At 36.2% G+C, this 57671-nt stretch carries 55 protein-coding genes, 2 tRNA genes, 1 rRNA gene, 1 other RNA gene and 2 other annotated features (1 of these 61 running past the window's edge); of the genes, 27 read left to right on the plus strand and 32 right to left on the minus strand.

All coding sequences use genetic code 11. The annotated features are described in order from the left end of the window. From C1A05_RS00005 to tadA, 8 genes are all read right to left on the minus strand, one after another. A 16S ribosomal RNA gene (locus tag C1A05_RS00005) occupies positions 1 to 228 on the minus strand; the annotation flags it as partial. Positions 229 to 585: 357 nt separating this feature from the next. Beyond that, complete coding sequence (locus tag C1A05_RS00010) at positions 586 to 852, minus strand: pro-sigmaK processing inhibitor BofA family protein (RefSeq protein ID WP_102026129.1); 267 nt, start codon at positions 850 to 852, stop codon at positions 586 to 588. A gap of 64 nt (positions 853 to 916) precedes the next feature. Further along, on the minus strand, positions 917 to 1132 hold the full coding sequence (locus tag C1A05_RS00015; RefSeq protein ID WP_234998227.1) for a YaaL family protein: 216 nt from the start codon (positions 1130 to 1132) through the stop codon (positions 917 to 919). A gap of 10 nt (positions 1133 to 1142) precedes the next feature. Then, positions 1143 to 1739, minus strand: a complete 597-nt coding sequence (gene recR, locus C1A05_RS00020) for a recombination mediator RecR (protein WP_102026131.1) — start codon at positions 1737 to 1739, stop codon at positions 1143 to 1145. Between the two features lie 13 nt (positions 1740 to 1752). Continuing rightward, positions 1753 to 2073, minus strand: a complete 321-nt coding sequence (locus tag C1A05_RS00025) for a YbaB/EbfC family nucleoid-associated protein (protein ID WP_102026132.1) — start codon at positions 2071 to 2073, stop codon at positions 1753 to 1755. A 12-nt stretch (positions 2074 to 2085) separates the two neighbouring features. Further along, positions 2086 to 3777 (minus strand): DNA polymerase III subunit gamma/tau, encoded by a 1692-nt coding sequence (gene dnaX / locus C1A05_RS00030; RefSeq protein WP_102026133.1) that lies wholly within the window; start codon positions 3775 to 3777, stop codon positions 2086 to 2088. A 169-nt stretch (positions 3778 to 3946) separates the two neighbouring features. Next, an RNA gene (ffs, locus tag C1A05_RS00035) (signal recognition particle sRNA large type) lies at positions 3947 to 4212 on the minus strand. A 122-nt stretch (positions 4213 to 4334) separates the two neighbouring features. After that, a complete protein-coding gene (gene tadA, locus C1A05_RS00040; RefSeq protein WP_102026691.1) occupies positions 4335 to 4799 on the minus strand; it encodes a tRNA adenosine(34) deaminase TadA in 465 nt (154 codons plus the stop codon). 142 nt (positions 4800 to 4941) lie between these two features. Here tadA and C1A05_RS00045 point away from each other — a divergent pair, with 142 nt between their 5' ends. After that, positions 4942 to 6225, plus strand: a complete 1284-nt coding sequence (locus C1A05_RS00045) for a glycosyl hydrolase family 18 protein (RefSeq protein ID WP_102026134.1) — start codon at positions 4942 to 4944, stop codon at positions 6223 to 6225. 38 nt (positions 6226 to 6263) lie between these two features. Here C1A05_RS00045 and C1A05_RS00050 read toward each other — a convergent pair whose 3' ends face one another. From C1A05_RS00050 to C1A05_RS00085, 8 genes are all read right to left on the minus strand, one after another. Beyond that, positions 6264 to 7031 carry a DUF3891 family protein gene (locus C1A05_RS00050; protein WP_102026135.1) on the minus strand — a complete coding sequence of 256 codons (768 nt, stop codon included), beginning with the start codon at positions 7029 to 7031 and terminating at the stop codon, positions 6264 to 6266. A 12-nt stretch (positions 7032 to 7043) separates the two neighbouring features. Then, on the minus strand, positions 7044 to 8336 hold the full coding sequence (locus C1A05_RS00055) for a purine/pyrimidine permease (RefSeq protein WP_102026136.1): 1293 nt from the start codon (positions 8334 to 8336) through the stop codon (positions 7044 to 7046). A 110-nt stretch (positions 8337 to 8446) separates the two neighbouring features. Beyond that, positions 8447 to 10165: an acetate--CoA ligase gene (gene acsA, locus C1A05_RS00060; protein WP_102026137.1), complete on the minus strand. Its 1719-nt coding sequence runs from the start codon at positions 10163 to 10165 to the stop codon at positions 8447 to 8449. 312 nt (positions 10166 to 10477) lie between these two features. Continuing rightward, positions 10478 to 10966, minus strand: coding sequence for a hypothetical protein (locus tag C1A05_RS18135; protein WP_200816452.1), 489 nt, complete (start codon positions 10964 to 10966; stop codon positions 10478 to 10480). A 61-nt stretch (positions 10967 to 11027) separates the two neighbouring features. Further along, on the minus strand, positions 11028 to 12125 hold the full coding sequence (locus C1A05_RS00070; RefSeq protein WP_102026138.1) for a Ger(x)C family spore germination protein: 1098 nt from the start codon (positions 12123 to 12125) through the stop codon (positions 11028 to 11030). Next, the gene (locus C1A05_RS00075; RefSeq protein ID WP_306373244.1) at positions 12118 to 13209 is read right to left on the minus strand and encodes a GerAB/ArcD/ProY family transporter; all 1092 of its coding nucleotides are present in this window, start codon (positions 13207 to 13209) and stop codon (positions 12118 to 12120) included. The genes C1A05_RS00070 and C1A05_RS00075 overlap by 8 nt, the downstream gene beginning before the upstream one ends. A gap of 15 nt (positions 13210 to 13224) precedes the next feature. Continuing rightward, positions 13225 to 14580: a spore germination protein gene (locus C1A05_RS00080; RefSeq protein WP_102026140.1), complete on the minus strand. Its 1356-nt coding sequence runs from the start codon at positions 14578 to 14580 to the stop codon at positions 13225 to 13227. A 117-nt stretch (positions 14581 to 14697) separates the two neighbouring features. Beyond that, positions 14698 to 15519 carry an HAD family hydrolase gene (locus C1A05_RS00085; protein WP_102026141.1) on the minus strand — a complete coding sequence of 274 codons (822 nt, stop codon included), beginning with the start codon at positions 15517 to 15519 and terminating at the stop codon, positions 14698 to 14700. Positions 15520 to 15650: 131 nt separating this feature from the next. Here C1A05_RS00085 and ptsG point away from each other — a divergent pair, with 131 nt between their 5' ends. Together ptsG and C1A05_RS00095 are read left to right on the plus strand one after the other, a co-directional pair. Continuing rightward, positions 15651 to 17603: a glucose-specific PTS transporter subunit IIBC gene (gene ptsG, locus C1A05_RS00090; protein WP_102026142.1), complete on the plus strand. Its 1953-nt coding sequence runs from the start codon at positions 15651 to 15653 to the stop codon at positions 17601 to 17603. 18 nt (positions 17604 to 17621) lie between these two features. Further along, a complete protein-coding gene (locus tag C1A05_RS00095; RefSeq protein ID WP_102026143.1) occupies positions 17622 to 17888 on the plus strand; it encodes a phosphocarrier protein HPr in 267 nt (88 codons plus the stop codon). A 36-nt stretch (positions 17889 to 17924) separates the two neighbouring features. Here C1A05_RS00095 and C1A05_RS00100 read toward each other — a convergent pair. Continuing rightward, positions 17925 to 17997 (minus strand) — tRNA-Arg (locus tag C1A05_RS00100). A 57-nt stretch (positions 17998 to 18054) separates the two neighbouring features. Next, positions 18055 to 18873, minus strand: a complete 819-nt coding sequence (gene proI, locus C1A05_RS00105) for a pyrroline-5-carboxylate reductase ProI (protein ID WP_102026144.1) — start codon at positions 18871 to 18873, stop codon at positions 18055 to 18057. Between the two features lie 54 nt (positions 18874 to 18927). Beyond that, positions 18928 to 19145, minus strand: a binding site (T-box leader). Positions 19146 to 19381: 236 nt separating this feature from the next. Here proI and C1A05_RS00110 point away from each other — a divergent pair. After that, entirely contained in the window at positions 19382 to 20026 is a 645-nt protein-coding gene (locus C1A05_RS00110) for a deoxynucleoside kinase (protein WP_102026692.1), read from the plus strand. Continuing rightward, the gene (locus C1A05_RS00115; RefSeq protein WP_102026145.1) at positions 20023 to 20694 is read left to right on the plus strand and encodes a deoxynucleoside kinase; all 672 of its coding nucleotides are present in this window, start codon (positions 20023 to 20025) and stop codon (positions 20692 to 20694) included. The genes C1A05_RS00110 and C1A05_RS00115 overlap by 4 nt, the downstream gene beginning before the upstream one ends. A gap of 233 nt (positions 20695 to 20927) precedes the next feature. On the opposite strand, the gene C1A05_RS00120 is transcribed toward C1A05_RS00115, so the two are convergent. The 5 genes from C1A05_RS00120 to C1A05_RS00140 form a co-directional block, all read right to left on the minus strand. Further along, a tRNA-Ser gene (locus C1A05_RS00120) sits at positions 20928 to 21020 on the minus strand. A 155-nt stretch (positions 21021 to 21175) separates the two neighbouring features. After that, complete coding sequence (gene serS / locus C1A05_RS00125) at positions 21176 to 22459, minus strand: serine--tRNA ligase (RefSeq protein ID WP_102026146.1); 1284 nt, start codon at positions 22457 to 22459, stop codon at positions 21176 to 21178. Between the two features lie 78 nt (positions 22460 to 22537). Beyond that, positions 22538 to 22761: a binding site (T-box leader), on the minus strand. A gap of 31 nt (positions 22762 to 22792) precedes the next feature. Next, the gene (gene pdxT, locus C1A05_RS00130) at positions 22793 to 23383 is read right to left on the minus strand and encodes a pyridoxal 5'-phosphate synthase glutaminase subunit PdxT (RefSeq protein ID WP_102026147.1); all 591 of its coding nucleotides are present in this window, start codon (positions 23381 to 23383) and stop codon (positions 22793 to 22795) included. A 61-nt stretch (positions 23384 to 23444) separates the two neighbouring features. Further along, a complete protein-coding gene (pdxS, locus tag C1A05_RS00135; RefSeq protein ID WP_102026148.1) occupies positions 23445 to 24329 on the minus strand; it encodes a pyridoxal 5'-phosphate synthase lyase subunit PdxS in 885 nt (294 codons plus the stop codon). Between the two features lie 140 nt (positions 24330 to 24469). Then, entirely contained in the window at positions 24470 to 25810 is a 1341-nt protein-coding gene (locus C1A05_RS00140; RefSeq protein WP_102026149.1) for a D-alanyl-D-alanine carboxypeptidase family protein, read from the minus strand. Positions 25811 to 26021: 211 nt separating this feature from the next. Between C1A05_RS00140 and C1A05_RS00145 the strand changes: the two genes are divergently transcribed. After that, entirely contained in the window at positions 26022 to 26993 is a 972-nt protein-coding gene (locus C1A05_RS00145) for a YaaC family protein (RefSeq protein ID WP_102026150.1), read from the plus strand. 6 nt (positions 26994 to 26999) lie between these two features. Here C1A05_RS00145 and C1A05_RS00150 read toward each other — a convergent pair whose 3' ends face one another. From C1A05_RS00150 to dnaA, 8 genes are all read right to left on the minus strand, one after another. After that, a complete protein-coding gene (locus tag C1A05_RS00150) occupies positions 27000 to 28088 on the minus strand; it encodes an HD-GYP domain-containing protein (RefSeq protein WP_102026151.1) in 1089 nt (362 codons plus the stop codon). A 128-nt stretch (positions 28089 to 28216) separates the two neighbouring features. Further along, positions 28217 to 30787, minus strand: a complete 2571-nt coding sequence (gene gyrA, locus C1A05_RS00155) for a DNA gyrase subunit A (RefSeq protein WP_102026152.1) — start codon at positions 30785 to 30787, stop codon at positions 28217 to 28219. Between the two features lie 91 nt (positions 30788 to 30878). Next, on the minus strand, positions 30879 to 32804 hold the full coding sequence (gene gyrB, locus C1A05_RS00160) for a DNA topoisomerase (ATP-hydrolyzing) subunit B (protein WP_373419453.1): 1926 nt from the start codon (positions 32802 to 32804) through the stop codon (positions 30879 to 30881). Positions 32805 to 32929: 125 nt separating this feature from the next. Further along, the gene (gene remB / locus C1A05_RS00165; RefSeq protein ID WP_102026153.1) at positions 32930 to 33229 is read right to left on the minus strand and encodes an extracellular matrix regulator RemB; all 300 of its coding nucleotides are present in this window, start codon (positions 33227 to 33229) and stop codon (positions 32930 to 32932) included. Between the two features lie 9 nt (positions 33230 to 33238). Beyond that, on the minus strand, positions 33239 to 34357 hold the full coding sequence (gene recF, locus C1A05_RS00170) for a DNA replication/repair protein RecF (protein ID WP_102026154.1): 1119 nt from the start codon (positions 34355 to 34357) through the stop codon (positions 33239 to 33241). Positions 34358 to 34384: 27 nt separating this feature from the next. After that, positions 34385 to 34609 carry a S4 domain-containing protein YaaA gene (gene yaaA / locus C1A05_RS00175; protein ID WP_102026155.1) on the minus strand — a complete coding sequence of 75 codons (225 nt, stop codon included), beginning with the start codon at positions 34607 to 34609 and terminating at the stop codon, positions 34385 to 34387. Between the two features lie 214 nt (positions 34610 to 34823). After that, positions 34824 to 35969 carry a DNA polymerase III subunit beta gene (gene dnaN, locus C1A05_RS00180; RefSeq protein WP_102026156.1) on the minus strand — a complete coding sequence of 382 codons (1146 nt, stop codon included), beginning with the start codon at positions 35967 to 35969 and terminating at the stop codon, positions 34824 to 34826. 211 nt (positions 35970 to 36180) lie between these two features. Next, on the minus strand, positions 36181 to 37527 hold the full coding sequence (gene dnaA / locus C1A05_RS00185; RefSeq protein ID WP_102026157.1) for a chromosomal replication initiator protein DnaA: 1347 nt from the start codon (positions 37525 to 37527) through the stop codon (positions 36181 to 36183). A 720-nt stretch (positions 37528 to 38247) separates the two neighbouring features. Between dnaA and rpmH the strand changes: the two genes are divergently transcribed. From rpmH to C1A05_RS00240, 11 genes are all read left to right on the plus strand, one after another. Next, complete coding sequence (gene rpmH / locus C1A05_RS00190; RefSeq protein ID WP_102026158.1) at positions 38248 to 38382, plus strand: 50S ribosomal protein L34; 135 nt, start codon at positions 38248 to 38250, stop codon at positions 38380 to 38382. 198 nt (positions 38383 to 38580) lie between these two features. Then, positions 38581 to 38937, plus strand: a complete 357-nt coding sequence (rnpA, locus tag C1A05_RS00195) for a ribonuclease P protein component (RefSeq protein WP_102026159.1) — start codon at positions 38581 to 38583, stop codon at positions 38935 to 38937. A gap of 95 nt (positions 38938 to 39032) precedes the next feature. Further along, positions 39033 to 39809, plus strand: coding sequence for a YidC family membrane integrase SpoIIIJ (spoIIIJ, locus tag C1A05_RS00200; protein ID WP_102026160.1), 777 nt, complete (start codon positions 39033 to 39035; stop codon positions 39807 to 39809). After that, positions 39806 to 40423, plus strand: a complete 618-nt coding sequence (gene jag / locus C1A05_RS00205) for an RNA-binding cell elongation regulator Jag/EloR (protein ID WP_102026161.1) — start codon at positions 39806 to 39808, stop codon at positions 40421 to 40423. The genes spoIIIJ and jag overlap by 4 nt, the downstream gene beginning before the upstream one ends. A 227-nt stretch (positions 40424 to 40650) precedes the next feature. Continuing rightward, positions 40651 to 42027: a tRNA uridine-5-carboxymethylaminomethyl(34) synthesis GTPase MnmE gene (gene mnmE / locus C1A05_RS00210; protein WP_102026162.1), complete on the plus strand. Its 1377-nt coding sequence runs from the start codon at positions 40651 to 40653 to the stop codon at positions 42025 to 42027. A gap of 23 nt (positions 42028 to 42050) precedes the next feature. Beyond that, positions 42051 to 43934: a tRNA uridine-5-carboxymethylaminomethyl(34) synthesis enzyme MnmG gene (mnmG, locus tag C1A05_RS00215; RefSeq protein WP_102026163.1), complete on the plus strand. Its 1884-nt coding sequence runs from the start codon at positions 42051 to 42053 to the stop codon at positions 43932 to 43934. 17 nt (positions 43935 to 43951) lie between these two features. After that, positions 43952 to 44668, plus strand: coding sequence for a 16S rRNA (guanine(527)-N(7))-methyltransferase RsmG (rsmG, locus tag C1A05_RS00220; RefSeq protein WP_102026164.1), 717 nt, complete (start codon positions 43952 to 43954; stop codon positions 44666 to 44668). 315 nt (positions 44669 to 44983) lie between these two features. Continuing rightward, a complete protein-coding gene (gene noc, locus C1A05_RS00225; protein ID WP_102026165.1) occupies positions 44984 to 45841 on the plus strand; it encodes a nucleoid occlusion protein in 858 nt (285 codons plus the stop codon). 282 nt (positions 45842 to 46123) lie between these two features. Then, a complete protein-coding gene (locus C1A05_RS00230; protein ID WP_102026166.1) occupies positions 46124 to 46897 on the plus strand; it encodes a ParA family protein in 774 nt (257 codons plus the stop codon). Next, positions 46878 to 47714, plus strand: a complete 837-nt coding sequence (locus tag C1A05_RS00235; RefSeq protein WP_102026167.1) for a ParB/RepB/Spo0J family partition protein — start codon at positions 46878 to 46880, stop codon at positions 47712 to 47714. The genes C1A05_RS00230 and C1A05_RS00235 overlap by 20 nt, the downstream gene beginning before the upstream one ends. 192 nt (positions 47715 to 47906) lie before the next feature. Then, on the plus strand, positions 47907 to 48611 hold the full coding sequence (locus C1A05_RS00240; RefSeq protein WP_102026168.1) for a DUF554 domain-containing protein: 705 nt from the start codon (positions 47907 to 47909) through the stop codon (positions 48609 to 48611). 86 nt (positions 48612 to 48697) lie between these two features. On the opposite strand, the gene yyaC is transcribed toward C1A05_RS00240, so the two are convergent. Continuing rightward, positions 48698 to 49315 carry a spore protease YyaC gene (gene yyaC, locus C1A05_RS00245; protein ID WP_102026169.1) on the minus strand — a complete coding sequence of 206 codons (618 nt, stop codon included), beginning with the start codon at positions 49313 to 49315 and terminating at the stop codon, positions 48698 to 48700. Positions 49316 to 49418: 103 nt separating this feature from the next. Here yyaC and C1A05_RS00250 point away from each other — a divergent pair, with 103 nt between their 5' ends. The 10 genes from C1A05_RS00250 to dnaB form a co-directional block, all read left to right on the plus strand. Beyond that, positions 49419 to 50438: a hypothetical protein gene (locus tag C1A05_RS00250; RefSeq protein WP_102026170.1), complete on the plus strand. Its 1020-nt coding sequence runs from the start codon at positions 49419 to 49421 to the stop codon at positions 50436 to 50438. A gap of 43 nt (positions 50439 to 50481) precedes the next feature. After that, the gene (locus C1A05_RS00255) at positions 50482 to 50685 is read left to right on the plus strand and encodes a DUF951 domain-containing protein (RefSeq protein WP_102026171.1); all 204 of its coding nucleotides are present in this window, start codon (positions 50482 to 50484) and stop codon (positions 50683 to 50685) included. A 227-nt stretch (positions 50686 to 50912) separates the two neighbouring features. Beyond that, positions 50913 to 52013 (plus strand): redox-regulated ATPase YchF, encoded by a 1101-nt coding sequence (gene ychF / locus C1A05_RS00260; RefSeq protein WP_102026172.1) that lies wholly within the window; start codon positions 50913 to 50915, stop codon positions 52011 to 52013. 208 nt (positions 52014 to 52221) lie between these two features. Next, a complete protein-coding gene (rpsF, locus tag C1A05_RS00265; protein ID WP_102026173.1) occupies positions 52222 to 52512 on the plus strand; it encodes a 30S ribosomal protein S6 in 291 nt (96 codons plus the stop codon). A gap of 18 nt (positions 52513 to 52530) precedes the next feature. Next, positions 52531 to 52998, plus strand: coding sequence for a single-stranded DNA-binding protein (ssb, locus tag C1A05_RS00270; protein WP_102026174.1), 468 nt, complete (start codon positions 52531 to 52533; stop codon positions 52996 to 52998). 22 nt (positions 52999 to 53020) lie between these two features. Continuing rightward, positions 53021 to 53245 carry a 30S ribosomal protein S18 gene (gene rpsR, locus C1A05_RS00275; protein ID WP_102026175.1) on the plus strand — a complete coding sequence of 75 codons (225 nt, stop codon included), beginning with the start codon at positions 53021 to 53023 and terminating at the stop codon, positions 53243 to 53245. A 328-nt stretch (positions 53246 to 53573) separates the two neighbouring features. Beyond that, positions 53574 to 54515 carry a YybS family protein gene (locus tag C1A05_RS00280; RefSeq protein WP_102026176.1) on the plus strand — a complete coding sequence of 314 codons (942 nt, stop codon included), beginning with the start codon at positions 53574 to 53576 and terminating at the stop codon, positions 54513 to 54515. Between the two features lie 36 nt (positions 54516 to 54551). Further along, on the plus strand, positions 54552 to 56528 hold the full coding sequence (locus tag C1A05_RS00285) for a DHH family phosphoesterase (protein ID WP_102026177.1): 1977 nt from the start codon (positions 54552 to 54554) through the stop codon (positions 56526 to 56528). Next, a complete protein-coding gene (gene rplI / locus C1A05_RS00290; RefSeq protein WP_102026178.1) occupies positions 56525 to 56971 on the plus strand; it encodes a 50S ribosomal protein L9 in 447 nt (148 codons plus the stop codon). Before C1A05_RS00285 ends, rplI begins: the two co-directional genes overlap by 4 nt. Positions 56972 to 57001: 30 nt before the next feature. Next, positions 57002 to 57671, plus strand: partial view of a replicative DNA helicase gene (gene dnaB, locus C1A05_RS00295; protein ID WP_102026179.1) — the start only. It continues 695 nt past the right edge of the window; the window shows 670 of its 1365 coding nt (coding positions 1-670); it begins with the start codon at positions 57002 to 57004; the stop codon falls past the right edge of the window.

Here is a 57671-nt window from a genome sequence, read left to right on the forward strand (position 1 = left end):
GTCTTTCATCTTTCGGACATGCATCCAAAAGTATTATCCGGTATTAGCTCCGGTTTCCCGAAGTTATCCCAGTCTTACAGGCAGGTTGCCCACGTGTTACTCACCCGTCCGCCGCTCGTTCCACAAGTGTCACCCCCAAAGGGGATCCACTTGCTTCCCGCGCTCGACTTGCATGTATTAGGCACGCCGCCAGCGTTCGTCCTGAGCCAGGATCAAACTCTCCAATAGATTGTTTGATTAAAGCTCATAAATAGTAAATGGTAATGTAAATTACCGAATTGACGTACTGGTTGTTTTGTTCAGTTTTCAAGGTTCAAATGTTAGTTGCGTTTATCAGCAACTTTTATATTATATCAAACTATCATTTTCTAGTCAATAACTTTTTTAAAGTTATTTTTAACTATCTAGTTCGAAACAACATTAACTACTATAACACGATTGTTCAGTATGATTCAAGTGCTTTTTTGTTTCCCCTTACCACTTATTAGCGGCGGATTTATAATATATCACGATAACAATAATCTATCAATGACCAATTGTTTCCATTTAAAAAGATGATATTGGGCTGTTTCCGACAGCCCAATTTTATGGTAGCAAAAACATATGAATAGCAAACAATGATGTTACACCAGAAACACCTAAAAAACCAGAAATAACAGTTGTAAATAAATTAATTGGAATATGAAGACCAAAATTTGCACCAAACACATTCAGAAAAAAAAGAATTAACGCACCAATTAATATCTTCACAACACCTTGAGAAAGGATACGTAATGTTTGAACAGGGATGCCTTTTAAAAGTATAAGCACAATTGCAACAACTATCATTCCTATAATTATATAGGGACTCAATGGTTCAACTCCCCTTTCGCTTGTCCTACTATATATAGTATGTAGACGAAAGGAAAATAGAACTTTAAAGCTTACCTTTTAAATTTCTACTCCTGGCCTCTCTTAATAGAAAGAAATATTTACTTTTAGAAACCGCCTGGTCATACAAACTACTTTCACTAGGCTCTAAACTATTTTTCATTAGTTCATTTATATGATTCCAATTTGTTTGATATTGACGAATTTTATTTAATATTTCTTCGTCTACTTCTCTTTTTTTAATCTTCCTTTTCCCAAACAATTTAATCCCCTCACAATTCTCGTCTTCCTTCAAGTGCTTTTGAAAGTGTGACCTCATCAGCGTATTCTAGATCTCCGCCCACAGGAAGTCCGTGGGCTATTCTTGTTGTTTTAATACCAGCCGGTTTTACTAACCTAGAAATATACATTGCTGTTGCTTCACCCTCAATGTTTGGGTTTGTTGCAAGAATAAGCTCCTTCACATTATCGTCTTTTAGCCGATTCAATAAAGAAGGAACATTAATATCTTCTGGTCCAATACCATCCATCGGTGAAATAGCCCCATGTAATACATGATATTTTCCTCTATAGTCCTTCATTTTCTCCATTGCTATTACATCTTTCGGATCTTGAACCACACATATCGTCGTTTCATCTCTCGCTTCATCCTGACAAATAGAGCAAGGATCCATATCTGTTATATGACCACAAACGGAACAATGAGTTAGCTCTCTTTTAGCATTTACTAAAGCTTTTGCAAAATCCAATACATCTTCTTCCTTCATATTTAAAACAAAAAAAGCCAGGCGAACAGCCGTTTTTGGCCCAATTCCCGGCAATTTTGTAAAGCTGTCAACTAGCTTTGATATTGGTTCAGGATAATACATCAAACCTATCCCCCTAGAATCCTGGGATATTCAATCCTTTTGTGAATTGTCCCATTGTATTGTTCGTTTCATCATCAATTTGCTTCAATACTTCATTGGTTGCAGCTAAAATTAAATCTTGTAGCATTTCTACATCATCCGGATCAACTGCTTCTTCTTTAATTTCAACATCCACGATTTCCTTCTTACCATTCGCAACTACTTTTACCATACCGCCACCAGAAGTAGCTTCAAACGTTTTTTCATGAAGTGCATCTTGTGCCTCCATCATTTTCTTTTGCATTTTTTGCATTTGTTTCATCATATTATTCATATTACCCATTCCACCACGCATGTTAATTCCTCCTTAATTATCTTCAATTTCTAATAATTCATCGCCAACTAATTTTCTTGCCTCTGCAATTAACGGGTCTTCCTCAACCTCTTCAGGATTTTCCGTTTCTTCCTTAAGGCGTTGTTTTTGAACGTATTCTTCCCTTAACTCATTCCAACTTTCCTCTGGTATTGGAATAATGGAAATGGACTTCCCAAGAAAATTAGCTAGTTCGGTTTCAATTTCCACTTGATTTTCTAACATTAGCGAGCAATGAATCTCATATTTAAAGGATAACACAAGAGCTTCCTCTGATGCTGCCTTTGGCTCACTATTTATTAATTTGGCGTGAGCAGGTGGACTACTTTGTTTTAAGGAATCCATGAATCGTGCCCACTGTTTTTGAATGTTTTTCAGTTCCTGCTTAGAAGCATTATCTAACACATGACGAATTCTTTCAAACGGAACTTTATATCTTCTTCCACCACCAGAAGGTCTTCTTTGACGCTTCGCTTCTTCCTGTTTACGTTCTACTGGTTGATTTGACTGGTTTTCTTGTAGTTGGTGTAATTGCTTTTCTAGTTTTGAAATTTTCTCCATAAATTGTGGAGAAATATCGTTGCCTTTTGATTCTTCTATTTTTACTTCTGCAATATTTAACATTGCTATTTCAATAAACACTTTCGGACTATTTGTCCATCTCATTTGTTGCTGACATTCATTTAACTCTTGTATCGCTTGCTGAATCCAACTAGTCGTTAAAGCTTCGGCCAAATTACGAAATCTTTCGTCTGGAATGGCTCTTTCTAACAAGTCATCCATATCATTGGCACTTTGGTATAGCAAAAGGTCTCTTAAATAGTAAATTAAATCGTAAATGAGGCGACCTGTATCTTTTCCGGCTTCTAAAAATTCATCAATTAATCGAAATACATGCTTTACATCTTGCTCATACAAAGCCTCGATAACATCTCCTAGTTTTCTTTGTGAAACCGATCCAGTAACAGCTAGCACATCCTCTAATGCTACTGTATCTCCTTCACTATAGGAAACAGCTTGATCTAAAAGACTAAGCGCATCTCGCATTCCACCTTCAGCAGCTAGAGCTACTGTCTGCAATGCTTCTTCTTCAACGTGAACGTTCTCCTCAAGCATTATATGCTTAAGTCGCTCTGTAATTGCACTTTGAGATATTCGTTTAAAGTCAAAACGTTGACATCTTGAGATTATCGTTAGCGGAATCTTATGTGGTTCGGTAGTTGCTAAAATAAAAATAACATGTTGCGGAGGCTCCTCTAACGTTTTTAACAACGCATTAAATGCACCAGTTGAGAGCATGTGTACCTCATCAACAATGTAAACCTTATACTTGATTGCGCTAGGTGCATACTTCACTTTATCACGGATGTCCCGAATATCATCTACACCATTATTGGATGCAGCATCGATTTCAATCACATCTGATATAGAACCATCTTGTATTCCTAGGCAAGAAGGACATTCATTACATGGTTCTTTAACCGGAGAACGTTCACAGTTCACAGCTTTCGCAAAAATCTTAGCCGCACTTGTCTTACCAGTCCCTCTTGGACCAGAAAAAAGATAGGCGTGGGAAAATTTTTGGTTGTATATAGCGTTTTGCAGTGTTCTTGTAATATGTGACTGTCCTACTACATCTTGAAATGTTCTTGGACGCCAAACTCGATACAATGCCTGATAACTCATATCCACGTTCTCCTTTAGAATTTCTACTATATATTATAACCGATTACAGAACCCGATTACAAAAACAATCTATTAATAGAATGTAAAACATAATTTTTCCACGGAATATAAAAAAACTCACCTATTAATAAGGTGAGTTTTCATTTATATATGTTTATTTTATGTAACGCCGTGCACCCATCTTCGATAAGACAGTCCTAAGCGTTACTTAAGTTCATGGCTCGACCCAGGCAACCCCACGGCACATAGGAGTGACCGCTTACTGCTGCTTCCTTCCGGATCTGACAGGGTTCACGGGTTCCCATTGCGTGGGACCCAGGTGTCAACACCAATCCCTTAAGGCAGACCTTAAGACCGCCCTACCTCGGACGGGAATTCAACCTCGCTATAGCGGATTGCGAGTACAGGGCACCGCTACCTCCCCGTCTAGCACGGCTAATCTGATAACATTTTTAATAGCACAACTCGAAGTGTGCATAAATAAGTATATCTACTTTCACCTAAAAATGCAATGATTTATAGTGTGCAAGTTTTACCAGTTCTTATTCTTGTTACGTTTATTTCGACTTCTTACGTGCTCTTAATTTCTGAAAAAAAGAAGTCAGCATTGCACCACATTCCTCTGCTAAAACATTAGGTATTACATTGGCAACATGGTTAAATCGATTATCCTGGAGTAAATTTACAATAGATCCACAACAGCCTGCTTTCGGATCATATGCCCCAAAAACAACTGTAGGAATTCTAGATTGTAGTATGGCCCCGGCACACATTGGACATGGCTCAAGCGTAACATATAAGGTGCATTCGTCTAAACGCCAGCTACCTAGCACTTTATTTGCTTCCTCTATTGCTAAAAATTCAGCATGAGCTTTTGCTTGTTGGGTGGATTCCCGAAGGTTATGTCCTTTGGCTATTATCTCTCCATCCTTTACAACAACTGCTCCAATAGGAACTTCATGAAGTGCTTCTGCTATCCTTGCTTCCTTTATAGCTTTCCGCATGAAATACTCATGATTCATATACATCACTCATTCCAACTCTTATTATACAGCCTTTATCATAACGAAAAAAAGTAAAGTTGTCATGCTTGGCTATGTAGCATACTTCCATTTCAAACCCATAAATATGTAAGAGAGTCTAAATTAGAAAGGGTGTTTTCTATTGGTTATTTATGTAGTTAAAAGAGGTGAATCCTTATACGATATTTCTCAAAGGTTTCAAACAACAATGCAAGCTATCATTCGTGTAAATGAACTTGATCAACCAGAAAGGCTCGTTGTAGGTCAGGCTCTAGTTACCCCTACTACTCAATATCGTGTTCAACCAGGAGAGTCCTTATATGTAATTGGTCAGAAATTTGATATACCGTATCAGCAGCTAGCGGAAGCGAACCAACTCCCTCTAAATACTCCACTACAAATCGGTCAAGTACTTACCCTACCACAAGAACCAAAAGTAACGAAATCTTTTAATGCGTATGTAGAGCCTTATGGTGATACCGTTAGTCCAACGTTAGAACAAGCTGCACGATCAAAATCGCCATACTTAACGTACTTAGCACCATTTAGTTACCGAATTAATCGAGATGGTACTTTGGTTGCTCCTCCGCTAAACAATTTTGCTGAAATAGCAGCAAATAATCGGACCGCTTTAATGATGGTTTTAACCAATTTAGAGGAGGGGGCATTTAGTGCCGAGTTAGGAAGAATTATTGTAACTGATGAGGCATTTCAAGATCGGTTTTTAGCAAACATTATTGAAACCGCTAATAATGTGGGCTTCCAGGATATCCACTTTGATTTTGAATTTTTGCCTGAAGATGTTAGGGAGAACTACAATAATTTTTTACGTAAAGCAAAGGAAAGATTGTCAAATGCAGGGTTAATGCTATCTACCGCTTTAGCACCTAAAACCTCAGGAGAACAAACTGGGGCTTGGTACACGGCACATGATTACGCTGCACATGGAGAAATTGTAGATTTTGTTGTGCTAATGACTTACGAATGGGGGTATAGTGGTGGACCAGCTATGGCAGTTTCACCTATTGGACCAGTACGAGAGGTTGTTGAATATGCTCTCTCTGTAATGCCATCGGAAAAGATATTCCTTGGTCAGAACACATATGGCTATGATTGGACATTACCCTATGAACCTGGCGGCGAGTACGCAAAAGCATTAAGTCCAAAAGCTGCAGTTCAGCTAGCTCGAGACCAAAATGTAGAAATTCAATACGACGAAGAAGCACAAGCACCATTTTTCACTTACTATGATAATGAAGGAAAGCAACATGAAGTATGGTTTGAAGATGCAAGGTCGATACAAGCGAAATTTGATTTAGTAAAGGAACTAAATTTAAGGGGGATTAGCTATTGGAAACTCGGGTTAGCTTTTCCTCAAAATTGGGCGTTGTTAGACAACCAATTTAATGTATTAAAAATACGCTAACAAAACAAAGGAGACCTTTTCAGTGGAGAAAGGCCTCCTTATTTTTCATTACCAATAATCACAACTCGAGTTTGTACCCTTTCCTTTTGAAAGGCTGCTTGCAATCCATCCTTTTCTATATGCTCCTTATCTAATTGCTTATAAGGGAGTGCCACCTGAAATTCTGAATGGAATGGGAAAGGCTCCACACAAATTCGTTTGTCGTTTAACCACTTTGCATTCAATCCTTCATTCGCAAACTCAAACCTCTGTCGAAACCCATTTTTAAACCAAGGATGCTCTTCTTCCTTCAATACTCCCGGTTCATTTAAACAAAGATATAGAGATAAATCATCACAAAACTGAAGTAAGTCTAGATGATAGGAAATAGTCTGTTCATCTAAATATGTCTGCAGCTTGTCTTTGATTTTATTCCTTCTGTCTATTTCCTGGGAAATGAATCGAACAATGGATGAATTTGCCGAATCTTCTTTGAAAAAGGACGTATAATGTAAACTACACAGAAGTCCCGCATATTCAGATTGTTGTTGTACATACGTGATACCGTTCGTATACGCTTCTATCTTATCTACCAATGGATAGTCAATAAAAGAATATGGTTGATTTTTTTCGCAATTCCAAAGCGGGAGCTGATCGATTTGCAGCCATGCATAATCATGATTTGCAATAGCAAATTCTACATCAAAACGAATCTGTTCGTTATGTAAAATGGACCCTCTTAACTGCTTAGCCATTTCCCCGGAAATCAAGCCATGTTGATGTTGCTGAAAAAGGATAAAGGATGTATCCTGATTGATCACAATCATTACATCACCACCTTATATCATCGTTTTCTCCTTCCAAAATTGCTCGAACAAAATAACGAGAATCGTTCCAACAAGCAATCCATTGCTTACTACATTTTGAACAATACTTGGCAGACCTACAAATGCACCTTGTGGCATAAACATAAGTCCAATTCCAATTAAATAAGAAACTCCCAAAATAGTTAATCTCCGATGACTTAACTCGTCACTTGCAATGTTTTTCAATCCAATTCCCATTAATTGAACAAACGTTGCCAGTAACGCCGCATTTGCTACCGATGCTGGAATCATAGAAATAAATGCAACGATTGGTGGAAATAGTGCAATCCCAGCTAATAGGATGGATGCATATAAAAATGGACGTTTTGATTTTTGACCTGTTAACTCGATAAATCCGGAAGTTGAAGCTAAAGTGACAACAGAAATACTAGAAAAAATAGCAGATAATCCTTGATTTAGCCCTAAAACAGTACTTCCTCGATTCATTTGTTCATATTGAAATGCTGGATTGCCTTTTATTGCATAGCTGGTAGCACCTAATGATGCAACTAAATTAGAAAGTAAAATAACAGCTGTAAAAATGGCTATTGGTAGTGTCCCAATATCCCATTTTGGTATTCCCCAGGCGAATATCTCTGGCATTTTCACCATTGGAAGGGAAGATTGAATTGAACCACTTCCGTTTACTATCCAATCGATCATCCACCCGAAACCAATGCCTAAAATAACAGCATAGTTTTTCAAGGGACCTTTCCAAAAGATTGATAGTCCTAATACAAAGAAAAAGACGAAAAGAGATATCGATACATCACGAATATTCGCTGTTCCATTTTCATCTACACCGAACATACCTTGCAAAAACGTCCCACTTAACTGAATGGTCAATAAAAAAAGAAAAGAACCCGTAACAAGGGGAGTAAAGACTTTAATAATTTTTTGCGATAATCGGAAGACACCAATAAGTATTAATAACAGTCCAGTAAGAATCATTGCTGTCTCTAAAACCTGTAATGTCTCCGGCAAACTACCTCCATGCTGTACGGTTGTTAGTGCATATACAGTAAATATGCTAATCCAAATTCCCGCAGGTCCATCAACAATTGGCATTCGATGGCCAATTAGCGCTTGTAAAAAACAAGCAATACCTACAACAAAAAAGGTGCGTTGCATTAATCCTGATATATCACTTATGGACATTTGATAGATGGAGCCAATAACAATTGGCAATGCCACAGAACTTGCTAACAAAAAAACAAACCACTGCAGTGTTTCTAATGTTGTTTTTTGGAATTTGCTTAAGTTCACAATAATCCTTCCCTTTATCTACTTAGTCTTGGTTTATTATAAACAAGTACTAAATAGAAAACTAGGAAATCCATTAGACTTCCTAGTTTTAGGTATACGTTATTTTGTGTTTATTCCTCTAAAGTAGATGTATCTCCTGTTGGCAGACCTAATTCCCAAGACTTTAATAAACGTCGCATAATTTTACCGCTTCGTGTTTTTGGAATCGTATCACGAACTTCAATTTCCCTTGGAGCAGCATGAGCACTTAAGCCTGTTTTTACAAACTGTCGAATATCAGCCAAAAGTTCATCCGATTCTTCATAGCCCTCATTCAGTGTAATAAACGCTTTAATGATTTCGCCACGCTCTGGATCTGGCTTGCCAATTACACCCGCTTCACTTACAGCAGGATGCTCAATTAATTTACTTTCCACTTCAAATGGTCCAACTCTTTCGCCTGATGTATTAATCACATCATCAAGACGTCCTTGGAACCAGAAATAGCCATCTTCATCCATATAAGCACTATCTCCAGACACATACCAATCCTTAATGAAGTAACTCTCATATTTCTCTTTACGCTTCCATATTTGTCTCATCATAGATGGCCAACCTTTTTTAATAGCTAAGTTCCCCATCTGTCTTGGCGGAAGAATGTTGCCTTCGTTATCTACAATAGCAGCCTCCACTCCTGGAATCGGTTTACCCATAGATCCTGGCTTAATATCCATTGTAGGGTAGTTGGAGATCAATTGCGCCCCTGTTTCGGTCATCCACCAGTTATCATGGATACGTTTTCCAAGTACATCTACTCCCCAATAAATAACCTCAGGATTAAGTGGCTCTCCTACACTTAATACATGTCTTAAGGAGCTTAAGTCATATTTATCCACTACCTCTTTACCTGCACTCATCAATTTACGAAAAGCAGTTGGAGCAGAATACCAAACAGTAACCTTATGTTTTTCAATCGTTTCATACCAATCATCCGGCGTAAAACGACCACCCCGAATAACATTAGTCACACCATTCAACCAAGGTGCAAATATTCCATAACTCGTACCAGTTACCCAGCCTGGATCTGCGGTGCACCAGTAAATATCATCTTCTTGTAAATCAAGTACATATTTCCCCGTAATGTACTGTTGAATCATGGCATTGTGTACATGGTATACCCCTTTTGGTTTACCTGTGGAGCCAGAAGTATAATGAAGAATCATACCATCCTCTAAATCGACCCATTCGATATCAAAGGATTCGGAAGCCTCTTCCATCTCTTTATGGAAATCAACATATTTATCCTCTTGATAATCTGTTGTATCCCCAACCAAAACAATTTTCTTTAAATGCGGAAGCTTCTCTTGTGGCACTCGATATAATAGGTCAGGCGTTGTTACAAGAATGCTTGCTTCACTATCTTCTAAACGATCGCCAACTGCTTGCTCCATAAATGCCTCAAATAAAGGACCAGCAATTGCTGCTTTCTTCAATATTCCAAGGAAACTTATGTAAAACTCGGGGCTTCTATGCATAAATAGAAAGACTCGATCCCCTTTTTTTACTCCATATTTATCTAATACATTCGCAAACTTGTTACTCTTTCTACTTAATTCATGAAAGGTAAGCTTCTCTTCTCTCTCAGGTGCTGAATAGAATAAAGCGACTTGGTTCTTTTTCGTTGGATTTTGCGCATGGCGGTCGATTGCCTCATACGCAATATTAACTTTCCCAGTATCATACCAACTAAAGTGTTTCTTAACCTCTTCCCAATCAAAGCCCTTGTACGTTTTTTCATAGTCTTTAAGGTTGTGATTACCACTTTCTGCAAGTATCGGTTTCATATTCATCATCCCTCACCCCTTATTTGTAATCGGTTTCAATTTACAAAATATAGTTGTTTATTAAAAACCTATGCAACGTCTACTAAATTTATTTAATTTTTTAAATATTTAGTGACCTATATATATTTTAGCGGATATTTCCAAGTAATTAAAGGGAGAAATTTTAATCAAACCATTTTGTCCATAAATCCAAACGTTCGATAAACCTCAAAACTCTATTTGTAAAGAATTGGTCGATTCGTAAGTCTATTCATTCCTACTTACTCAAACGCAAAAAGGAAGATACTATTATTAGTACCTTCCTTTTAGAGAATCTATTTAATAACGATGATTAACATTCGGTCCAACATTTCCATTAGATGTTTCGGCATTTTTATTAGTTGTCTCATTAGGATTATTTGTATTCATTTCAGCTTGTTCCATACTATTTTGTTGTTCAGGTTGTTTTTCTAAGTTTACGATATTCTCTTGGATTCTCCTATTTCTTCTATTGGTATATTCCGTTTGGGCAAACTTACCACCAAATACAATCACAACTGCATATAAAGCATATTTAATTCCAGTCATCATTACTTCAAAGTTAAACGCCATCTCTTCCAAGGCTGCTAGACCTACACCTAGAAGGACCGCAATTACTGGAAGATACCTTTTACTTATTTTCGTGGCTCGACGAATGGCATACAATAGAAAAGCGAGTGCAACATATGCTGAAAATTGCATGTTCATTAAGTTGGACAGCACTTCTACCATAAGAACACCTCCATTGATAGCACCAATGAACATTTCATTACGTAATATCTTATTCACATGGAGATGCTCCCGTTTTTACTATTACAAAAAATAAGTCTATTGCAGCAGAATTGAAATATTACTCTACTACCCCTGTCCCTTTAATCGTTGCCTTCACATCAATTTTAAAGGATACATTTGGATATAACGCATCCCATTGTTTTATTTTTTCTTCTTCACTCCCTTTTTGAATGGAGCGATAATGAACACCAAAACCAAATGGATCTAAATTGTTTTCTTGTAGCTTCAAAAGTAACTGTTTCGCGCTTTTTTGTACAGTTTCTTCAGCTAATTTCTTGTACTTTTCCATCTTACTTTTATTAAATTCAAATGTAGATTCTTCTACAAGGGAAGAAAAGTTTATTGTAAATGTTATTACTGGTTGATCCCGATTCATAAAAGTATAGGAACTATCGACCTGGTCCATGGTTAACACAAAATAATTTGTTTCATCCGTTTCCACCACCATGTTAAATTTGTCATATCCTTTATTTAGGATATTGAACATTTTTGTTTCTTCCTCATTTAACTCCAATAGTATTTTTTCTTTACTGGAGATCATTAATTTGGCAATCGATAACCCACCTGTATCATTTGGTTCAATCACTGGTAAGTAAGCATCAATCCCACGCTCCTTTAAATCCCGACGGAAATTAAACAAATAGGATGTTGTCACATAGGCAGATTCCGTACCAGTTTCACCAAAGAATAGAAAGAGAGAGTTAGAAGGAAGCCGCTCAATTTTTGGTGTTACATCTAAAATGGTTTTAGCATCCGGTTTGCCTACGCCTACATAAGCAATTTGTTGTATGTCTCGTCTTCTCGTAAACCAATCCATCACCTTACTTAAATCCCTTTTCATAATGTCACTTCCGAGAACAATCATTTTCATATGACCGAAGTCTAATTCATTACTAATTCTTCCTTTCATGATATTAACCGCTTCTCCGATTGTTTGACTTTCCTCCGTAAGTAAAATATATTTTTCACTTTCCTTTCTTGATTCTGCCTCCGGAATGGCGACCTTTAAAATGATTTCATAGCCATCTTCCATGTTGGAAGCTTCATCTATTCCCATGCTCACAACAAAAGCCCTTTTATCAATATCCTTAAAGCCACAGCTTGAAAGAAGAAGAAGGCAAAACAGTACATAAAAGACCTTCCTACCTTTACCCATGCTTCTTCCTCCTATCAGCCCATACTAAAACTACGATGGAAATAACCCCCATAGGTAATAAAAACGTAAAATAGATTTTTGCTAATTCAAATACCTGTTCCTGTGAAATAAAAAAGTAGCTTATCGTCGTAAACAACGAAAAAACAATCATAATGAAGATAGGAAAGATGGAAACATTCCTCCATTTTGTTTGTGGTAATATGTACCGAATGGTTTCAATCCCGACATGACTACTAATGGTAGCGCTGATGATCGATACTCCTACATAGAGTAGTAAGAAAATAAACAACACCCGTTCAATAAAACCCAACTCCATTCGAATGGCATCAGCAGTCGAAAACCATGGATATACATATTCCTCAATTCCATCAAAGCCATGGTAGCCAATCGGAACTAATAAAGAGGTTAATAAATTCACAATACCTACCGCTGCAACAATAAAGACAAGCAATATAGGAATTTTCTTTTTCTTTAAATCGATAACCTTGTTGTAAATAGAATAATAATAAAATCCTAAAAAAGAGTAAGTGGTAGCACCTATTGTTTCTAATTTAGGAAGCTCAAATCCATGTCTAAATACAATTTTTATCGCATCCCAGCTTATATGCTGATTAATGGTAGATTTTAGAAAAATGGCACCGATAAAAGGAATACAAAACAATAAAATAATCTCCAACGCATACAATGTTTTTTCCGATTTTAGTAATGCTCCAAAACAGATAACCGATAAAAAGATAATCCCAATGACAAAAGGAGATAAGTCTGGATTCACAAAGCGTTTGGTTATATCAATAAAGACAACAAGTATTAACCAAGAGCTAATGAAGAATATGAGGCTGATGATCATAATATAAAGAACAGCAATCCACTTCGGAATATACTCCTTTACTATTTCTGCATGGGTTTTTTTCGGAAATTTCAACAGAATATTCATATAAAAGTAAAAAAACAGTGAGCTTAATAAAGCACCAATAAATATGGATAAAATAGCCCCATTATTACGCGCATCAATCATAATTCTCGGAACAAGCGCTACAACATTAGCTAACATATTAAGAATAATAAGATAGTAAAAATATCTAATCGCTCATCCCTCCATTTAACTCACCTTCGATGGCCGTTTACTCTCGGAAAAGAATAGCTTCAAATATGGATAGCCATGACTTTCTAAATTGACGAGATAAAAAATTAGTCCAATAGTGGAAATAACCAAACCAATTAATCCAAATAGGGTAGTAAATAGTAATAGAAAATATTTGACAACCCGCATCGAAAAACTCATTTCGTTAATTGGAATAATAAAGTTTGAGATTGCGACCGAAGCGACAATGATAATCATAATATTTGAAACGAGTCCTGCTTCAGTCGTAGCTTGTCCTAATATCAAACCACCTACAGTTGTAGCAGTAGGTCCAATTGTTTTCGGTAATCGGATCGATGCTTCTACTAGCATTTCCATCATAATTAACATGAAAATTACCTCTAAATAGGATGGGAAAGGAACTGGAATACGAGAGCTAGCAATAGAGAAAGCGAGTTGAATTCGTAGTATTTCTGGATTATAGGAAATAATTCCAACATAAAAGGATGGTAGAAACAAACTAATTAGTAAGCCGATGTAACGCAACAAAACGAGAAACTTCCCAACAAAATAAGGCTGATAGAAATCTTCCATTGACGTCATAAAATCATAAAAAACAGCTGGGGTTATGAGGACAAATGGTGTACCTTCCATCATCACAATTACTTTACCTAAAGAAAGGTTATACGCAATTCTGTCTGGTCTTTCTGTCACCATAAGTGTAGGAAATAACCGCCTTTTCCTTGAGGTAAGGGCACGATGCAACTCTCCTGCCGATTGGACGATAGAACGGTCTACTTTATTTAACTGCTCTTTTACTTTTTTCAATACCTTCGTATCTACTTGTTCGCTATCATATAGAAGAACGACTTCTATATTTGATTTATCCCCAACAAGATAGTTATTTTCCACCGTCAATGACGGTACATGATAACGATGGCGAATCAAATTTAAATTTACGTTTATATTTTCGCTTAAACCCTTTTGGGGTCCCATTATCGTCGTTTCGACATTCGCATCTAATACACTGTTATTTTCCTGATGATTCAAGCCGATAAGATGTACTGTTTGATCAATTAGAAATACAACCGAACCATGCAGAATATCTTTTATCGTCTCTCTTTCGTTTTTGTATTCCTTATAATCCCCTAAGCTTTGCAAATACTTTGTATATTGCTCCTTCTTTTCCACTTCAAAAAAGGGTTTGACAAACATGTCATGAATCTTGCTCGTATCGATAACAGAATTTATATAAATCATCTTAAGCTGGTAGTTTCCATTATCTAGGTTTTGAAATGTTGCATCTTTTGAACCTTTAAAGTTTTTCTCAAGTAGAGGCTTCAATTGATCTACGTTGTTACTTTTACCAAACACCTATTAACGACCTCTCTTTCGGATGCGGATGCAATACGTCGTTTACTCCTTCAGTTTTTGCGAAAAGCCTAAGGTTATTCTTCCTCATAAGAAAAACCTTTAAAGCTTTTAAACACTTTAAAGGTTACGACTCTCCTCATTACCTATTACTTTTTTCTGTATTAAATGATCCACCATATCCGCGACACTTCGAACTACGTAAGTTGCATGATTTTGAACGCGCTCCTCCGCATGACTCATACAATAACTATATGGTGTTAAGGCAAACATAGAAATATCATTATATGAATCTCCAATACATGCGATTTCATTGGGTTCTATATGTAAATTTTCAATTAGCTGCTGAAGACTTGTTCCTTTGCTAATGTTTTTCGGCATTATGTCTAGACAATGAGGATCGGAAATAAACGTATCCACTTTATCCCTATACTGTCCCCGTACTTTCTGTTCTAGGTCCTTTAAATAACCTGTTGCACCACCTACAGTTATTTTAGATATATGTAAATCTAAAATCCGCTTCTTTATATTTGAATCTACCGTAAGAGGAAAGAATAATTGCTCATTGATTTTATTCATATGATTAGAATGATGGTGTGTAATTCCTTTATCTTCTACAAACACAGTAATTAATGAATTTTCATCTTTAGGTAAATATGTATAAACTTCCAGCGCTAATGAAGAAGGAAAAACATTCGCAACGAGTCTTTCCTCATTATCCATATAAACAAATGCACCATTTTGACTGATGCGATGTCCATTTACACCGAGCTCCGCTAATACCTCTTTAATCTCTACATCCATTCGGCCACTAGCAACAGAAAATTGTAAATCCTTGTTCTTCAATAAAACTGTTTGTATCGCACGCTTATCCCGATTATCTATCGTTATACCACTCGAAAATAACGTTCCATCTAAATCAGAAACAATCAATTTAATCATATGTGTACATCCTCCCAGTTAAGCTTTAGATTACTTTTTACTTTTATTAGTTAATTATAAGAAATTGGGAAACTTAAAAAAAGAACAGAAGCAAATCCTTTAAAAGAACTTAACATTATGGGGGGTTTTACATGTTTAAAAAGGCATTTGGCCTCTTGCAGCGAGTTGGACGAGCACTCATGCTTCCAGTATCCGTTTTACCTGCTGCAGGAATATTACTTGGAATTGGACATGAAAATGTTTTAGATATACCAGTTATGGCCCAAGCAGGTGGCATTATATTTGATAATTTACCATTGCTCTTTGCAATAGGAGTTGCCATTGGACTGGCAGATGGTGATGGTGTTGCAGGGCTAGCAGCTGTAATCGGATTTCTTGTGATGAATGTAACATTAGGCATTATGGCGGAATCCTTTGGAGCTGATACGGTCGAATTATTAGGTATTACAACCTTACAAATGGGTGTATTCGGTGGAATTATTATGGGGATTGTAGCCGCAGCGTTATATCGACGCTTTTATAATATCCAGCTTCCTCCGTTTTTAGGCTTTTTTGCAGGAAAACGATTCGTACCTATTATTACTGCCGCAACTGCGGTTTTATTAGGGCTGTTATTTGTCTTTATTTGGCCACCGATTCAAAATGTTATTGATTGGTTCAGTGTTCTTGCAACAGAAACGGGAACTACAATCGCGGCATTTATCTTTGGCTTTGGACAAAGGGCCCTTATTCCATTTGGTTTACACCATATTTTTTATCAACCATTCTGGTATGAGTTCGGTACCTTTGTTACAGATGCAGGAGAAGTAGTAAAAGGAGATATGACTAGATACTTTGCTGGCGACCCATCTGCAGGTACCTTTATGGCTGGTTTATTCCCTTTTATGCTCTTTGGTTTACCTGCTGCTGCACTTGCAATTTATCAAGAAGCAAAGCCGGAAAACAAAGCAAAAGTAGCGGGGATTATGGGCTCAGCAGCACTTACATCCTTTTTAACTGGCATAACGGAACCAATTGAATTTTCCTTCTTGTTTGTTGCACCTATTTTATTTTTAATTCACTGTGTGTTTGCAGGTTTTTCTTTTGTAGCAATGGACTTACTCAATGTAAAGGCTGGTTTTACCTTTTCCGGCGGGGCAATTGACTACGTTCTATACTGGGGACTTTCTACCAATGCATGGATGGTAATTCCAGTAGGACTTGTCTTTGCAGTTCTGTATTATTTCGGCTTCCGGTTTGCAATTCGGAAATTTAATTTAGCTACACCAGGTCGAGAAGAGGATGAAATATTAGATACAGATAAAGGAAAGGGAGAAAGTACGGGAGATGATCTACCTTATGAAATATTAGAAAGCTTAGGTGGAGAAGATAATATTACCCATTTAGATGCATGTATTACGAGGCTACGTGTCTCGGTAAAAGATAAGGGGGAAGTAGATAAAAGCCGTTTAAAACATCTAGGAGCATCAGGGGTTATGGAGGTAGGAAACAATGTACAAGCTGTTTTTGGTCCTAGATCCGATTCCATTAAAGGGCAGATTCAAGATATTATTAGTGGGAAATCACCACGACCGGCTGCCAAAAAGGAAGTAGAGGACCCGATAAAGGATGTAGATGAAAACGCAGAGTTTAACTTAGTAAGTCCGATTAAAGGAAACATACTACCAATAACCGATGTACCTGATCAAGTGTTTTCTGGGAAAATGATGGGAGACGGCTTTGCGATTGAACCTATTGATAACCTCGTTGTGTCACCCGTTGATGGAAAGATAGTGAATGTGTTCCCAACAAAGCATGCAATCGGATTGGAATCAAAATCTGGTAGAGAAATTTTAATCCATTTTGGTATCGATACCGTTAAATTAAAAGGCGAAGGATTTGAAACATTTGTCAAGGAAGGTGATGAAGTTAAGCTTGGTCAAAAGCTGTTGAAGGTGGATTTGAACGTTATTAAAGAAAAAGTACCATCTATTATTACACCTATTGTATTTACGAATTTACAGGCAAATGAATCGGTGAAAATTATAAAACAAGGTACTGTTACACAAGGAGAAGAAAATATTATTTCCATTGTAAGAGAATAAGAAAGGAAGGATACAAACATGGCTAAGCAAACCATTCAAATTACCGCACCTGAAGGCATTCACGCGAGACCTGCAACACTACTCGTTCAAACAGCAGGTAAATACGAATCCACTATTAGTATGGAATACAACGGTAAAAATGTGAACTTAAAATCGATTATGGGAATTATGTCATTAGGAATACCAACAGGTGCTACGGTGGAAATCATTGCAGAAGGATCTGATGAAGAAGAAGCTTTAAAGGGAATTGTAGAAGTTATTCGAAAAGAAGGATTTGGTGAGTAAAACAAGCGTGAGGCAATTGTCTCACGCTTGTTTTTATGGCCCCGAGAGGATTCGAACCTCCGACGCATGGTTTAGGAAACCAACGCTCTATCCCCTGAGCTACGGGGCCGCTTATTCAAACATTATTCATTATACAAAAAGATAAGGAAATTGAAAAGAGCACTGCTTATTCATATAACCTACCAAGCTCAATAGAACGCTCTCTTGCACTTTTGATGCATTCGATTAATGCCTCCTGATAATTATACTTTTGCAATGTTTCCAATCCTGCTTGTGTAGTGCCCCCTGGACTTGTAATTTTTTTGCGTAAAACAGAGGGGTGATCCTTTGATGTTTTTAACATTTCTGCTGCTCCAACTAATGTTTGAACAATCAATTCTTTCGAAACAGTTGGATTTAAGCCTGCGTCCCTTGCTGCATGTTCCATCGCTTCTACCAGGTAGTAAATATATGCTGGACCACTTCCTGATAATCCTGTTACGGTGTGTAAATCTTCTTCCTCCACAATCGTGGTTGTTCCAATTGTCCGGAATAATGTTTTTACAACGTCCATATGTTGCTCCTTTGCATATTTCCCCGCTGCAATAGCAGTTGCTGAAAAGCCAATGGCGGCAGACGTGTTTGGAATAGCTCGCACAACTGGTACTGTTAAATCCAGTTCCCTTTCAATAAGGCTAGAGGAGATTCCAGCAAGTACTGATACCATTAACTGATTAGCATTTACATATGGTTTAATCGAATGAAGGGCCTCAATGGCGTCCTTCGGTTTCATCGAAAGAATAATAACATCGGCATTTTCGATGACTTCCTGTTTATTATTTGTACAGTGCACTCCGAATCGATTACGTAAATTCTTTAACGTTTCCTGATTTTCTTTATTCGTAACATAAATTTGCTCTGGTTTGACATATTCTTTATGGACGATACCACCAATTATTGCCTCTGCCATAGACCCAGCACCAATAAAGGCTAATTTCACACTCATACATTATTCCTCCTACCTTTATTTTCCCATAAAAAGACCCATTTCTGTCCTCTTATCAAGGACGGAAATGGGTTTTTCCGCGGTACCACCTTTATTGACACAAGAAACTTATGTCCTCTTCATTACTGATAACGTTTGTTAAACGATCAGGTTATTCGCCTGATAGCTCCCAGGTAGGTTTCCATAACCTCTTGATGATGGGATCTTTCAGCCGGTGAATCCCACTCTCTTTCATCCGATTTGTTACGTACTCGCCTGTTCTTCACTAATCACTATTTTTTTAGTATTATGCAAGTTAATTTTGAATATGTCAATTATTATTATCGGAAAATTTAAATTTATTTATATTGCTGTATTACACAATTTGACACCTTTTACATATTTCGAAACAAATTTGATTATGTTAAAATTAAACTTGTCTATTTTTCGCACAATTCGTCAATTTTTAATAGAAAAAGATATAGATATAGTATGGTACGTTTTTCTTAAAGGGGGAAAAGTAAAGCAAATGGACAAAATTCCTTTTATTGCGGTAGAGGGACCTATTGGTGTAGGAAAAACCTCTTTGTCTAAAAAAATTAATGAACATTTTAACTTTCATCTTTTGAAGGAAATTGTAGAAGAAAACCCCTTCTTAGGTAAGTTTTATGATGACATTGATGAGTGGAGTTTTCAAACGGAAATGTTTTTCCTTTGCAATCGCTATAAGCAGCTTGAAGATATAAATGAGAAATTTTTAAAAGTAGGAAAGCCTGTTGTTTCCGATTATCATATTTCCAAAAATATGATCTTTGCGAAGCGGACTTTAAAGGATTCCCAGTTTCAAAAATATAGCGAGATATTTGATATTCTAACTGCAGATATGCCAATGCCAAATGTGATGGTTTATTTGCATGCAAGCTTAGATACATTGTTAGAACGCATTGAAAAACGTGGACGTGAAATTGAACAAAACATTCAAGCATCCTACTTACAGCAATTATCCGATGATTATGAAGCGTTTATGAATGAATTTGAAGAGAAGTATCCAAACATACCTCTAATTCGTTTAAACGGCGATGATCTTGACTTTGTTCAAAATGAAAATGATTTAACTAATATTTTAACTCTAATTGAAAAGTCATTACGAGAGACGGAGGTATTTTCTTCATGAGAAATAAATATGGTATTCCAAACGATGCAGTAATTACAATTGCTGGAACAGTTGGTGTTGGTAAATCGACAATGACTAAGTCGTTGGCCAATGCTTTAAATTTTAAAACATCCTTTGAAAAGGTAGATACAAATCCGTACTTAGATAAATTTTATAAGGATTTTGAGCGCTGGAGCTTTCATTTACAAGTATACTTTTTAGGGGAACGCTTCAAAGAACAAAAGCAAATTTTTGAATATGGTGGAGGATTTGTTCAAGATCGTTCCATTTATGAAGATACAGGTATTTTTGCAAAAATGCATTATGAAAAAGGAACAATGTCTAAAACAGATTATGAAACATACACAAATCTCTTCGAAGCAATGGTGATGACACCATACTTCCCACATCCAGACCTATTAATTTATTTGGAAGGATCTTTCGAGGACATTTTAGACCGTATCCGTCTACGAGGGCGTCCAATGGAGCAGGAAACACCAGTAGAGTATTGGAAGGAAATGTACGACCGTTATCAAAATTGGATTAACAACTTCAATGCATGTCCTGTAATGCGCATTAATATTGCGGATTATGATATTGTCAACGACAATACATCCATTGAGCCAATTCTAGAGCGTGTTAGTCATTTTATTAGCCAAACAAGAAAGTTAACAACTTCACATATGTAAAGAGCTTTTTAGTCAAAGAAATAATCCGAACTAATATACGAACCCTTTCTTAGGTATACGTATTCGTTCGGATTTTTTTGTTTCTTGTAAATAAATTGGATACGGGACTGCATAAATACTCTCCGTCTACATCCTTATCAAGCATGAAGCCTATATAAAAAAATAAAGATCGTTACTCGTAGCAGTAACGATCTTTTTATTCCGTTATATCTCCAATATTATACGCATATATATGGCGGAGGAAGAGGGATTCGAACCCCCGCGGGCTTTGACACCCCTGTCGGTTTTCAAGACCGATCCCTTCAGCCAGACTTGGGTATTCCTCCAATTGACACTTAAATAATATAGCACATTCCAAATGCTTGTGCAACCTAATTGATTTATGTTTTTATTTTCTTACTTTTTAATCATTTTATATCTATAGAATAGGGATATTAGGCACTTGCATCCCTAATTCAACAAGTGCCTATACTCTTCTTTATTACTTCGGCCCAATTACTTCCTTGTTCCCCATATACGGACGCAACACCTTTGGAATCACTACTGTTCCATCCTCCTGCTGGTAATTTTCTAAAATAGCAGCAACGGTACGTCCAATTGCAAGTCCAGAGCCATTTAATGTGTGTACATATTCTGGTTTTGCATTTGGTTCACGACGGAAGCGGATTTTTGCACGTCTTGCTTGGAAGTCTTCAAAGTTAGAGCAAGAAGAAATCTCACGATAATTATCAGAGCTTGGTAACCAAACCTCTAGATCATATTTTTTAGCGGCAGTGAAGCCTAAATCACCAGTACAAATACTCACAACACGATATGGTAATTCAAGTAGCTGTAATACCTTTTCGGCATGTCCGGTTAATTGCTCTAAAACATCATAGGATTCTTCTGGCCTTACTAATTGTACAAGCTCAATTTTATGGAATTGATGCTGACGGACTAAACCTCTTGTATCACGACCTGCACTACCCGCTTCAGATCGGAAGTTAGCACTAAAGGCTGCAAATTTTACTGGTAGCTCTTCAGTAGATAAAATTTCTCCACGATGGTAATTCGTAATTGGTACTTCTGCTGTTGGAATTAAGTAATAATTGCTCCACTCATCAATTTTAAATAAATCTTCTTCAAATTTAGGTAATTGACCAGTTCCGATTAAGCTATCGCGATTTACAATATATGGTGGGATTGCTTCTTGGTATCCATGTTCATCAGAGTGCAAGTCCATCATAAAGTTCATTAGAGCCCGCTCTAATCGAGCACCTAAGCCTTTATAAAAGACGAAACGACTACCAGTAACTTTCCCTGCCCGTTCAAAGTCTAGCAATTCTAAATCTGCTGCGATATCCCAATGGGCCTTAGCATCAAAGCCAAACTCTCGAACCTCTCCCCACTTACGAATTTCCTTATTATCATCCTCACTTTCTCCAACTGGAACACTTTCATGTGGGATGTTCGGGATTGAAAGAAGTAAGGTATCAAGGTTTTCTTCAATATTCTTTAATTCATTATCCAACGTTTTGATTTTATCGCCAACGTCACGCATTTCTTTAATTAATTCATCTGCATCCTTTTTCTCTTTCTTTAACACAGAGATTTGTTTGGAAACTTCATTTCGCTTTGCTTTTAATTCTTCACTCTCTGTAATCAGCTCACGACGCCTTTTATCCCACTCTCCAAACTTATCAAGGTCTGTTAAATCCTCTCCACGATGTTGTAGCTTTTGTTTTACTTCTTCATAATTTTCACGTAAAAACTTCATGTCTAGCATGATGAATTCCTCCTTAGTCCGTCTTTTTCTTCAGTAATTGAAAAATTAAAACATACAAAAAAGCCCCCATCCCTAATAAAAAGGGACGAGAGCTATATAATTTCCCGCGATACCACCCTAATTGTAGATCAAAACAATCTACCAGCTTGGTTACATGTAACGGTGCTTAACCGGAAATTGCCTACTATGACTTCAGCAACTCAGCTCAAGGATGGATTCACAATTCTCTTTCATCGGTTTGCACCAACCACCGACTCTCTATCGAAAGAAAAACTGTTACTAGTTCCTCTCATTGCTTTCATTCTTTAATTGTTTATTAATATACCCTTTTTTTCAAAAGGATGCAAGTTCTTTCGAAGCTTCTTTTACCATATTTACAAAATATTGGGCTAGTCGGTTATCACTTGTTAATTCAGGGTGAAAAGCACATGCTAAGTATTGACCTTGTCTTGCTGCAACAATTTTTTCGTTATAAGTAGCTAACACCTCTACATCGGGTGCAACCTCCAATATATATGGTGCCCGAATAAAGACTGCATTAAAATCCTCTGCTACGCCTTTTATTGGTAAAGCTGCTTCAAAGCTTTCCTTTTGACGCCCAAACGCATTTCGTTCTGCCTTTATATCCATTAGCTCTAGGTGAGCATGCTCTTGACCATTAATTTCTTTTGCTAACAATATTAATCCTGCACAAGTACCGAATATCGGTTTACCTGCATCGCCAAACGCTCTTAATGCATCTAAAAAGTCATAGCGGTCGATTAAACGTCGCATTGTTGTACTTTCCCCACCAGGGAGAATAAGACCATCTATATCATCTAATTGCTCTTTTCGTTTTACAATAACCGTTTCCACGCCACAGGATTCGATGGAACGGACATGTTCTCGAATAGCTCCTTGTAAGCCTAATACGCCTATTTTCATCTTGTTCACCTCCTAAATTCGACAGGTGCCTGGCACTCCAACCAAACTGCACGCTCTCTTTTTATTTACTGCGATCCTGCATTCGTTCATTAGGAGATAGAGTGGACATTTCAATTCCCTTCATAGGTGTGCCCAATCCTTTTGATAGTTCACCAATTAATGTGTAGTCTTGATAATGTGTCGTTGCTTCCACAATAGAACGAGCGAACTTTTCAGGGTTTTCCGATTTAAATATACCAGAGCCAACGAATACACCGTCTGCTCCCAATTCCATCATTAACGCAGCATCTGCTGGAGTTGCAATTCCACCTGCAGCAAAGTTTACAACAGGAAGACGTCCTTCCTCCTTAATTTGCGCAAGCAATTCATAAGGTGCTCCAATTTCTTTTGCATATACCATTAATTCATCATAGGACAAGCTTGAAACTTCACGAATTTGAGCTTGTACTTGTCGCATATGACGAACCGCTTCCACAATGTTTCCAGTACCAGGCTCACCTTTTGTACGAAGCATCGATGCACCTTCACCTATACGACGAACCGCTTCCCCTAAATCACGGCATCCACAAACAAATGGAACAGTGAAATCACGCTTATTCATATGAAAACGATCATCAGCAGGAGTTAGTACTTCACTTTCGTCTATATAATCTACACCCATTGCCTCCAGTACTCTAGCTTCGACAATGTGGCCAATACGAGCCTTTGCCATTACTGGAATAGAGACGGCATTCATAACTTCCTCAACAATCGTTGGATCAGCCATACGAGCTACTCCACCAGCAGCACGAATATCAGAAGGGACTCTCTCAAGTGCCATTACTGCTACAGCGCCTGCTTGTTCTGCAATTTTGGCTTGTTCTGCATTAACAACGTCCATAATAACGCCGCCTTTCTGCATTTCAGCCATACCTCTTTTTACTACATCTGTACCAATTTTCTCCACTGTAATTCCCCCCTAGTGTTTGAAGTGTAAGCCCCGAATGGAGCTAAACCATCTTCTTTATAAAAAATAGCAATATAGAATCATACCTATATTGCTATTTTACCTCAATTTTTTCTAAATTCCTACCATTCCAATTGGCTTTAGAATAATCCTTTAAACCAACCAACAACGGAAGTAAATAAGTCTACAAAGAAATCGCCAATCGCTCTAAAGATTAATGTAAACCAATTTGCTTTTTCTACATCATCTTGAACGACTAGCTCAACTGATGCTTGGTCTGCAAATTGCTCATCAATATAGCCATATTGATCACCGCTATATTCATATGTTAACGTACCTACTACGTCTCCTTTTTTCAATGGTGCTGTTAGTTCCCCATCTTTATTTAATAGTGAATCATCAATTTTGTAAGAAGGGGTAAATGTAATTTCTTCACCTTTAGGTACAACAGAAGTAATAGCCTCATTTGTTGCTACAGCTACTTCTTTTTCTTTCCCTTTATTTACTGGAATAGTTTTTAAGTCTTCTACTTGATATCCAGCAGGGAAGATTTCTTTTTGTTCGAATTGATTAAATCCATATTCGAGAAGCTTTCTCGTTTCCTCAAAACGAGCATCTTCACTATCTGTTTTCATAACAACAGAAATAAGTCTACGTCCGTTTTGCTCTGCTGTTCCAGTAAAACAGTAACCAGCCATATCTGTATAACCTGTCTTAAGTCCGTCCATTCCCTCAAAGCCATGTCTTTCATATCCAGGTAACATTTCATTCCAGTTATCGGAGGTTTGCCCTTCCATTTCATAAGACTCCAAGCTGGAATATTCTAGTGCAAGCGGAGATCCGTCCTCTGTACTAAAATCATTAATTAAATGAAAGGCAAGCAATGCAGCTGATTTAGCGGATAAATAATTATCGGCATCAGCACTGGTGCTTGGTGGATGATTCCCACCTAAATCACTATTTGCAAGTCCAGTAGAGTTTACAAACTGTGCATCAGGTAACCCTAATTCCTGTGCTTTTTCATTCATCATCTTAACAAAGTTATCTTCACTACCTGCAACTAACTCAGCAAGTGCTACAGAAGTTGCATTATCAGAATTAACAGCCATAGCTGAATATAATTGTTCTACTGTATAATCTCGGTCTTGTCTTAAAAAATAACCAGAGAATCCAGAATTAGCTGATAAAGAATAAGCATAATCACTTAGACGTGTTGTATCTGTCCAAGAAATAACACCCTCTTCAATTGCCTCTAGAACCAAGTATTCTGTCATCATTTTCGTCATACTGGCTGGAGGTAAAGCTAAGTCCGCTTCTTTTTCATATAAAATTTTCCCTGTATTGGCATCAACTAAGATAGCTGATTTCGCCTCTATTTGTACTTCAGCTGCACTTATTGTAATGGGACTTGGGATCATAGACATAAATGTTATGAAAAATGCAGCTAATGCAATAAACATCGTTTGTATCGACTTTTTCATTCTTTTTAGAACCTCCAACAAGTTTTGTGTTTTTTTGTTTTGTTTTTTACCTTGCAATTTTATCACAGGTCTATTAAAAAAAATAGGCGAATTCTACCTCGTTTTAGTACTAGCATTTGTTTCGTTTCCCATGTTTATTTATCGATTGATTAAGCCTTATTCGGGAATACTATAAAAGTACGACCTGATTTTACTATTTAAGGGGATTTCTATGAATCATAATAATATAGCCACGTTCTTTGACCAACTAAAGTCTATCCCTTTTGTGCAAAACTATTTATTGAACTGCTATCAACAGCAAAAAATAACGGACTATGACCGCTTAAGCTATCAAAATGCAGAGCAATTTATATATTATATCGAACATGCAGAGGTATATTTTGAACAATCCAAACTAGCACCGATTAGTATTAAGCCTGTTTTATTGTTTTATGGCATGAACCAGTTAATTAAAGCATGCTTGCTAACGAAAAGACCACATTATCCAGAAAATACAAAGCTTTTGGCGCATGGGGTGTCCACAAGAAAACGTAAAAAACAATCCTATCGTTTTTTACAGGATGAAATTAAAATACAGCAATATGGACTTTTTCCTTATTTTTCAAACCATTTATTTCATATCGGCCAATTTCCTACCGATAAATTTTCAATGGACTCTCTTCTCATTCGAATACCAGAATTGAGACAGCTATTTTCCTTTCAAAATAGAAACGTTCAAATAGAGGTCGGTTCCGATGTCGACGTAAAAATGAGAGTACCGTTACAACTCTTAATAAAATGGCATATGACGGAAGGACGCTTTATCGAAAAGCTTAAGCAATCCGTTCCTGCTATTAAAACAACCTATACAAAAGAGCCCTATTTAGTTATTGAATTGGAGCAGCCTCTGAAACCGTTTGAAAGTAACCTAATTACAAGCCATTCACATAACAATCAGTATTATTTATGCACATATAAACAAGCATTTTTCCCCTTACACGAAGCTATGATTCATTATTTAATTCTCTATAACTTAAGTATGATCTGCCGGTATGAAACAGAATGGTGGGGGGATTTATTGCACACGTATGCAAGTGATGATTATGCATATATTGTACAATTTTTAAAAATAGCAGAATATAAAACACCAATGCTACTTGGAAGCTATTTAATCAAGCAATGGGAAGCAAACAAGGATGGTTGACATTAATTAGTCAACCCCATATAAAATTTGCTCTATATATACTTCTTTGTTATCTTTTAAAACAATTATGGAATCATTCTCACTTAAACGTACGATTGGTCTCGTTAAATTTTTTTCATCGACATATACGATTTCACCGATATTGCCATTTGATAGCTTCACCTTTGTACCTACTGAAAAGCTTGAAAGGCTCCTTGCTAATGTATGGATTACTTCCATGTCAAGCTTGCCAAAGGAATCTGTTAGCAATTCTTCTAACACTTGATAAGGTGAGCGCTTTTCTCGATAAGTTCGATCAGAAGTCATTGCAATAAAAGCTTCACTTACAGCAATAATTTTAGAGTACTGATGAATTTTATCTGCCTTAAGACCAAAGGGATATCCACTTCCATCTAGTCTTTCATGATGCTGTAATACAGCTATTTTGGCCTCATATTTTAACATTGAAATAGATTCAATCATGCGATAGGAATGAATTGGATGTTTTTTTATTTCGTTGTATTCATCCTCTGTAAAAGCACCCTTTTTAAAAATTACATCCTCTTCTATATTTGCTAAACCACAATTACTTAAATAAGCAGCTAGTGCTATTTGAATTTGATCCCCTTGAGAAAAGTTCATTTTCTTTGCAATAATCTCTGAAACAATGGCTATATCGATAGATTGATGGAAAGGATAATCCTCTACCTTTACATACCGATGGAGCTGAAAAATGATTTCAGGCATATGCTCTGATTCTTTTAATAAAGGTAAAAGGTACTCGCGAATCTCAAAAATATTTAATGGGACTCGATTTCGTAAACGATCAAATAATTTCTTCGTTTTATCAATACAATCGTTATAAAGCGTTAAAAAATGTTGCATTTTCCCAATCGTGTCGTTTTCTTGCTCTTCTGATACGGCATTTGGGTCAAAGACTTCACCTGTCGCCAGTTTAGGAGCAACATCAACTTCTTTAATTTGAAATTGGTTTAATACTTTTATATGGATTGGTTGAATAACGGTTTCCTTTGGAACAATAGGATGAATGGTTTTTCCCATCACGTCACTTAAGAGCAAACATCCTGTCTTTAATTGTTTTGGATGAACAAGCATAAATACTCCCCCTGTATATATGGCCAGTTGATTAAACAAAGCATAAGCTATATCTCTAACAAAAGGAGGACGAAACAAACTAATGTTGCGTCCTCCTAACAAGTAAGACGATAAACAAACCTTATCGGTTACTCTTCATCAGCTTCCTCAGCCTGTTTATTTTCATCTTCCTCAAGCGTAGTTTGTTCTTCTTGTTCTACTACTTCTGTATTTGATTCTTGTTCCGTTGCATTCTCTAAATCTTCCTCGGTAGTGTCATCATCTTCTTCTTTTTCTATTCGAGTAACCGTTGCTACCTCTTCATCTCCATCTAGCTTAATTAACTTAACACCTTGTGTGTTACGGCCAGTTTCCGAAATACTTTCAACAGGCATTCGAATTAATACACCACTTTCTGTAATGATCATTAAATCTTCATCACCTGTTACTGCTTTTACTGCGACAACCGTACCATTTTTGTCTGTTAAGTTAACCGTGAAGATACCTTTCCCACCACGATTGGTCGTACGATATTCTGTCGCATTGGTTCTCTTACCATAACCCTTGCTTGTTACCGTTAAGACTTGAATATCATCTTCAAGAATTTCCATTGAAACTACTTTATCTGTTTCATCTCTTAGTGTAATCCCTTTAACACCAGAAGCAGTACGACCCATTGTTCTTACATCCTGCTCATCAAAACGAATTAAATAACCTTGTTTTGTTCCCATCATAATTTGCTTTTTACCATCTGTTAAGCGTACAGAAATTAACTCATCTTCTTCTCTTAGGTTAATTGCACGTAAACCACCTTTTCTAATATTAGCAAAGGAACTTAGTGCTGTTCGTTTCACAATTCCATGCTTTGTAGCAAAGAATAAATACCAGTCTTCCACATACTCATGAACGGTAATAACAGCGTTGATCCACTCGTCTTTTTCAATCTCTAATAAGTTAACAATTGGTAATCCCTTCGCAGTACGACCATACTCAGGTATTTCATAACCTTTTGTTTTGTATACTTTCCCTTTATTTGAGAAAAATAAGACTGTATCATGAGTAGAAGTAGATAGTAAATGCTCCACAAAATCATCTTCGTTCGTTCCCATACCTTGTACGCCTCGTCCACCACGCCGTTGCGTTTTATAAGTAGTGGCTGGCAATCGTTTGATATAGCCTTTATGCGTTAAGGTAATAATGATTTTTTCCTCTGGAATTAAATCCTCATCCTCAAAGAAATCCGTTTGTCCAATAACAATTTCTGTTCTTCTTTTGTCATTAAACTTTTCTTTAATTTCGATTAACTCTTCTCGAATGATTTCTAGAACTTTTTCTTCGTCCGCTAAAACGGCTTTTAACTCTGCTATTAGCTTCATTAGTTGTTGATATTCTTCTTCGATTTTGTCACGCTCTAAACCAGTTAAACGTTGCAAACGCATATCCAAAATAGCCTGTGCTTGTTTCTCTGATAGCTGGAACTGAGTCATTAACCCTTCCCGAGCTTCATCCGTTGTTTTAGAGCCTCTAATTAAAGCAATAACCGCATCTATATTGTTTAATGCAATACGCAATCCTTCTAAAATGTGTGCACGAGCTTCTGCTTTTCTTAATTCATAAGCTGTTCTACGCTTAATAACAACCTTTTGATGATCTAAGTAATAAACAAGGGATTGTTTCAGGTTCAACACTTTTGGTTGACCATCATGGAGTGCTAGCATATTGATTCCGAAAGATGTTTGTAATGCTGTATGTTTGTATAAATTGTTTAACACAACATTTGGTGTTACATCTTTTCTTAATTCAATTACGACACGCATGCCTTCACGGTCCGATTCGTCACGTAAATCGGTAATACCCTCAATACGTTTATCTCGAACAAGCTCTGCAATTTTTTCAATAAGTCTTGCTTTGTTTACTTGATATGGTAGTTCCGTAACAATGATGGAAGACTTACCATTTTTATGTTCAATAATTTCTGCCTTCGCTCTAATTGTAAGTGAGCCTCTCCCTGTTTCAAAAGCTTTTCGAATACCACTTCGACCTAAAATTTGGCCACCAGTAGGGAAGTCTGGTCCATAAATATAATTTTCCATAAGCTCCTGAATCGTGATATCCGGGTCTTTACTGACAGCTAGTACAGCGTCAATCACTTCACCTAATTGATGAGGTGGAACATTCGTAGCCATCCCAACCGCAATACCTGAAGCACCATTTACTAATAAATTCGGAAAGCGTGCAGGTAAAACAGCTGGTTCTCTTTCTGAACCATCATAGTTATCTTGATAGTCAATTGTATCTTTATTGATATCACGAAGTAGCTCCATAGAAATTTTGGACATTCTTGCTTCTGTATAACGCATCGCTGCAGCTGAATCGCCATCTACAGAACCAAAGTTACCATGACCATCTACAAGCATATACCTGAAGTTAAAATCCTGTGCCATTCTTACCATTGCTTCATAAACTGCTGAATCACCGTGTGGGTGATACTTACCAATTACTTCCCCAACAATACGTGCTGATTTTTTATAAGCTTTATCAGAGTGCATGCCTAAGTCATGCATTGCATATAGAATTCTCCGGTGAACTGGCTTTAAACCGTCACGGACATCAGGAAGAGCACGTGAAACAATTACGCTCATCGCATAATCTAAAAAAGATGTTCGCATTTCCTGGCTTATATTTATTTCCTGAACCTGTGGACGTTGAAGATCCGCCATTGGTATTACCTCCTAAGAAGAAAAGCGTAGGCGACAGCCGTAGCTAGACATCTTCACATTTTTAATTTTTCACTTAAAATCCTAGCAATCATTAAATATCTAAGTTCTTCACATATTTTGCATTTTCTTGAATAAAGTCACGTCTTGGCTCTACTTTATCTCCCATTAACACTTCAAAAATTTCATCCGCATCAATTGCATCCTGTAATTGTACTTGCAGCATTGTTCTCGTTTCCGGATCCATTGTTGTTTCCCACAATTGAGTTGGATTCATTTCACCAAGACCTTTGTAACGTTGAATTCCTGGTTTTGGTGTAGGAGAGAGTTCAGCAAGCTTTATTTCAAGTTCCTTATCGTTGTATACATAATGCGCCGCTTTTCCTTGCTGGACCTTATATAATGGTGGCTGGGCGATATAAATATATCCATGCTCCACTAACGGTCTCATATAACGATAAAAGAATGTTAATAATAAGGTCCGAATATGAGCCCCATCTACATCGGCATCCGTCATAATAACAACCTTATGATAACGGGCCTTTTCGATATCAAAATCTTCTCCGATACCAGTTCCAAGTGCAGTAATAATGGAGCGAATTTCATTATTAGATAAAATACGATCTAATCTTGCCTTTTCAACATTTAAAATCTTACCGCGAAGTGGCAAAATTGCTTGGAAATGGCGATCTCGTCCTTGCTTTGCGGAACCACCTGCAGAGTCACCCTCTACGATATACAATTCACTAATTGTCGCATCCTTCGAAGAGCAATCCGCTAGCTTACCAGGTAGATTGGAAATTTCCAAAGCACCTTTTCTACGAGTAAGCTCACGTGCTTTTTTCGCTGCTACTCTCGCCCTGGATGCCATTAATCCTTTATCAACAATGATTTTACCTACAGTTGGATTTTCAAATAGAAATTGTGAAAACTTATCACTAAAAACAGAATCAGTAATAGCTCTTACTTCACTGTTTCCTAGTTTTGTTTTGGTTTGTCCTTCAAATTGTGGATCTGGGTGTTTAATCGATACAATAGCCGTCAAGCCTTCACGAACATCATCCCCAGTTAAATTAGGGTCACTTTCTTTAAATAGATTGTTCTTTCTTGCATAATCGTTAATAACCCTAGTTAGTGCCGTTTTAAAACCTGATTCATGCGTTCCACCTTCATAGGTGTGAATATTATTTGCAAAAGAGTATATATTACTTGCAAAGCCATCGTTATATTGAAGAGAGACTTCTACAGCAATATTATCCATTTCTCCTTCAGAATAGAATGGCTCATGTAATACTTCACGCTTTCGATTCAAATGCTCTACATAAGAGGAAATCCCACCTTCATAATGAAAAACTTGTGGTTCCTTTCCTTCCCGTTTGTCTTCAAGCGATAGAGAAATGCCTTTATTTAAGAAGGCTAATTCCCGAATACGTTGTACAAGCGTGTCGTAATTATAAACGATTGTTTCTGTAAATATTTCTGGATCTGGAACAAAGTGAATTCTTGTACCTGTAATATCTGTTTCACCAATAACCTCTAAATCAGCTGCTGGAACGCCTCGATTGAACTTTTGATAGTGGATTTTGCCATCACGGTGAACAAATACTTCAAGCTCAGTAGACAATGCATTTACTACCGATGCACCTACACCGTGTAATCCACCAGAAACTTTATATCCACCGCCGCCAAATTTACCACCAGCATGTAATACAGTTAAGATTACCTCTACTGCCGGACGGCCTTGTTTCTCATGGATACCTACTGGAATTCCACGCCCATTATCGATAACAGTAATACTGTTATCCTCCTCAATAATGACTTGGATTAGGTCACAATACCCTGCTAAAGCTTCATCGATACTATTATCGACAATTTCCCATACTAAATGGTGAAGGCCTTTTTCACTTGTAGATCCAATATACATACCAGGTCTTTTTCGTACAGCTTCTAATCCTTCTAACACTTGTATCTGATTTTCATCATATGCTTGTTGTTCTGTTACTTTTTCATCCATAGACATCGGTTTCACACCTTCGATTTAATTTAAATAGACAACAATATTTACGCTCTATTCGTAAATAGACAACTACCTAAAACATGAAATAATAGCTTATACTAAAAATCGTAGAAGCTATTACGAATAATTTATTCAATACTATTTTCATCATCAAATACATCTGAAAAATCTTCTAGTTTGTTTAAGGTTGATGATAATTGGGCTCGTTTTTTTAATGTGTTTACAGATAAGGTACTAAAATAAATTAAATCTGTTGTTATGACAATTGATTTTGCTGAATCATAATAAGCCTCTACAACTTTATTATTTTTTCGTTGATTCATAATCATTTCATCGATAATAGAAGAGGATGTCAGTAGCTCTCTATCTATTATCGAAACAACATCTTTAGAATGAATGACGTGATCCTCACCTATATGTATAAACAACGAATATCCTCACCCTTCTTTCACTACAGTTCCTTTATGAACATGAAATATTTCTGCTTTTTTCAACGTTTCATGCTCTATCCCCGTAACACTTGTTGTGGATACAAAGGTTTGTACTTTTCCTTGTATTGTATTTAATAAATGAGATTGTCGATGATCATCCAACTCACTTAAAACATCGTCTAGAAGTAAAATTGGATATTCTCCAACTTCATTGTGAATTAATTCAATTTCTGCTAATTTTAACGATAATGCCGTTGTTCTTTGTTGACCCTGGGAGCCAAATGCTTGAACGTCCTTTTCATTCACATAAAATAGCAGGTCATCCCGATGAGGACCAATAAGAGACGTTCCTCTCTCCACTTCTTTTGTTTCTACATCCTGAAATTGTTTTTGATAAACTTCTACTATTTTTGACAACTCCATGTTTTCTGATACATCAGCACTAGCTTGGTACGTAATTTCTAAATCTTCTAAGTCATGACTTATCCCTTTATGAATTGGAAGGGCCCATTTACGTAATAAATGAAGAAATTGAAAACGTCTCTGGGTAATAGGGGAAGCATGCTCAATTAGCTGTTCCGTCATTACTCGAAGCATCGTCCGATCCATTTCTCTATTACGCTGATAGTCCTTTAACAATGCATTACGTTGCTTCAATATTTTTTGATATTGTGTTAAATGATACACATAGATAGGTTGGATTTGCCCAATTTCCATATCTATAAATCTTCTGCGCTCTTGTGGACTACCTTTCACTAAATTTAAATCCTCTGGAGCGAACATAACAACGTTTAATGCACCTATATAATCACTTAAACGCTGTTGCTCGATATGATTTAATTTTGCTTTTTTTCCCTTATTTGAAAAAATGAGCTCTAACGGAAAGGAACGATTTCGTTTTACAACACTACCTTTTATTTTAGCATAATTTTCGTTCCATTTTATTAATTCTTTATCTTTTGATGTACGATGTGACTTTGTTAATGCTAAAACATAGATGGATTCCATCATATTTGTTTTTCCTTGTGCATTTTCACCAATGACAACATTAATTTTGTGATCAAAAGATAAATCGAGTTTGTCATAATTCCGGTAATTTGTAAGTGATAGTTCTGTTATATACATATATTTCTCCCTCTAGCATAAGGAACATTAATCATCAACTTGAATAACTTGATAGGTACCGACTCCTATAATTTCTACGGTATCACCATGCTTTAACTTTTTTCCACGACGATTTTCTTTTTCCCCATTTACAAAAATGGTGTGCTCACTTAAAAACCACTTCGCCATGCCACCAGTATCAATAACATTAGCTAGCTTTAAAAAGGTACCTAATGGTATAAATTCAGTTGAGATTTCAACTTTTTCATGCAATCTGATCACCTAAATTTTTTTATATTTTTACTTACTATATTTTTTACTATTTTTTCAAATAAATAAGCTCAAGTACGTTTTATTTTTCTATATTCTATTTTACTAGATGCAGGCCAACAAAGAAAGTTTACAAGCGTTAAAAAGTAAGAAAAGCAAGGGCTTTTATAGGAATTCCCTTGCTTTTTTTGTCTATTTATTCTTGATGTTTAGGTTCTTAATACGTTCTTACAGGTAAAATAAGCTGTAAGATTTCTTCATGGTCTTCGATTGGTTTAATAATAAACGGTCTCATTGCTCCAGTGAATTGGATTTTAACCTTTTCCGAATCAATTGCTTTCAATGCGTCCATCATGTATTTTGCACTGAACGAAATCTTTAATTCTTCTCCATTCAATGAGTCGATATTGATTTCATCTACTACTTTACCAATTTCAGGAGAGTTACTAGAGATTTCAATTTTTTGATTTTCCTTTGTAACTAGCTTCACTACGTTATTACGACTTTCCTTTGCAAGCAAACTAGCACGATCAATCGAATTAAGTAATACTTTAGAGTCTGCTATTACGTCTGTTTTACTTTGCTCTGGAATTAAACGTGACGTTTCTGGATAATTTCCATCTAAAAGTCTAGACAGGAATAAAAGGTTTTTAGCTTGGAATAAAATTTGGTTGTCCGTAATACTAATTTCAACATGATCTTGGGTATCATCTAAAATTTTACTTAATTCATTTAAGCTTTTACCTGGAATGACAACACTCTTATCGATCAGCTCTGCTGTATTGATTGTTAAAGGTATAGATCTAGATGCTAAACGATGACTATCCGTTGCAACAAACGCTAATTTATCACTTTTAATGGATAAATTTACACCAGTTAAAATAGGTCTTGTTTCAGATGTAGATACAGCAAAAACAGTTTGTTTAATTAAATTTTTTAATAAATCTGTTGGTAATTCAAAGCTGTTTTCTGTATGTAATTTAGGAAGATGTGGATATTCCTCTGCATCTTGTCCATTTAAATTAAACTCTGCATTTCCAGATCGAATCAAAATATTATGATTTTCATCAGCAGTAATTTCTACAGTTTGTTCAGGTAGCTTACGTACAATTTCAGGGAAGTATTTAGCCTGTACAACGATACTTCCAGGTTCTATTCCTTCTACATAAACCACTCCATTTTCTTCTGCAGGGATATAGGATTCAATGGTTACATCGGAATCACTACCAGTAAGTTTTAGGCCGTCTTTTGTTACTTCTATTTTCATTCCACTTAATATTGGTATCGTTGTTTTTAAAGAGATAGCTTTCATTACATCCTGTACGCTTTCCATTAACTGAGTACGTTGGACAACAAACTTCATTTTTAAATCCTCCTAATATAGGTCTTTGAGTAATGAATAAAGGCGCAAGCTATTGCGCTTTATATATTATTTATGTTTTTTAAAAAATAGTAATAATAGTAATAGGCCTTGTGAATATGTGTATAACTAATATTTTTACTAGATAAGAAAGTCTATCCACATGTGGATAGACTGTGTATATATGTGTACTAGTTATTCACAGTATTCAGGATTAGTGTTGTTTAATTTTTTCTTTTAATTCTTCAATTTCTTTATGAAGGAGTTGATCACTTGCAATCATTTTAGAAATCTTTTCGTGTGCATGAATAACCGTTGTATGATCTCGGCCACCAAATTCTTCTCCAATTTTCGGTAGGGAAAAGTCCGTCATTTCTCTCGCTAAATACATCGCAATTTGACGAGGAAATGCAATAGATTTTGTTCTTTTCTTAGCAGAAAAATCCTCTAGTTTAATTTGATAATGCTCTCCAACAACTTCTTGTATCCCATGAATCGTGATTGTTTTTGGTTTTGAACTAGGGATAATATCTTTTAGTGCATCAGCAGCAACGGAAGCATCTATATCTTTATTGATAAGAGATGAATAGGCTACTACACGAATTAGTGCACCTTCAAGTTCTCGAATGTTTGTATCGATTTGATTCGCGATGTAGAGCATTACTTCATTTGGAATATCTAAACCTTCTGCTTTTGCTTTTTTGCGTAAAATAGCAATTCTTGTTTCCAAGTCTGGAGGGGTTATGTCTGTTATAAGCCCCCATTCAAACCTAGACCTTAAGCGATCTTCTAGTGTGGGAATTTCCTTTGGTGGTCGATCACTTGAAATTACAATTTGCTTGTTTTCCTCATGCAAAGTATTAAACGTATGGAAAAATTCCTCTTGTGTTGATTCTTTACCAGCCAAAAACTGAATATCATCTATAAGAAGTACATCCACTTTTCGGTACTTATTGCGAAAATCTATTGCCTTATTATCACGAATAGAGTTAATAAATTCATTGGTAAACTTCTCACTAGATAAATAAACCACTTTAGCCGAAGGATTATGTTCTAAAACATAATGTCCGATCGCATGCATTAAGTGGGTTTTACCTAATCCTACTCCTCCATATATAAATAGGGGATTATATGCTTTAGCTGGTGCTTCAGCAACCGCTAATGATGCAGCATGTGCAAAGCGATTCCCAGAGCCAATTACAAAGGTATCAAATGTATTTTTTGCATTTAAAAGAGAATTAGGAGATTCCTCATTTCCATTTGATCCATTTGGTTTTGTTTTTGGTTTTTTTACAGGTTCCGGTTCTATTTCTGTTTCTGGAATAATAAATTTAGGTTTAAGAGCAGTACCTGCAACTTCGTATAAAGTATCAGATATAAGCTCTGAATAACTATTTTCTAGCCAGTCACGTGCAAATTCATTAGGAGCAGCAATAACAATCGTATCATTCTGGAAGGATTTTGCCTCAGTAGATTTTAACCAAGTATCAAAGCTCGGTTTACTGATTTTCCCTTCAATGGTTTGGAGTGTTTTTGCCCATAGCTCTGCTAGATTTTCCAAATTGATCACCTCTCTTTCTAGGGGGAAAGTGTACGAATCCGACTCTTTTCATGTATGTGATGTAAAGCTATTTGAAATAAAATCACGATATAATAAAGAGGATTAAAGCTTGTGGATAAAAAATGTCTATAATAATAAGAGATAAGACAATTATCGACATTATCCACAAAAATGTGAATAGAACCATAAACAAGACAGTGAATTAATGTCCACAGGATATCCACATTGTGTGGATAACATCATTTTGTTTCACTATTTTTTTATTGTTAAACACAAATATAATACCAAATAAATCCTAGAGGTGCAATGGATTTTACCTACTTATCCACAAATTCAATTACTTGTGGTCTTTTTTTATCCACAACACTATATTTTGTGTATTAATTGTCGATAGAGGTTGTAGATAAATGTCGAGACGTCTCTTTTTTATAAACATGTCATGTGGATAAATGGAAAAACAGTATTTTAGGAGGCTGATCATCCTTCACGAAAAAGAATCTGTTAACTAGAAAAAAGCGTAAAGGAACTTAAAAGTATGAGAAAGTTTATGGCGTTTTTTTTTTTGTGCAAAATTTATTTGGTAAAGGGCAGTATTGTAGGAAGAAGGTTTTGATTTGTTCCGTTGAGCTATGTTGACATATCACTTTATATTCCTATATAATGAGTTGAACTGTGTGAATTGACATTGAAGTTTAACTTTCCTCAGGAGGTGTAATATAGATGAAACGTACGTACCAACCAAAGAAACGTAAGCATAGTAAAGTTCATGGTTTTAGAGCTCGTATGAGCACAAAGAATGGCCGTAATATTTTAGCTGCGCGCCGTCGTAAAGGAAGAAAAAAATTATCAGCATAGGCCACTGAATTAATCAGTGGTCTTTTTCTACATTTAGACCAATATATTAGGACATAGGGGGGATTAGGAATTAGTCCCCCTTATTGAATGAAATGATATAAATGTTGGGATAATGTTGGAGTAAATTGATATTTTAGTTTTTTTTACGATCCGCATTTCTTAAAAGGTGCCTTTCGTTTTTGTATTGGGGTGACAGTTATGAAGAAAGCCTACAGAATTAAAAGCAACAAAGATTTTCAAACGGTTTTTAAATTTGGAAAGTCTTTTGCTAACAAACAGTTTGTCCTCTACTATTTAAAGAAAGAAGATCAAGCTCATTTTCGAATCGGATTATCCGTTGGAAAGAAGCTAGGGAACGCTGTACTACGGAATAAAGTAAAGCGTTTACTAAGACAAGCCTTCTTAGAATTAGAGAAGGATATTAAACAAGATTATGATTATGTAATTATTGCTAGAATACCTGCACGCGACTTAGACTTCTTTCAAGTGAAGAAAAGTTTACTTCATCTATTGAAGAAAAGAAATTTAATCGTCCGTGATTTTATTGAAGGATAAAGACATTTTATATGGAATCCAAAATGGTAATAATGTTAAAATACTATTATATTTTGTAACTACATATGGGTTGAGTAGGTTAGGAGGAAGAAAGTTTGAGAAAAAAAATGTGGTTAGTCATCGCCCTCTTAGGATTAGTGACATTACTAACCGGGTGTATGGATGTTAATCAGGAAATAACCGAGGATTCAGATGGATTCTGGAATGAAGTATTTGTATGGCCACTTGTATTACTTTTAAGATATGTATCGGAACTATTTGGTGGTAGTCATGGACTTGGTATTATTTTTGTTACCATTTTAATTCGTTTGATTTTACTTCCATTAAATATAAAACAATTGAAGTCATCTAAGGCTATGCAAGAAATTCAACCAGAAATGCAAGCTTTACGTGAAAAATATAGTTCTAAAGATGCTTCAACACAACAAAAACTTCAACAAGAAACAATGCAATTATTCCAAAAGCATGGGGTTAACCCAATGGCTGGATGTTTACCTATTTTAATTCAAATGCCGATATTGATTGCATTCTATCATGCTATCTATCGTGCGCCTGAATTTAGAGAAGGTACATTCTTATGGTTTGAGTTAGGTTCACGCGATCCATATTTCATTTTGCCAGTAATTGCGGCAGGTGCAACCTTCTTACAACAAAAATTAGTGATGTCTAGCAATCCAGCAGCTTCAGGAAATCCACAAATGACAATGATGCTTTACATTATGCCAATTATGATTGGTGTATTTGCTGCAATATTCCCAGCGGCACTTGCTTTATATTGGGTAGTAGGTAACATTTTCATGGTTGTTCAAACTATATTTGTTCATAAACCTTTTTCCAAAAAGGATGAAAATGCAGGGGGAGCTAAAAAGTGAGAGAAGTAACTGCTACTGGTCAAACGGTGGAACAAGCAATTGAATCTGCATTATTTAAGCTTGATGCAAAGAAGGATCAAGTTCATGTAGATATTATTGACGAAGGTAAAAAAGGCCTATTAGGTGTTTTTGGATCAAAACCAGCCATTGTTAAAGTTCGTTTGAAAAAGGATAATATCAAAGAGGGGGAGGATTATCTCCGCCAAGTAGCAGAAAACATGGGTTTAACTATCCAAGTTAATAAACAAGAGCGTGAAAAAGAAGTCGTTTATGAAATGTCTGGGGAAAAAATTGCTTTATTAATTGGCAAAAGAGGACAAACATTAAATGCAATTCAATATTTAACTCACTTAGTCGTAAACCGAAATACAGATCGACACAAAACCGTAATCGTAGACGCAGAAGGATACAGAAACCGTCGTAAGGAAACGTTACAGCAATTAGCTGAACGTTTAGCGCAAAAGGCAATTCGAGAAAAAAGAGATGTTGTCTTAGAACCAATGCCTTCTTATGAAAGAAAGATTATCCATACTGCATTACAAAATAATAAAAATGTTTCAACGTATTCCGACGGGGTTGAACCAAATCGGAAAGTTGTTATTAAAGCTGAATAATATAACGTATGAAAAACACCTTTTACTGCTTAAAAGGTGTTTTTCTTTCTTTTTTATTCTGATTTTTGTATGTGGATTGTGGATAATTCCTAAAATAGAATATAGATGAAGTTATGCACATGTTTATAACTTTTAAAAAGCTAGGGACTGTGATATCCTAATAAATTAGCAAAAGCAGAAATAATTTGTGAATAAAATAGATACCAAAAAAATGGTGGTGCAAAAAGTTGGAAACAGATACAATTGCTGCAATATCTACCCCAGTTGGGGAGGGTGCAATATCCATAGTTCGGTTGAGTGGTGACGAAGCAGTAAGTATTGCTCAAAAATGCTTCAAGGGTAAAAACCTAGAAAAACAAGCAAGCCATACGATTCATTATGGAAAGATGATAGACCCGGAAACGGATGAAATAATAGAAGAAGTTATGGTAACCGTAATGCGAGCTCCTAAAACATTCACACGAGAAGACGTAGTAGAAATAAACTGTCATGGTGGTCTTGTGTCGGTAAACCGAGTATTAGAGCTTGTATTATCAGAGGGAGCACGACTCGCAGAGCCAGGTGAATTTACAAAGCGTGCATTTTTAAATGGTCGAATTGACTTGTCACAGGCGGAAGCTGTTATGGATTTAATTCGTGCAAAAACCGATCGTGCCATGAGAATCGCTTTAAAACAAATGGATGGACGTTTGTCTTCTCTCATTCAGCAATTAAGACAAGAGTTAATTGAGACGGTTGCACACGTGGAAGTAAATATTGATTATCCAGAATATGATGATGTAGAAGAAATGACTCATAAGATGTTAGTGGAACGGTCAAAAAAAGTTATGGGTAAAATAGAGGAACTGTTACAAACTGCCAAGCAGGGTAAAATATTAAGAGAAGGTATTGGAACAGCCATTATTGGGCGTCCAAACGTAGGTAAATCTTCCTTACTTAATGCACTTGCCCAAGAAAATAAGGCGATTGTTACCGATATACCAGGTACAACACGTGATGTTATCGAAGAATATGTAAATGTAAGAGGCGTACCACTTCGGTTAATTGATACAGCTGGTATTCGAGAAACGGAAGATATCGTTGAAAAAATTGGTGTTGAACGCTCGAGACAAGCGCTTAAAGAAGCAGATTTAATACTTTTAGTGTTAAACTATGGTGATGCCTTTACACATGAGGATGAATTATTATTTGAAGCGGCAAAAGGTTTGGATAAAATCATCATTATTAACAAAACCGATTTACCACAAAAGCTAGATTTAAATCGTGTTAATCAGGTTGCTGAAGGTGCGCCAATTATTAATACAGCAATTATTAAGGAACAAGGTATTAATGAATTAGAGCAAGCTATTGCGAATCTGTATTTTGAAGGGGATATTGAATCAACAGATATGACGTATGTTTCGAATGCACGACACATACAGCTGTTGAAAAGTGCAAAAAGAGCATTAGAAGACGCTTTAAGTGGAATAGAAGCAGGTATGCCTATTGATATGGTTCAAATCGATATCACGAGAACTTGGGAAATATTAGGAGAGATTATTGGAGACACAGTACAGGAAAGTCTCATTGATCAACTGTTCTCTCAATTCTGCTTAGGAAAATAATATAAATAAGGAGAGACCGAATTATGTATGAAGCTGGTCATTATGATGTTATCGTAATCGGTGCTGGCCACGCTGGGTGTGAAGCAGCTTTAGCCTCTGCTAAGCGAGGAGCAAAAACGTTGATGCTCACGTTGAACTTAGACTTAGTAGCTTTTATGCCTTGTAATCCATCTGTTGGTGGACCGGCAAAAGGTGTAGTAGTTCGTGAAATTGATGCGCTTGGTGGACAAATGGGTAAGAACATAGATAAAACGCATATCCAAATGCGTTTGTTAAATACAAGTAAAGGTCCTGCTGTCCGTGCATTACGTGCGCAAGCAGATAAAGTACTTTACCAAGCGGAAATGAAAAAAACATTAGAAAATCAACAAAACCTCACACTTCGACAAGGGATGGTTAAAAATATTATTGTGGAAGATGGGGTATGTAAAGGCGTAATTACGGAAACAAGTGCGGTATATTATGCAAAATCGGTAATCATTACAACAGGAACTTTTATGCGAGGAAAAGTTTTAATTGGTGATATTTCTTATGCAAGTGGTCCAAACAATCAACGCCCAACGATTGATTTGTCGGAACAACTAGAGGAGCTCGGCTTTGACCTTGTTCGGTTTAAAACAGGGACACCTCCAAGAGTTAATAGCCATACGATTGATTATAGTAAAACAGAAATTCAACCTGGAGATGATGAACCTAGAGCTTTTTCCTATGAAACAACGGAATTTATTACCGATCAACTACCATGTTGGTTAACCTACACTGGTGAGTTTACACATGAGGTAATCAATGAAAATTTAGGACGCTCTGCGATGTATTCTGGTGCAGTAAAAGGTACTGGCCCGAGATATTGTCCTTCTATAGAAGATAAGGTTGTTCGTTTCCATGATAAGCCACGTCATCAAATTTTCTTAGAGCCGGAAGGACGTAATACCGAAGAAGTATATGTACAAGGTTTGTCCACATCCTTGCCTGAAGATGTGCAAAAGAAAATGTTAGAAAGCATTCCTGGTTTAGAAAATGCAGAAATGATGCGTGCCGGCTATGCAATTGAATATGATGCTGTAGTACCTACGCAATTATGGCCAACATTAGAAACGAAAACAATCAGTGGATTATTTACAGCTGGACAAATAAATGGAACATCTGGTTACGAAGAGGCAGCGGGGCAAGGTATTATGGCAGGAATTAATGCTGCTGCGAAAGCGTTAGATTTAGAGCCACTCATTTTAGACCGTTCCCAAGCATATATAGGTGTTTTAATTGATGATTTGGTAACAAAGGGTACAAATGAACCTTATCGATTACTAACATCAAGAGCAGAATATCGCTTACTTCTCCGCCATGATAATGCGGACTTACGTCTAACAGAGATTGGCTATCGTTTAGGACTTATTTCCGAGGAACGCTATCAAAAGTTTATTGCAAAAAAACGGATGATTGAAGAGGAAAAAGAACGTTTAAGCCAAATTATATTAAAACCAAACGAAGCGGTACAAAATGTAATTAAAGAAGCGGGTGGACAAGAATTAAAAGACGGCATTCGTGCTAGCGATCTTTTGAAAAGACCTGAAATTACGTACAAAGTAATCAAAGGTATAACACCAGCTGAAAAAGAATTGCCTAACGATGTAGAAGAACAAATTGAAATTCAAATTAAGTATGAAGGATATATTCGAAAATCCCTCCAACAAGTGGAAAAGATGAAAAAAATGGAGGAGAAGAGTATTCCGGAGAATATAGATTATGATGATATACAAGGATTAGCAACAGAAGCACGAGAAAAGCTTAAACAAGTTCGGCCTTTATCTGTAGGGCAAGCATCACGTATTTCAGGTGTAAACCCTGCGGACATATCGATTTTACTTGTTTATATTGAACAAGGGAAAATAGCAAGAGTTTCCGACTAATTAAAGGGGTTCCTAGTATGAATAAAGATCAGTTTAGAGACAGTTTGAAGGAAAAAGGAATCGAATTAAGCGAACAGCAAATGAATCAGTTCGACACGTATTATCGAGTTTTAGTAGAATGGAACGAAAAAATGAACCTGACGGCAATAACCGATGAACAAGAAGTTTATTTAAAACATTTTTACGACTCGATTACAGCAGCCTTTTATGTGAACTTTGATCAGCCCTTGAATGTATGTGATGTGGGAGCTGGGGCTGGCTTTCCATCACTCCCACTAAAGATTGTTTATCCATCTTTAAAGGTTACGATAGTGGATTCGTTGAATAAAAGAATTACTTTTTTAAATCACTTAGCTAATCAACTTGGTTTGGAGAACGTTGAATTTATTCATGATCGCGCAGAAACCTTTGGAAAAAACAAAAGATACCGAGAAACATTTGATGTTGTAACAGCTAGAGCAGTTGCACGTATGTCTGTTTTAAGTGAATTGTGTTTACCACTTGTGAAAGTGGGAGGGGACATGATTGCTTTAAAAGCAGCTCAATTTAAGGAAGAGGAAACGGATGCCCGTAAGGCTGTCCAACTATTAGGAGGACAATGGGAAAAGGTTCATACATTCTATCTTCCAGAAGAAGAAAGCGAACGAAACATTGCAATCATCAATAAAGTAAAACCAACTCCAAAGACGTATCCAAGAAAACCAGGTACTCCAAATAAAAGTCCAATTTCCTAAAAAATAGGGATTGGGCTTTTGTTTTATGTAACTAAATCTATAAAAATATTATTTTATCGCTCAATTATTTTTCTTTGTCCAAAATTATGATAGAATAAATAGTAAAGTCATGATACGAGCTAAGCGCAGTTTCTTACACGGCTGCGTTTTTCTAATATTGATTTACATACGGAATGTTTCACGTGAAACATTCTAGCAGGAATTTTAGTGATAATGCTCGAATAGTAAGTAATTAAGTAGTATTTCGGCACGAGTTATTGGTCTAATTTTCTTATTATAGTCTTTTATTGTGTAAAAAAAGGTGGTGTTAATGGCATGCGTCCATTGAACCGATTTTTCGGTGTTGGTGAAAAACAACCTACAGAGACTCAAAGTTCAGCGAAGAAATATGATGAAGTAGTACAAATACCAGTGAATGATATTGAACCAAATCAGTATCAACCCCGGTCTATTTTTAGTGAAGAGCGCATTCATGAATTAGCACAAACATTACGTACCCATGGAATGATACAACCAATAGTAGTACGTAAATTGGAAGACAACCATGGTCGTTATGAGCTAATTGCTGGTGAAAGAAGATGGAGAGCAGCCCAACATCTAGAGTGGGAATCGATACCGGCAATCATTAAAAATATGACAGATACAGAGACGGCTTCTGTTGCTTTAATTGAAAACTTACAACGAGAAGAGTTGACTGTAATAGAAGAAGCTTTAGCTTATGCTCAACTACTAGAAATGCATGACTTAACACAAGAAGCTCTTGCACAGCGATTAGGAAAAAGTCAATCAACTATTGCCAATAAACTTAGACTATTAAAGCTTCCGCAAACTGTTCAACAAGCAGTGCTGAATAAACAAATTACAGAGCGACATGCTAGAGCGTTAATTGCACTGAAGGATGTTGAAAGCCAGGAAAAAGTATTACAAGAGATATTAGACAAAGGCTTAAATGTAAGTCAAACGGAAGCTAGAGTTAAACAGCTTATTGAGCCTAAAGTGAAAAAACGTAACAAGCCACAAATTAAGGGATTTAGTAAGGATATTCGTATCGCGATGAACACGATTCGTCAATCTCTTAATATGGTAAACGATTCTGGTATTAATTTAGAAACAGATGAAGAAGATCATGAAGATTACTATAAATTAACTATTAAGATTCCGAAAAAGAAATGATATGATAAATATAATGATCCCATCTATTTATACTATTGTTGCTAATGTATGTAATAGTAGAATGATAGTATAAGGAAAACGAAGGCCTTTGCCTATTATTTTGGTAAAAGGCCTGAGTTTTGTGAAAAGGATGGGTATTTTTTCATCAATAAAGCAACATTTTCTTTTTATTACACATGAATGTCAGTTACATAAAAAAATGTATGTCTGAAATGTGTATTATTTTAATGGAATCTTTTATTTTTTAATAAAAGATAACTAGATGATAGGGCAGGTGACATCATGGGCAAGGTCATTGCCATAGCAAACCAAAAAGGTGGCGTCGGAAAAACGACAACATCTGTGAATTTAAGTGCATCGTTAGCAGAACTTGGACAGAAAGTACTGCTTGTTGATATTGATCCTCAGGGAAATGCGACAAGTGGTGTAGGAATAAATAAAGCAGACATGGACCAATGTGTTTATAATGTCTTAGTTGATGACATGAGTGCAGAAGAAGTTTGTGTACCGACTGGTTTCCCCAACTTAGACTCCATACCTGCTACTATTCAGTTAGCTGGAGCTGAAATTGAATTAGTACCAACAATATCAAGAGAAGTACGTTTGAAAAAAGCGTTGGATTCGATAAAAGATCAATATGATTACATTATAATTGATTGTCCTCCTTCTCTTGGGTTATTAACGTTGAATGCTTTAACTGCATCGGACACAGTACTTATTCCAGTTCAATGTGAATATTATGCACTTGAAGGATTAAGTCAGCTGTTAAACACAGTACGTTTAGTGCAAAAACATTTAAATAAGTCGTTAATGATTGAAGGCGTATTATTGACAATGCTAGATGCCAGAACGAACCTTGGAATACAAGTAATTGAAGAAGTGAAAAAGTACTTCCAAGATAAAGTCTTTCAAGCTATTATTCCACGTAATGTTCGTCTTGGGGAGGCTCCAAGTCATGGAGAACCAATTACGCATTATGATCCTAAATCAAGAGGTGCAGAAGTATATAATGAATTAGCGAAGGAAGTGATGGCTAATGGCGCGAGGGTTGGGTAAAGGACTTAGTTCTTTTTTTCCGGATGTGGACACGAATGAAGAAGCGGTTCAAGAGATTTCTATTAAACAGTGCCGTCCAAATCCATATCAGCCAAGAAAAACATTCCAAGCCGATGCAATAGAGGAGTTAAAGGAATCTATTGTTCAGCATGGTATTCTACAACCGATTATCTTACGAAAGACGATAAAAGGTTATGAGATTGTTGTTGGAGAAAGGCGTTTTCGAGCCGCCAAAGAAGCCGGTTTAGATGTTGTTCCAGCTGTTATTAGAGAATTGACAGATGAACAAATGATGGAATTAGCGTTGTTGGAAAACCTACAACGTGAGGATTTAACTCCGATTGAAGAAGCTCAAGCCTATCATTCTTTAATGAATGAATTAGGAGTTACCCAGGAGGAGCTTGCGAAAAGATTAGGAAAAAGTCGTCCGCATATCGCGAACCTTGTTCGTTTATTATCATTACCAGACACGGTTTGTGCCTTAATAAACAACCGTGAATTATCCATGGGACATGGTAGAGCGTTACTTGGATTAAAGGATAAAGAAAAAATACCAGCACTCGTAGAGAAAATTCGTAAAGATCATTTAAATGTACGACAAGTTGAAATGCTTATTCAACATTTGAATGATAAGGTAGTCAAAAAGAAGCCTAAAAAAGAGACGAAGGATATCTTCCTGCAAGCGAAAGAAAAGGAACTAAGAGAGCATTTCGGGACGAATGTTATGATTCAAAAAGGGAAGCGTAAAGGTAAAATTGAAATTGAGTTTTTTAGTCAAGAAGACCTTGAACGCATTTTAAGTCTTTTAAATCAATAAAATAGTAAATTTAGTACGGTAAAGTGTTACTGGATTATGTTAAAATAACATAATCCAGTTTTTTTATTGTTAAAAAATAAAAATACGAATAGTGAAGTGAGGGTATACACCCCAATCGTTTGTTCTATAATTTATTTTAAAATGTTTCACGTGAAACAATCTCGTAAAAGACATAGTAAAAGGGGCTTCGATATGGTATTATTCGGTACATTAGTCAATAGTATATGCATCATAGCAGGAGTATTAATAGGGTTGTTTTTCACAAAGATTCCTAATCGTATAAAAGAAACCATTATGAGTGGGATAGGATTAACAGTTGTTTTAATTGGATTGCAAATGGCATTCAGTTCTGAACATATTATTGTAATTCTATTAAGTCTATTATCAGGAGCAATCATTGGAGAGGTAATAGATTTAGATGAAAAGTTAAATCGTTTTGGAAAATGGATTGAGTCAAAGTTTAATAGTCAAGATAAGGATTCTACTATTGCTCAAGGATTTGTAACAGCTTCCCTCATATTTGTGATTGGTGCAATGGCTGTTTTAGGTGCGTTAGATAGTGGTTTGCGAAATGATCATGAAGTACTTGTTACGAAAGGGATTATAGATGGATTTACGGCACTTGTACTGACGACAACGTTAGGTATTGGTGTAATCTTCTCCGTTATTCCAGTGCTCTTGTACCAAGGTTCAATTGCTTTATTTGCAACACAAATTGAGAGTTGGTTACCAGAACAATTTTTAAACCAATTTATCATGGAGATGACGGCTACTGGAGGGTTGCTTATTTGTGCCATCGGACTGAATTTATTAAAGATCACAACAATTAGAGTAGCGAATTTATTACCAAGTATTGTAACAGTTGGCTTCATATTATATATTTATTTGCAATTTTAAAGGCAAGCAGTTAAGAACTAACTGCTTGTTTTTTATTGAGCACAATGATTGTTGCTGTTAGGAACGGAATCTTTATATTTTTTCATCTAAACATTAAAATTAGGGTTCGGCACATGATTAGATAAAATTTGTTGATCCTCTTTATAGAGAAAATAATCAAGAAAACGTAAGGATTGGGATATCTGTTTTGCCATATTCATTACTATGGATAATCTAGTGTTCTGTAGAACGAAATATTCCATGTACCCACTCATATTAACAACACCACTAATATGTAAATGTCCAATCTCGGGGAGTTTCTTCTGAACTGCTGCACCAGGCTTTAAAGGTCCATGGCCAGTAATGATTGTCCCGATAGAAGATTGCTTTCCTAAGCAAGCATCCACTGCAATTACAAAGGAGTTGTTGTGGTTTGTATGTATTTCTTCAATTGTTTCCTCTAAATTTTTGGCGTGAACGGGAGCATCTAATGTTCCATATATAGATAAATAGTTTAAATGATAATCCTGTAATTGACTACCAACTAATGGCCCTAAAGAATCACCAGTTGATCGATCTGTTCCGATACAAAGGATGATAATTTCTTTATTATCCTTTGGAATCCATTCATAAAGGGATTTTGCTATTTTGTACGCTACTGCTTGATTCGTGTAATAAAAACGTTTTTCTTCACTTTTTGTAAAAAGGATATCTTTAAGACTCATAGCCAGTCCTCCACTAACATATTGGTATTAGTATACGGATGTTTTTTTAATTGTATACGTATGAATCTACAAAAATATCGATTATATAGTTGGAGGAATTTATATGTGGGGAGCAGGAATAAAGTGGATGTTTTTGATAGTAGGCACAATGATTGGGGCAGGGTACGCATCAGGTAGAGAGTTATGGCAATTTTTCGGTCATGGAAGTGGACTAGCTATTTTACTATTTTCCATCATGTTTGCTATTTGCTGTTATGTCATCCTTAATATAAGTTATGAAAGTGGTGGAACACACTATATTCCAGTTCTTCAACTCGTTGTAGGGAAAAAATTAACCAGCCTGTATGATATTTTAATATTATTCTATCTATTCTCTACTACTGTCATCATGATGGCTGGGAGTGGAGCAACTTGGCAAGCTTTTCACTTTTCCTATTGGTGGGGAATCATTGCTGTTGCCCTACCTTTAATAATGGCGTTTATCTGGGATATTAAAGGCATTCTTTCCATGAACACGTTTATCTTACCCCTTTTAATTGGCGGACTATTATATGTTCTGATATCATTTATTATGCAGCAAGACATTTCATTAGTTTCTCATTTGGATGAACAATTTAACTGGTCATCGGCATTTCCTTTTACAGCGTTAAATATCATGCCATTAGTAGCTGTTTTAGGAGCAGTGGGAAATCATATAAAACATAAGGGTGAAATATGGATTGCTTGTGTTGGAAGTGCTATTATATTAGGTAGTATATCCTTTATTTATAATAACGGGTTGATCCACTTATCGGAAGAAATATTATTATATGAAATACCGCTATTTGCATTTTTAAAAGAGTATCCATACAATATGTTCATTATTATGTCTATATTGCTATGGCTAGCCCTTTTCACAACAGCATTATCTGGGACATTAGGGATTATTACTAGAATGCAACAATTTTTCTCATTACCGCTATGGAAACTAGCATTCATTACCATTATCATAATGATTCCTTTTACTGGATTTGGATTTTCTACTTTAATAGAATATTTATATCCTTTATATGGATTGCTTAATTTATATTTGCTTTCTGCTTTATTGTTATACCCGATAGTAAATAAACATAAAAACATGTAAGGATCTTTTGATAAATGGAGAGTTTTTTGAAGGAGTGAGTGGTATGGAAGAAAAAAAGCAATTTGGATTAAATGATGTTGTAGAGATGAAAAAGCCTCATCCGTGTGGAGAAAATCAATGGCGGATTATTCGTATGGGAATGGATATTCGAATCAAATGCGAGGGCTGTAAACATAGTGTTCTCATACCACGAAAACAATTTGAAAAGAAAATGAAAAAGGTATTAATAAGAAATGAAGAGGAATAGAATGTTTCACGTGAAACAAATGTAACTATTTTATAATTCACATAATATTGTGTTTTGCGATACGAAATAAGTGTAAAATTATATATTGTTAATAGTAAAGAAGCATTATCAAGCTTTATTTACTTGATAATGCTTCTTTTTTATTGCTTGTCTTTTTAAATTTGACTATCTATAATTGTTTTGACAGACTAAGATGATATTGATGGACGGAATAAGGAGTGGGTTTCATGTCTTTAACAGCAGGAATCGTCGGTTTACCGAATGTTGGAAAATCGACTTTATTTAATGCAATAACACAAGCAGGGGCGGAGTCAGCGAACTATCCCTTCTGTACGATTGATCCTAATGTAGGTGTAGTAGAAGTACCGGATGAACGATTGCAAAAACTTACCGAACTAGTTAAACCGAAAAAAACAGTCCCAACTACATTTGAATTTACCGATATTGCAGGAATTGTAAAAGGGGCTAGTAAAGGGGAAGGTTTAGGAAATCAGTTCTTATCTCATATTCGACAAGTAGATGCAATTTGTCATGTAGTACGTTGTTTTAATGATGAGAACATCACACATGTTTCTGGTAAGGTAAATCCAATCGATGATATTGAAACAATAAACTTAGAATTAATTTTGGCGGATCTGGAATCTGTTTCGAAAAGGTATCAAAGAGTGGAAAAGCTTGCTAAACAGAAAGACAAAGAAGCGGTTGTTGAATTTGAAGTGCTGAAGAAGCTTAAAGAAGCATTTGAAAATGAAACACCTGCACGAGCTCTTGAGTTTTCAAAGGAAGAACAAAAAGTAGTGAAAATGTTTCATTTACTAACGATCAAACCGATTTTATATGTAGCTAACGTTGGGGAAGATGAAATTCAAGATCCAGAAGGTAATGAAAATCTACAGGCTGTTAAAGAATATGCTGCTAAAGAAGGTGCAGATGTTATTACAGTTTGTGCCAAAGTGGAGTCTGAGATTGCTGAGCTTGATGGTGAGGAAAAGGAAATGTTTTTAGAGGAGCTTGGAATTGAAGAATCCGGCTTAGATCAGTTAATAAAAGCATCCTATAGTATGTTAGGTTTAGGAACTTATTTTACAGCAGGAGAACAAGAAGTACGAGCTTGGACTTTTAGAAAAGGAATAAAAGCACCACAAGCAGCTGGAATCATTCACAGTGACTTCGAAAGAGGATTTATCCGTGCTGAAACAGTTTCCTACGATGATTTAGTACAAGCTGGTTCTATGGCTATAGCCAAAGAGCAAGGAAAGGTTCGATTAGAAGGTAAAGAGTACATCGTTCAAGATGGAGATGTTATGCTATTCCGTTTCAATGTTTGATGTTTGAACAATCATTTACAAGATGACAGACTTAAAATATAGATAAATATTGTTGTTCGCATACTAGTACGTTTATTGGAAAAAGGCAAAGGCTATTGTACATGTTCGAATTCTTTGGTATAATACATCATTGTGAGTAATTAATGACAAAAATTACTCCTTGCTCCATATGTTTGGAGCCGCTTAGACCAAAAGGAGGTGTAGACGGATGAATAAATACGAAATCATGTACATCATCCGCCCGAATATCGATGAGGAAACTCAAAAGGCTGTTATGGACAAATTCCACACAGTTCTTACAGATAACGGCGCGGAGATTGTAAAGGTTAACGAAATGGGCAAACGTCGTTTAGCTTATGAAATTAACGACTATCGTGAAGGTTACTATGTAGTTGTTAATGTTCAGAGTGCAGACGCTGCTGCTGTTAACGAATTTGATCGTCTTGCTAAGTTCTCAGACGATATTATTCGCCAAATGGTTATTAGAGAAGAAGATTAATTAGGGAGTGATTCTGATATGATGAATCGTGTTGTTCTTGTGGGAAGATTAACCAAAGATCCTGATTTGCGCTATACGCCAAGTGGAGTTGCTGTTGCAAACTTTACAGTAGCCTGTAACCGTCCTTTTTCCAATCAACAAGGAAATCGTGAAGCTGACTTCATCAATTGTGTTGTATGGAGAAAAGCTGCGGAAAACCTTGCGAATTACATGAAAAAGGGTAGTCTTATTGGTGTGGATGGTCGTATTCAAACGAGAAGTTACGATAACCCTGAAGGTAAACGGGTATTTATTACGGAAGTTGTAGCGGAAAGTATACAATTCTTAGAATCTAGAGGTTCTTCTTCTCCTTCACAAGACAGAGGTTCAGCTGGTTTTAATACCAATCAGAATTCACCAAATGAATATAATAGACCGAACAATGATGATCCGTTTGCTGATAACGGTCAACCAATTGATTTGTCGGACGATGATTTACCATTCTAAACATATAAAGGAGGGGACCTAAATGGCACGTCGTGGACGTAAGCGTAAAAAGGTGTGTTACTTTACAGCTAACGGTATTACACACATTGATTATAAAGATGTAGAATTACTTAAAAAGTTCATTTCAGAGCGTGGTAAAATTCTACCTCGTCGTGTGACTGGTACTTCTGCTAAGTATCAACGTAAGCTAACAATTGCGATCAAACGAGCTCGTACAATGGCTTTATTGCCATATGTGAACGATTGATTTTAAATAAATAAGGTGTTATGTATGACATCTTATTATTTAGAAAGGCATAATGAGGTCTATCCCTCATTATGCCTTTCCGTTTATTCTTCAGCCTAATCCTTCTTCCAATAAATCCCCGTATTAATTTTCAATTGGTAGGACTGTAAATTCGCAGCAGGGAAAACATGATAATAGTAACAATTACCTTTAAGATTAGAGCCTGTTTCATGTTATGATGAATATCATATGTTTTAAGGTGTTCTTTTTTTACAATCCCCTCTATACATTGGTAAAATGATTAGTAATGGAGTGTTCCACCCATTTAATATGTTGAAGAGGTGCAAAAATGAAGAACTCTAACACGATAACAGAAGGTGCATTATTCTCAGGAATATACCTACTATTATTAATAATGACGGTTTATGTGCCTGTGGTAGGCACAATCACGATGTTCTTATTGCCAATTCCAATTATCCTATATACGTTTAAGCAGGGGTTTAAAAGCTCACTGGTTATGTTCATCGTTATTACCTTATTATCCATTTTATTAGCGACTGTATTTTCCTTACCTGTTACGATATTAGCAGGACTTGGGGGAATTACAATTGGACTTTGTTTACATTACAAAAAGTCTGTATATGAAACGTGGGCTGCAGGTTCTGTAGCTTTTGCGGTTGGATTTGTCATTGTATTTTTAATTAGTCAATTGCTCTTTGAAGTTAATTTTATTGATGAGATGAATGTAATGGTTGAGCAGATTAGTACGCAAACCTTAAACATGCTAGAGCAATTTGGAGAAGTTCCAGAAGAAACGGTACAACTTTTTGAACAACAAATGAATCAGATAACATACTTAATTCCTGTAATGATTGGTATTGCTGGAATTGTATATAGCTTTCTTGCAATCTGGATTGGTTTTAAAGTATTGAATCGGATTTATAAGAAATCTTATTCATTTCCACCATTTCGTAAGTTCCGTTTACCAATCTCCGTTGTATGGTATTATTTTCTTTCTGTTGTTATTATGTGGATTGAACCGGAGCAAGGAACATTATTGAATCAAGCAGCTAGCAATGTCTCAATGTTGGTTGGATTGTTACTTGTACTTCATGGACTATCCTTTATTGCACATTATGTTCATGTGAAAAATAAGTCCAAAGGTTTATTTGTAACAGCAATCGTATTGATTGTATTGCTACCAACACTCTTTATTTATCCAATCCGAATTTTAGGTATAATTGATTTAGGTTTTAATTTGCGTGATCGTTTGAGTGAAGAGAAAAAATAGTGCTTGAGCCTGAATGGTTAGGAGCTGAGGCGAGAAATGCCAAAATTTCAAAAGAAAACAGTGATTGAAAACCATATATGGATTATATATGTGCTGACAATCTTGTTATTAGGCTTCATCTTTTATTTTCAGTGGATCATCGGATCGATTATGACTGTTTTAATTGGTATTGCCATTTATAACAGTATTCGTTCGGAACATAAGCTACAAAACGAAGCCGAGGAATATATTTCAACTTTGTCTTATAGGGTCAAGAAGGTAGGGGAAGAGGCTCTTAATGAGATGCCTATAGGTATTATCCTATATAACGAGGAATTTGAAATTGAATGGGCAAACCCGTTTGTTCATCAATTCTCTAGTGAAGAAACGTTAGTTGGACAGTCTTTAAACATCATTGACGAAGAAATCATTCCTGCTATTAAGGAGCAAAAGGATGAGGTCTTGTTTCCCTTTGAGCCCTATTATTTCCAAGCTATATTAAAGAAGGAAGAGCGATTAATTTATTTCTTTGATCAGACGAAACAAGTTGAATTAAAGAATGTGTATGAAAACGAAAAAACGGTATTAGGAATTATTTTTCTGGATAACTATGAAGAAGTTACACAAGGAATGGATGATACTTCTAAAAGTCAGCTAAACTCTCAAATGACTTCGTTACTGAACGACTGGTCAAGTGCAAATAATATATATTTAAAAAGAACGTCCCAGGAGCGCTTTTTAGCAGTAATGAATCTAGAAATACTAGAGCAGCTTGAAAAGACGAAATTTGAGGTGTTAGACGAGGTAAGAGAGCTTATTACGGATAAGAATATTCCATTGACCATAAGTATCGGTATTGGAAAAGGCTATCATTCTTCTTTAAGAGAGGTCGGTGAACTGGCACAGTCAAGCCTTGACCTTGCATTGGGTCGTGGTGGTGACCAGGTTGCCATTAAGGATGAAAGTGGGAAAGTTAAGTTTTTCGGCGGTAAAACCAATCCGATGGAAAAACGGACTCGGGTTCGTGCACGAGTAATTTCACATGCTTTAAAAGAACTTGTGCGCGAAAGCGATCATGTAATCATCATGGGTCACAAAAATCCAGATATGGACTCCGTAGGGTCTGCTATTGGAATCTTAAAAATTGCTCAGGCTAATGATAAAAATGGGTTTATTGTGTATGACACCATTCGGAAAAATTCTGGTGTTGAGAAGCTTGTGGAAATGGTTGAGAAAGATGAGTCGCTTTCCAAATGGTTTGTGGATGAGGATACAGCAATGGATATTGTTACGAAAAATACGCTTCTCGTCATTGTGGATACTCATAAACCATCCTTAGTAATAGAAGAACGATTACTATCTAAAACAGACCATGTTGTCGTTATTGATCACCATAGACGTGCAGAAGAGTTTATCAATGATCCTACACTGGTTTATATGGAGCCGTATGCTTCATCAACAGCGGAGCTTGTAACAGAGCTATTAGAGTACCAGCCAAAGACGCTACGTTTGAATATGTTAGAATCTACTGCACTTTTAGCTGGTATTATTGTTGATACGAAATACTTCACATTGCGAACCGGTTCCAGAACATTTGATGCAGCCTCGTATTTGCGATCCAAGGGTGCAGATACGGTATTGGTCCAGCAATTAATGAAAGAAGATATTGAAGTTTATATTAGAAGAAGTAAACTAATAGAAAAGGCCGAAATTTTTAAAGAAGGTATCGCTATTATAAAAGCGAATGAGGCCGAAATATATGACCCTGTTCTTATTGCCCAGGCAGCTGATGCGTTGCTTACGATGAGCGGTGTTGTGGCTTCCTTTGTTATATCGGAACGAGATGATGGTAGAGTTGGAATTAGCGCTCGTTCTTTAGGGCAGGTCAATGTACAAATTATTATGGAGCGTATGAATGGTGGAGGTCATCTCTCCAATGCAGCAACACAGCTTGAAGACACTACCGTTCATGAGGCATATGACAAATTAAAAGAGATACTAGAAGAATACATGGAGGGGAGAGAAGAGGAATGAAAGTAATTTTCACTCAAGATGTTAAAGGGAAAGGTAAGAAAGGCCAAGTAAAAGAGGTTGCTGAAGGATACGCACGTAATTACTTGTTAAAAAACAATCTAGCTGTTGAAGCTAATAATGCAAATATGAGTGCCCTTAAGGCGAAGCAAAATAAGGAGAAAAAGCAAGAGCAAGAAGAATTAGAAGAAGCAAAAAAATTAAAGGAAACACTTGAAAAACTCACTGTTCAATTTGCAGCTAAGGCAGGAGAGGGTGGACGCCTTTTCGGTTCCGTTACGAGTAAGCAAATTGCAGAAGAACTAAAGAAACAACATAAAATTAAAATCGATAAAAGAAAAATAGAGCTAGATCAACCAATTAAAGCATTAGGATATACGAATGTCGCAGTTAAATTGCATCCTGATGTGCAAGGGACTATAAAAGTACACATTGGAGAGAAATAAACCTCTCCATGTGAAGGGGGAAAACTTGTTTTGAACGAGCAATGGAATGAACTAACTCCGCCGCATAATATAGAAGCAGAGCAGGCTGTACTAGGTGCAATCTTTTTAGAACCGCAAGCAATTGTTACAGCATCAGAGATTTTGATACCAGAAGATTTCTATCGAGCTAGTCACCAAAAAATCTTTGAAGCAATGTTAGGCTTATCGGATAAAGGAGAGCCAATTGACCTTGTAACGGTTACAACCATATTATCCAATAAAAAGATGTTAGATGATATTGGTGGAGTTTCCTATTTAAGTGATATTGCGAATTCTGTGCCTACAGCTGCCAACATTGAATACTACGCAAGAATGGTAGAAGAGAAATCTACACTTAGACGTTTAATTTCGGTAGCAACCGGTATTGTAAAAACAAGTTATTCACAAGAGGAAGAAATTGAAGAAGTATTAGATGAAGCGGAAAAGAGTATTTTAGAAGTATCAAATAAGAAGAATTCAGGTAAATTTAAAAGCATTAAAGATGTATTAATCGATGTGTATGATAACATTGAGCAGCTTCATATGAATCATGCTGATATCACTGGTATCCCTACTGGTTTTAGAGATTTAGATAAAATTACTTCTGGTTTCCAACGCAATGATTTAATAATTATCGCTGCTCGTCCATCTGTTGGTAAAACAGCCTTTGCGTTAAATATTG

It is taken from the genome of Salirhabdus sp. Marseille-P4669, from assembly GCF_900240405.1.
Classification (GTDB): Bacteria; Bacillota; Bacilli; order Bacillales; family Alkalibacillaceae; genus OEQK01.

Coding starts and splice junctions, on each gene's coding strand:
- recR (WP_102026131.1), bottom strand. CDS start 1,739: ATGTATTATCCTGAACCAATATCAAAGCTAGTTGACAGCTTTACAAAA.
- C1A05_RS00025 (WP_102026132.1), bottom strand. CDS start 2,073: ATGCGTGGTGGAATGGGTAATATGAATAATATGATGAAACAAATGCAA.
- dnaX (WP_102026133.1), bottom strand. CDS start 3,777: ATGAGTTATCAGGCATTGTATCGAGTTTGGCGTCCAAGAACATTTCAA.
- tadA (WP_102026691.1), bottom strand. CDS start 4,799: ATGAATCATGAGTATTTCATGCGGAAAGCTATAAAGGAAGCAAGGATA.
- C1A05_RS00050 (WP_102026135.1), bottom strand. CDS start 7,031: ATGATTGTGATCAATCAGGATACATCCTTTATCCTTTTTCAGCAACAT.
- acsA (WP_102026137.1), bottom strand. CDS start 10,165: ATGAATATGAAACCGATACTTGCAGAAAGTGGTAATCACAACCTTAAA.
- C1A05_RS00070 (WP_102026138.1), bottom strand. CDS start 12,125: ATGGGTAAAGGTAGGAAGGTCTTTTATGTACTGTTTTGCCTTCTTCTT.
- C1A05_RS00085 (WP_102026141.1), bottom strand. CDS start 15,519: ATGATTAAATTGATTGTTTCTGATTTAGATGGAACGTTATTTTCGAGT.
- ptsG (WP_102026142.1), top strand. CDS start 15,651: ATGTTTAAAAAGGCATTTGGCCTCTTGCAGCGAGTTGGACGAGCACTC.
- C1A05_RS00095 (WP_102026143.1), top strand. CDS start 17,622: ATGGCTAAGCAAACCATTCAAATTACCGCACCTGAAGGCATTCACGCG.
- proI (WP_102026144.1), bottom strand. CDS start 18,873: ATGAGTGTGAAATTAGCCTTTATTGGTGCTGGGTCTATGGCAGAGGCA.
- C1A05_RS00110 (WP_102026692.1), top strand. CDS start 19,382: ATGGACAAAATTCCTTTTATTGCGGTAGAGGGACCTATTGGTGTAGGA.
- C1A05_RS00115 (WP_102026145.1), top strand. CDS start 20,023: ATGAGAAATAAATATGGTATTCCAAACGATGCAGTAATTACAATTGCT.
- serS (WP_102026146.1), bottom strand. CDS start 22,459: ATGCTAGACATGAAGTTTTTACGTGAAAATTATGAAGAAGTAAAACAA.
- pdxT (WP_102026147.1), bottom strand. CDS start 23,383: ATGAAAATAGGCGTATTAGGCTTACAAGGAGCTATTCGAGAACATGTC.
- C1A05_RS00140 (WP_102026149.1), bottom strand. CDS start 25,810: ATGAAAAAGTCGATACAAACGATGTTTATTGCATTAGCTGCATTTTTC.
- C1A05_RS00145 (WP_102026150.1), top strand. CDS start 26,022: ATGAATCATAATAATATAGCCACGTTCTTTGACCAACTAAAGTCTATC.
- C1A05_RS00150 (WP_102026151.1), bottom strand. CDS start 28,088: ATGCTTGTTCATCCAAAACAATTAAAGACAGGATGTTTGCTCTTAAGT.
- gyrA (WP_102026152.1), bottom strand. CDS start 30,787: ATGGCGGATCTTCAACGTCCACAGGTTCAGGAAATAAATATAAGCCAG.
- gyrB (WP_373419453.1), bottom strand. CDS start 32,804: ATGTCTATGGATGAAAAAGTAACAGAACAACAAGCATATGATGAAAAT.
- recF (WP_102026154.1), bottom strand. CDS start 34,357: ATGTATATAACAGAACTATCACTTACAAATTACCGGAATTATGACAAA.
- dnaN (WP_102026156.1), bottom strand. CDS start 35,969: ATGAAGTTTGTTGTCCAACGTACTCAGTTAATGGAAAGCGTACAGGAT.
- rpmH (WP_102026158.1), top strand. CDS start 38,248: ATGAAACGTACGTACCAACCAAAGAAACGTAAGCATAGTAAAGTTCAT.
- rnpA (WP_102026159.1), top strand. CDS start 38,581: ATGAAGAAAGCCTACAGAATTAAAAGCAACAAAGATTTTCAAACGGTT.
- mnmG (WP_102026163.1), top strand. CDS start 42,051: ATGTATGAAGCTGGTCATTATGATGTTATCGTAATCGGTGCTGGCCAC.
- rsmG (WP_102026164.1), top strand. CDS start 43,952: ATGAATAAAGATCAGTTTAGAGACAGTTTGAAGGAAAAAGGAATCGAA.
- noc (WP_102026165.1), top strand. CDS start 44,984: ATGCGTCCATTGAACCGATTTTTCGGTGTTGGTGAAAAACAACCTACA.
- C1A05_RS00230 (WP_102026166.1), top strand. CDS start 46,124: ATGGGCAAGGTCATTGCCATAGCAAACCAAAAAGGTGGCGTCGGAAAA.
- C1A05_RS00235 (WP_102026167.1), top strand. CDS start 46,878: ATGGCGCGAGGGTTGGGTAAAGGACTTAGTTCTTTTTTTCCGGATGTG.
- C1A05_RS00240 (WP_102026168.1), top strand. CDS start 47,907: ATGGTATTATTCGGTACATTAGTCAATAGTATATGCATCATAGCAGGA.
- yyaC (WP_102026169.1), bottom strand. CDS start 49,315: ATGAGTCTTAAAGATATCCTTTTTACAAAAAGTGAAGAAAAACGTTTT.
- C1A05_RS00250 (WP_102026170.1), top strand. CDS start 49,419: ATGTGGGGAGCAGGAATAAAGTGGATGTTTTTGATAGTAGGCACAATG.
- C1A05_RS00255 (WP_102026171.1), top strand. CDS start 50,482: ATGGAAGAAAAAAAGCAATTTGGATTAAATGATGTTGTAGAGATGAAA.
- ychF (WP_102026172.1), top strand. CDS start 50,913: ATGTCTTTAACAGCAGGAATCGTCGGTTTACCGAATGTTGGAAAATCG.
- rpsF (WP_102026173.1), top strand. CDS start 52,222: ATGAATAAATACGAAATCATGTACATCATCCGCCCGAATATCGATGAG.
- ssb (WP_102026174.1), top strand. CDS start 52,531: ATGATGAATCGTGTTGTTCTTGTGGGAAGATTAACCAAAGATCCTGAT.
- rpsR (WP_102026175.1), top strand. CDS start 53,021: ATGGCACGTCGTGGACGTAAGCGTAAAAAGGTGTGTTACTTTACAGCT.
- C1A05_RS00280 (WP_102026176.1), top strand. CDS start 53,574: ATGAAGAACTCTAACACGATAACAGAAGGTGCATTATTCTCAGGAATA.
- C1A05_RS00285 (WP_102026177.1), top strand. CDS start 54,552: ATGCCAAAATTTCAAAAGAAAACAGTGATTGAAAACCATATATGGATT.
- rplI (WP_102026178.1), top strand. CDS start 56,525: ATGAAAGTAATTTTCACTCAAGATGTTAAAGGGAAAGGTAAGAAAGGC.